The organism is Streptomyces sp. NPDC087215 (assembly GCF_044744885.1).
Taxonomy (GTDB): Bacteria; Actinomycetota; Actinomycetes; order Streptomycetales; family Streptomycetaceae; genus Streptomyces.
The window spans coordinates 1-57,671 of sequence record NZ_JBIUZD010000021.1 but is presented as its reverse complement, the minus strand read 5'-3'; the positions used below and the strand labels follow the sequence as shown (position 1 = coordinate 57,671).

General features: G+C 72.4%; 23 protein-coding genes (1 of these 23 running past the window's edge). 3 read left to right on the top strand and 20 right to left on the bottom strand.

The genetic code is table 11. The features are described from left to right. The 18 genes from ACIO92_RS31920 to ACIO92_RS31835 all read right to left on the bottom strand — a co-directional run. A protein-coding gene (locus ACIO92_RS31920) for an aldehyde dehydrogenase family protein (protein ID WP_402061067.1) crosses the window boundary here: on the bottom strand, nucleotides 1-828 show its start. The gene continues 1,770 nt to the left of window position 1, outside the view; the window shows 828 of its 2,598 coding nt (coding positions 1-828); the start codon lies at nucleotides 826-828; its stop codon lies off the left edge, out of view. Between the two features lie 1,112 nt (nucleotides 829-1,940). Then, on the bottom strand, nucleotides 1,941-2,477 hold the full coding sequence (locus ACIO92_RS31915) for a hypothetical protein (protein WP_402283884.1): 537 nt from the start codon (nucleotides 2,475-2,477) through the stop codon (nucleotides 1,941-1,943). Nucleotides 2,478-2,523: 46 nt separating this feature from the next. Continuing rightward, nucleotides 2,524-3,831, bottom strand: coding sequence for a MinD/ParA family protein (locus ACIO92_RS31910; protein ID WP_402283886.1), 1,308 nt, complete (start codon nucleotides 3,829-3,831; stop codon nucleotides 2,524-2,526). 76 nt (nucleotides 3,832-3,907) lie between these two features. Then, nucleotides 3,908-4,504 (bottom strand): sigma-70 family RNA polymerase sigma factor, encoded by a 597-nt coding sequence (locus ACIO92_RS31905; RefSeq protein ID WP_366445781.1) that lies wholly within the window; start codon nucleotides 4,502-4,504, stop codon nucleotides 3,908-3,910. A 436-nt stretch (nucleotides 4,505-4,940) separates the two neighbouring features. After that, the gene (locus ACIO92_RS31900; protein WP_402283888.1) at nucleotides 4,941-6,215 is read right to left on the bottom strand and encodes a S8 family serine peptidase; all 1,275 of its coding nucleotides are present in this window, start codon (nucleotides 6,213-6,215) and stop codon (nucleotides 4,941-4,943) included. 32 nt (nucleotides 6,216-6,247) lie between these two features. Further along, nucleotides 6,248-9,676, bottom strand: a complete 3,429-nt coding sequence (locus ACIO92_RS31895; protein WP_402283890.1) for a right-handed parallel beta-helix repeat-containing protein — start codon at nucleotides 9,674-9,676, stop codon at nucleotides 6,248-6,250. Nucleotides 9,677-9,763: 87 nt separating this feature from the next. Beyond that, nucleotides 9,764-11,290: a hypothetical protein gene (locus tag ACIO92_RS31890; RefSeq protein WP_402283892.1), complete on the bottom strand. Its 1,527-nt coding sequence runs from the start codon at nucleotides 11,288-11,290 to the stop codon at nucleotides 9,764-9,766. 82 nt (nucleotides 11,291-11,372) lie between these two features. Further along, a complete protein-coding gene (locus ACIO92_RS31885; RefSeq protein ID WP_366445777.1) occupies nucleotides 11,373-11,807 on the bottom strand; it encodes a hypothetical protein in 435 nt (144 codons plus the stop codon). 107 nt (nucleotides 11,808-11,914) lie between these two features. Continuing rightward, nucleotides 11,915-33,166, bottom strand: coding sequence for a hypothetical protein (locus ACIO92_RS31880; protein ID WP_402283895.1), 21,252 nt, complete (start codon nucleotides 33,164-33,166; stop codon nucleotides 11,915-11,917). A gap of 194 nt (nucleotides 33,167-33,360) precedes the next feature. Continuing rightward, nucleotides 33,361-33,669: a hypothetical protein gene (locus ACIO92_RS31875; RefSeq protein ID WP_366446172.1), complete on the bottom strand. Its 309-nt coding sequence runs from the start codon at nucleotides 33,667-33,669 to the stop codon at nucleotides 33,361-33,363. Beyond that, nucleotides 33,662-34,225, bottom strand: coding sequence for a YbaB/EbfC family nucleoid-associated protein (locus tag ACIO92_RS31870; RefSeq protein ID WP_366446171.1), 564 nt, complete (start codon nucleotides 34,223-34,225; stop codon nucleotides 33,662-33,664). Before ACIO92_RS31870 ends, ACIO92_RS31875 begins: the two co-directional genes overlap by 8 nt. Before the next feature lie 56 nt (nucleotides 34,226-34,281). Next, the gene (locus ACIO92_RS31865) at nucleotides 34,282-36,573 is read right to left on the bottom strand and encodes a hypothetical protein (RefSeq protein WP_366446170.1); all 2,292 of its coding nucleotides are present in this window, start codon (nucleotides 36,571-36,573) and stop codon (nucleotides 34,282-34,284) included. Between the two features lie 33 nt (nucleotides 36,574-36,606). Beyond that, the gene (locus tag ACIO92_RS31860; protein WP_366446169.1) at nucleotides 36,607-37,056 is read right to left on the bottom strand and encodes a hypothetical protein; all 450 of its coding nucleotides are present in this window, start codon (nucleotides 37,054-37,056) and stop codon (nucleotides 36,607-36,609) included. Nucleotides 37,057-37,198: 142 nt separating this feature from the next. Further along, nucleotides 37,199-37,495 (bottom strand): WXG100 family type VII secretion target, encoded by a 297-nt coding sequence (locus tag ACIO92_RS31855; RefSeq protein WP_366446168.1) that lies wholly within the window; start codon nucleotides 37,493-37,495, stop codon nucleotides 37,199-37,201. A gap of 55 nt (nucleotides 37,496-37,550) precedes the next feature. Next, nucleotides 37,551-37,889, bottom strand: a complete 339-nt coding sequence (locus ACIO92_RS31850) for a hypothetical protein (RefSeq protein ID WP_366446167.1) — start codon at nucleotides 37,887-37,889, stop codon at nucleotides 37,551-37,553. Between the two features lie 55 nt (nucleotides 37,890-37,944). Further along, a complete protein-coding gene (eccB, locus tag ACIO92_RS31845; protein WP_366446166.1) occupies nucleotides 37,945-39,465 on the bottom strand; it encodes a type VII secretion protein EccB in 1,521 nt (506 codons plus the stop codon). Nucleotides 39,466-39,523: 58 nt separating this feature from the next. Next, complete coding sequence (gene eccD, locus ACIO92_RS31840) at nucleotides 39,524-40,903, bottom strand: type VII secretion integral membrane protein EccD (protein ID WP_401243218.1); 1,380 nt, start codon at nucleotides 40,901-40,903, stop codon at nucleotides 39,524-39,526. Nucleotides 40,904-40,985: 82 nt separating this feature from the next. Further along, nucleotides 40,986-41,366: a hypothetical protein gene (locus ACIO92_RS31835; protein WP_366446164.1), complete on the bottom strand. Its 381-nt coding sequence runs from the start codon at nucleotides 41,364-41,366 to the stop codon at nucleotides 40,986-40,988. A gap of 348 nt (nucleotides 41,367-41,714) precedes the next feature. On the opposite strand from ACIO92_RS31835, the gene eccCa reads away from it, so the two are divergent. Together eccCa and ACIO92_RS31825 are read left to right on the top strand one after the other, a co-directional pair. Next, nucleotides 41,715-45,752 carry a type VII secretion protein EccCa gene (eccCa, locus tag ACIO92_RS31830; protein WP_366446174.1) on the top strand — a complete coding sequence of 1,346 codons (4,038 nt, stop codon included), beginning with the start codon at nucleotides 41,715-41,717 and terminating at the stop codon, nucleotides 45,750-45,752. Continuing rightward, entirely contained in the window at nucleotides 45,749-48,463 is a 2,715-nt protein-coding gene (locus ACIO92_RS31825) for a hypothetical protein (protein WP_402283899.1), read from the top strand. The genes eccCa and ACIO92_RS31825 overlap by 4 nt, the downstream gene beginning before the upstream one ends. A 387-nt stretch (nucleotides 48,464-48,850) precedes the next feature. On the opposite strand, the gene ACIO92_RS31820 is transcribed toward ACIO92_RS31825, so the two are convergent. After that, nucleotides 48,851-49,171: a hypothetical protein gene (locus ACIO92_RS31820; protein WP_366446162.1), complete on the bottom strand. Its 321-nt coding sequence runs from the start codon at nucleotides 49,169-49,171 to the stop codon at nucleotides 48,851-48,853. A gap of 291 nt (nucleotides 49,172-49,462) precedes the next feature. Continuing rightward, on the bottom strand, nucleotides 49,463-55,750 hold the full coding sequence (locus ACIO92_RS31815) for a DNRLRE domain-containing protein (RefSeq protein ID WP_402283901.1): 6,288 nt from the start codon (nucleotides 55,748-55,750) through the stop codon (nucleotides 49,463-49,465). 1,673 nt (nucleotides 55,751-57,423) lie between these two features. On the opposite strand from ACIO92_RS31815, the gene ACIO92_RS31810 reads away from it, so the two are divergent. Next, nucleotides 57,424-57,671, top strand: a 248-nt coding sequence (locus ACIO92_RS31810) for an MFS transporter (RefSeq protein WP_402596817.1), incomplete at its 3' end; no start/stop codon positions are given.

Here is a 57,671-nt window from a genome sequence, read left to right as displayed (position 1 = left end):
GACCACACCGGGCAGCGGCGTGCCGCACCCGACGGGATCGGCGGGGGGCGCCAGCGCGATGTTCCCCAGCTCGGTGGCTCCGTAGCCGTCGAGCAGATGCCGGCCCGTACGGGCGTGGAACCGGTCGCGCAGGCTGCGCCCCAGCGGCGCGCCGCCCACGCACCAGGCCCGTACGCTCTCCACCGCGTCGGCGAGAGCGGGACGGCGGTCGAGCAGGTTCAGGAGGCTGTAGTAGGTCGGCGGGGCCCCGTCGACGATGGAGAGACCGTGGTCGACACCGATCTCCAGCGCGCGGTCCAGCCGGGTCGCGGGCCCGTAGACCACGAGGGTGCCTCCGCCCAGCCACCAGCAGAGGACCAGCGACAGACCGTACTGATGGGAGTACGGCAGGACGGGCAGGAAGACGTCGTCGGGCCGGTATCCCATGCGCTCCGCGCTGAGCGTCAGATTGTCCAGGATCGAACGGCCCGAGCGGACGATGCCTTTGGGCTGCCCCGTCGTACCCGACGACCACGAGATCGCCGCGTCCTGGCGCCGCGCCCAGCTCGCGACATCGGGTACGGCTGCCGTGTTCCAGGCGGTACGGGGCGCCGCGTCGCCGTACGCGCCGTCACCGATCTCGTGGACCACGCGCGCCTGGGAGCGGATCCGCGAGCGCTGTGCAGGGGTGGCCCGGTGATCGGTCAGGACCACCGAGGCGTCGAGGTGGACGAGGGCGAGCAGAGCGACGACCCACTCCGGAGAATTCGCCCCGCTCATCATCACTCGCGAACCGGGCTCGATACCGCGGCGTGCGAAGATTTCGGTGGCACCGAATACGCGGGCCATGATTTCATCTGTCTCCCAGATGTGCCCCTCGGGCGAGATCAAACGCCTGGAAACGAGCAACTCGTGCTCCTTAAGGTCAAGGGTTCGCCCAGATTCTCGGATGCGCGTGTCCGCAGACCCAAAACCCAGTGACAACGCCTGCCGTTGTTCAACGAGACGCGTCCAGAAATGACTTTCCCATACCTCCAGAACAGTGTCGAGTACGGCAAGAACGCCTTATGGAACGTGGGGGATGAGTGGGTGGGCAGTGAAGCATGGGATATGCCGGGGGTGGCCATTTCTGATCGGTCGACCCATGGGGCGGCTGGTGCCGGAGTGCAGACGAAAGCCCATCGGCGGGGTACGGACATGGTTCTGTGTCGGGGAGGGGCAGGCAGGTTCATCCGCCTGTTCGGGAGCCATGTGTTCGCCCGACGGCAGGGGAGAGTCATGGGACATCGGCCCCATATCGACCCGTCGACCCGGATCAGATCCGGCCTCGGAAGGAGAACGGCTGATCACCCATGCTCGTGGCGAATCGGTGCCACCTGGGTTTGATGCGGAAAAAGCGGGCCCTGGAGTTGTCCGCCCAGGTCGGCGAAGAAAAGACCCGCGTCAGTCGGGTATCCCGGCGGAATCGAAAGGGCGAGGCGGATCGACGGGAAAGGAACGTGGATCGAATATCCCGCGAGGCGTGGCCACCGTGACCCGGTTCGCCGTTTCGTTCGAGAGCCCTGTGGACCCATCGAGCTTTTCCGGCCGGATCGGATTTCCAGGCCGGGGCGGGAGCCGCCGGTATGCGGGCGGCAGCCGGCCGGTGTGCTGAGACGTCGAGCGGAGCCGCTCGGGGGGTGGAGCACGGGTACGGGCAAGACGGCTGCCGCATCCGTCTTCGGTCGCGGGGCGCTTCACCAGGACCACCGCGAGGTCGGCGTGGCTCCGTCGGCCGACGGACGCGTACGGAAATGGCCCCGAGTGGCCCGCGGCCCGGGACCCTCCCCACTTCATCCGGCAGCTGACCGGCTGGGCAGACGCCGAGGATCAAGTGGAGCGCCGCCCCAGCGCCCGCCCCGGCGTCCACCCGGGCGGCGTCCCGAGCGGATCGGACACCGGCCGGGCGGACCGCCCGGGTCCTACCAGGGGCTGCTGCTGCTCGTGGAGGTCGCGCCCCCGGAGGTCGTGGGCGGAGCGCCGAAGACGGAACCGCCCGAGGAGGACCGGGTGGGGACGGAGGCGGGACCGGCCGCCGCACGACGGGTGGGGGCGTCGGCGGACGACTGCGTGACCGCCCGCACCGGCGCCTCCCGGACCGTCTCGCGCGGACGCTCGGCCTCCCCGCCGATCCGCTCCAGCCGCAGCACCAGATTGCGCTCGTGCCGATTGCCCCCGGGCCAGTCCACGTCCTTGCTGGTGATCGTCTGCGTACGGACGCCGCCCACGGTCTCCCAGCGGCTCCTGACCGCCCGGATGTTGGGCCGCCACCGGCCCTCGTGCAGGTGCTCCACCTCCAGGTGCCAGCTCGGCGCGTCGACCTCCCGGACCGTCCCCACCTCGCCGGGGACCTCGATCCGCGCCCCGCGCGCACCCGACACGGTGACCACCGCGCGCTGCGGCCAGTCGGCGTCGAGACCGGTGACGGTGATCCGGCAGGGGCCCTCGTACCAGGCCATGGGTGCTCTCCAGTGCTTTCGGGGACGGTGAGGGGGAGGGACGGCGTCAGTCGCGGGGGAAGTTCCCGGCGACGAGCGCCGCCAGTTCGTAGTACGCGGCCCGGGTCCGGCTCCGCATCGACTCCGGGTCGACCTCGCCGCCCCTGGCCAGCTGGGGGTCGTACGGGACGGTCACCACGGCCCGGCAGCGCTGCTGGAAGTGCGCCACGGCCTCGTCCATCCGGACCGGCCGCCCCGGGGACGACCGTCCGGCGGAGACGACCGTCACCGCCTGGCGCGCCTTCTCCTCGTGGCCGAGGGCGGTCAGCCGGTCGAAGACCAGACCGGCGCCGCTCATCCCGTCCGCGCCCGGAGCGGCCGCCACGACCAGTTGGTCCGACAGCTCCAGGACCGCGCGCAGGAACGCGTGCGGCATCCCGGTCCCGGAGTCGGTGACGACGATCGGGTACTGGCCGCTGAGCAGACCGACGACCTGCCGGTAGTCCCGCTCGCCGAACGCCCGGAGGTCCGCCGGGTCCGGGTCGTGCGCCACGACCTCCAGGCCGCTGGGGGTCTGCGAGGTGAACGCCCGGATGTCCATGTACGTGCGCAGCCCGGGGAGCGCGGCCACCAGATCGCGCACGGTGGCGTCGGACTGCCGCCGCACCCGTCGGCCCAGGGCGCCCGAGTCGGGGCTCGCGTCCACGGCGACGACCCGGTCGGCCCGCTCCCGCGCCAGCACCGCGCCGAGCGCCAGGGCGGTGGTCGTCTTCCCGGCCCCGCCGCTCAGGCCGATCACCGCGATCCGGTGACTGCGCAGCAGCGGGACCCGGAGGACGTCGGGGGCACCGCCCGGCCCCCCGCGCCGCCCGATCCGGAAGAGCGGACGAGAAGCACGCCGGGCCGGCCGCACCTCCGTCAACGGCTCCGCCGCTCGGGCCGGGACCGACCCGAGCGGGACCGCGGCCCGCACCACGACCCCGGCCCCCGTCCCGCTCCCCGCCTCGGTCTCCGGCGGGTGCTCCGGCCCCCGCTCCGGAGCCACCGCCGATACGGGCTCCGCCGGGACGGGACCCATGGGTGCGGGATCGGCGGCCACGGGCTCCGCCGATGCCGATGCCGATGCCGATGCCGATGCCGGAGCCGGTTCGGTGGCCGAGGGCTCCATGGGCGCGTGCCCCGCCGGTACGGCTTCGGCGGCCCGTTCGGGCGGCACCCCGTCCGGGGTCTCCGCCGGTGTCTCGACGGGCATCGCGCCCGGTGTCCCCGGCGGGGCTTCGCTCCGCCCCGTGCGCCAGTGCTCGGGGCTGTGGTCGGGCGCGTCCGTCCAGTGCTCGGGCGCGTCCAGGTCGTTCCTGGCTACGGCGGTGACCACCGCGGCCCCCTCTCGTCGGTCACCCGGAGGAACGGCCGGACGAGCACGACCGGTTCAGACGACACGCCCTCCGCGTTCACTCCGGGGCGAGACCGTGCCGCTCCAGGACGGGGCGCAGCGCCCGTACCGCGTAGAAGTTGCGGGACTTGACCGTGCCCGGCGGAATCCCGAGCACCGCGGCCGCACCCACGGTCGAGCGGTCGTTGAGGTGCAGTTCCACCAGCACTTCGCGGTGGTGGACGGGCAGTTCGGCGAGCGCGTCGTCGACGGCGTGCGCGATCACGACCTCCTCGTACGGGTCGTCCGGGGCCGCGCGGTCCTCCGGCGTCTCGTCCCCCAGCTCCTTCGGCCGGGCGGACTGCGCACGGAAGTGGTCGATGGCGATCCGGCGGGCGACGGTGAAGAGCCAGGGGCGGCCGTGCTCAGGGCCCCGGGTCAGTGCCTGCGGGTTCTGCCAGGCGCGCAGGAACGTCTCCTGGAGCATGTCCTCGGCCCTTCCCCGGTCCCCGCTGGTCAGACGGAGCAGGGCGCGGAACAGGGCGGAGGCGTGCAGCCGGTGGAGCTCCACCAGGGTGTCGCGGTCCATGGTGGGGCGGGGGCTCGCCGCCGCGTGGACGCCCGGTCCCGTCCCGTCGCTGACCGTGCCGCCGCAACCGCGGTCGTGCGTTCCCATCCCGGTTGTTCCTTCCCCACGCCGCACGTCGACGACGCCGGGGTGGCGGACGGCAGCATCGATCGACCGACGGCTCGAAGCACATCGGACTGGTCGAGGACGACTGTGGCAACCTTGGCTAATGTTTTGCTAATGCCCGGACGTGATCGCGGCCCGTCCGGTAACGAGTGGCTAAAAGTCGTCGCGGGGGGCTCGACTCGGGGCATTTCGCCTGTATGGGCGGGGTGTTGCGGGCTGAGACGGTGTGGGTGGATACGTTCACGGGCTTGAGCGGGACCGTTCCCCAAGCCGTTCCCCAAGCCGTCTCCAGGCCGTTCTCCACCACGGCGTCACCCACGCCGTCACCACCCTGCGCGCACCCCCGTCCTCGGAGACCGGCAGCAGTGGACCGGCGGTCACACGGTCCTGCCACGGGCGGGCCTTCCGCCGCCCCACTTCAGACCGGGTCCGGGTCGCTCCTCCTCGGCGCCTCCGGGGCACGGTAGTGATCCGGCCGCCACCGGCGCCGACGGCCTCGCGGCACCACGGCGGCGGCCCCCGCCACCGCCGCCAGCACCGCCAGGGAACCGGCCGCCACCCACCAGGCGGACCCGGCGGCGGACGCCCCCCGCGCGGGTGGCATCGCCACCCCCGGCGCCACCGCACGCCCGCCCGGGGCCCCCGCGCCGCGCCGCTCCTCGGGAAGCACCGCCGTGACGGCGGCGATCGGATCGACGGAGCCGTACCCCCGCACCGGATCCGGCACCGGTCCGCCCGGTCCCGACGTGGTCGAACGGAGCCGGTGGACCAGCGCCCGGGGGCTCAGCTCGGGACGGCGGTCCAGGACGAGGGCCGCCGTCCCGGCCACCAGCGCGGTCGCGTAACTCGGCCCGGAGGCCGTGAAGCTGCCCCGGCCGCCCGGCCCGGGACCGGTCACCGCCTCTCCCGGCGCCGTCAGGTCCACCCGGCCCTCGGGAGCCTGCCCGGCGGGCCCCCCGGACGGGCCGGTAGCCGCCACCGACACCACCTGCGGGTGGGCCGCCGGATACGCCACGCTCTTGGCCCCGTCCGGAGCGACCGGGGCGATCACGACCGAGCCCCCGGCGACCGCGTCCCGCACGGCGCTCCTCAGCGCCGGACTGTCCGAACCCGTCACCGCCACCACGGCGATCACCCGGGCGCCGCCGCGGACCGCCGCCCGGATGCCCTTGGCGAGGAGGTCGGGAGTGGTGTTGCCCCGCCGGTCGGTCACCGGGACGTCCAGGATCCGTGCCCGGGGCGCGATCCCCGCGAAACCCGCCTCCGGGGTACGGGCCGCCGCGATCAGACCGGCCGTGAAGGTGCCGTGACCGGCGCAGTCCGTCGCCGGACCGGCCTCGAACAGACGCGGTGTCCGCTTCAGCCGGTCGCCCAGCAGCCCGGAGGCGTCGTCCACCCCCGAACCCACCACGGCCACCGTCACCCCGGCCCCCTCGGACAGCGGCCAGACCGTCTCAGGACGCAGCAGGGCCTGGGGCCAGGGCAGTCCGGTGACCTTGCGGTCCGAGGGCTTGCGGCAGGTGTCGCCGGAGAGCCGCTGCGTGACGGAGGGCAGCGAGGCGGGATCGGTACCCGCCGCCCCGGTCGCCGCCCCGGCCCGGATCGCGGTCGCGCGGGAGCCGGTCCCGCCGTCCGGACCGGGCACGGCCGCCGCGCTCCCCGGCGTCAGCGTCCCGCACAGCAGCCCTGCCACGAGGGCCGCCGCCCCGCCCCGCGCACCCCGGCTCACACGACACCGTCCGGTACCCGGTCCCAGGGCACGTCCTGCGGCAGCAGCAGGCTCAGCTCGGCCATGTCCTCGACGTCGTCGAGCTTGCTGAGGCGGCCGGCCTGCCGGGTGATCATCGTCTCCAGGGTCTGGCGGGCGAAGCGGCCGTTGCCGAAGTTACGGTCGCGCGGCACCGCCGCGAACAGCTCGGCCAGCGCCGACAGGGTCTCCGGCGGGCACACGTAACCGGCCTTGTCGGACAACGCCCCGACGATCCGCACCAGTTCCTCGTCGGTGTAGTGCTCGAAGACGACGGAGCGGGAGAAGCGCGAGGCCAGGCCCGGGTTGGAGTCCAGGAAGCCCCGCATCTCGTCGGCGTACCCGGCGACGATGACCACGACCTCGTCACGATGGTCCTCCATCAGCTTCATGAGGGTGTCCACCGCCTCCTGCCCGAAGTCGTTGCCCGTGCCGCCGCGCGGCGTCAGCGTGTACGCCTCGTCGATGAACAGCACGCCGCCGCGCGCCCGGTCGAAGGCGTCCTTCGTCAACTGCGCGGTGTGGCCCACGAAACGGCCCACCAGATCGGCCCGCGCGGTCTCCACCAGCTGGCCGCCCGGCAGCACACCCAGCTCGGCGAGCAGCTGCCCGTACAGCCGGGCCACCGTCGTCTTGCCGGTGCCGGGCGGGCCGGAGAACACCACGTGGTGGCTGATCGTGGCCGTCGGGAGCCCGGCCTCCTTGCGCCGGTTGACCTGCTTGATCAGATTGACCAGGTCCTCGACCTGCTCCTTGGCGGCGGGCAGACCGATCATCGCCCGCAGTTCTTCGAGGAGTTCCGTCCTGCGCTCCACCGGCTGCCCGGACGCCGCGGCGGCCACCGCGGCCGCGGCCGTCGCCCCCACGTCCTCCGGCTTCAACAGCGCCAGATCGGTGTTGCCGATCTCCGGCAGCGCGGCGAGCCGGGACGCCTGCCGGTCCACCATCTCCTCGAAGACCTTGCGCGCGGCCCGGCCGTTGCCGAAGTCGGCGCCCTTCGCCATGGTCTCGAAGTGCAGCGTCAGGGCCTCACGGGTGCCGTCGGCGAGCTGGTAGCCGTGCGAGGCGGCGGACAGCGTCACGATGGTGGTCAGCTCGTCGTCCCCGTAGTTCTCGAACTCCACCGTGCGGCTGAACCGGGACGCCAGACCCGGGTTGGAGTCCAGGAAGCCCCGCATCTCCTCCGAGTACCCCGCCACGATGACCACGACCTCGTCACGGTGGTCCTCCATCAGCTTCACCAGCGTGTCGATGGCCTCCCGGCCGAAGTCCGGCCCGCTGCCCCCGGTCCCCTGCGACAGCGTGTACGCCTCGTCGATGAACAGCACACCGCCCAGAGCCTGCTGGAACACCTCCGTCGTCTTGATCGCCGTCCCGCCGATGATCGACGCCACCAGGTCCGCCCGCGCCACCTCCACGAGGTGACCCGACGGCAGCACGTCCAGCTCCGCGAGGATCGAGCCGTACAGCCGGGCCACCGTCGTCTTGCCGGTGCCGGGCGGCCCCGCGAAGATCAGATGACGGCTCATCGGCAGCGCGGGCATCCCCGCCAGCTCCCGGCGCCTGGCCAGCTTGTTCAGATTGACCAGGGTGGCGACCTGCTCCTTCACCCCGTCCAGGCCGACCAGCGCGTTCAGCGACTCCAGCGGCCCGTCCGGCCTGCGCGACGCGGCGGACCCGCCCGCCCGCGCGGCCCCGCCGGAGACACCGTCCGCCGAGCCCTCCCGGTCCTCCTCCCCGCGCGGTCCGTCCGCCGCCGCCCCCGGCCCGCCGGACGCCGCCGTCATCTCCCCGTACGAGTCCGGCAGGTCGTTCTCCGCGCTCGTCAGGTTCTCCACCGCGAGCCGCGCCGACGGCTTGAGCTGGCGCAGCCCCGAGCCCCCGTTCCCGGAGACCGCGCAGTCGTGCACCCGTACCGCCTCCGTCGAGTCGACGCGGATGCCGTCGCCGGTGTTGTCCACCGCCTCGCACCGGTTCAGCGCGGCCCGCCCGCCCTCCGCGACCCGGAAGCCGTACCGCCGACAGGACCGCGCCCGGGTGCGGGCCGCGGTCAGCTCCCCGCCGTCCTCGACGAGCACCCCCTCCTGCGGCGAGTCGGAGACCTCGCAGTCCCGCAGCGTGGCCACCCCGCCCCCGCCGACCGACACCCCGGCCGCGCCCGTCCCCCGGACCGTGGTGGTGCCGACGTACGCGTCTCCGCCGTCGGCGATCCGCACTCCCGCCTGCCCGGTCGCGGAGATCTCCGAGCCCTCCACACGGCCCCGGCCGCCCCGGGTCACCTCCACCCCGGCCCCGGCCACGTCCGACACGTTCAGCCGCCGCAGCATCGGGTTCGCGCCCTCCAGCACGCGCACCCCCGCCGCCGCGCCGCCGCGCACCTCCAGCCGGTCGAAGTCCGGCGCGCTGTCCCCGGTCAGCTGGACCCCGGCCTCCCGCGAGTCCCGCACCGAGCACCGTTTGAACGAGGGACCCGAGGACTCCTCCACCCAGATGCCGGTGCCCTCGGCGGCGGTGACCTCGCACTCCTCGAAGGCGCCGCGCGAACGCCCCGTCACATGGATGCCGTTGCCCTTCGTCCGGGAGACCCGGCAGCGGGTCAGCACCGGGTCGGTGCCCTCGGCGAGCGCGATGCCGTGCACCTTCGTCGCGGACACCGAGCAGTCCTCCAGGACCACCCGCTCCTTCGAGCTGATGTACACGCCCAGCAGACAGTCCCGCACCGAGGTCCGCACCACCCGGGTGGCGCTGTTCTGCTCCAGGGCGACGGCGGGCTTGTCGGTGGCCGAGATCTCGCAGTCCTCGACGAGCCCCCGCGCCTCGCCGTTGGCGCACACCCCGTTGCCCCGGGCGTCGCGGAACACGCAGTTGCGGAAGGTCGGGTTGGCCCGCTCGCCGATGACCACCGCCGAGGTGCCCAGATGCTCCACGACACAGCCGTCGATCACACTGGTGCCGGTGGACGTCTCCACGATCCCCGCACCACCGGGATTGGTCACCCGGCAGCCCCGCATCGCCAGCGAACCCTGCTGCCGGGTGAGCACCGCCGTCCAGGCGTTGCCCACCACCTCGCAGTCCTGGAGCGCCGCCTGCCCGCGCGGCACGTCCACGGCGGGCAGCTCGTCGTCCTGCCCCTGGAGCACCAGACCCGTCAGCTGCACCGCCTCGGCCACCACCTGCACCACCGTCCCCCGGGGCGGCACGATCCGCACGGTCCCGTGCGGGTCCTCGGCGGTGATCGTCACCATCTTGGTGATGACCAGGTTCTCCTCGTACCGGCCCGGACGCACCGAGATCACCGCACCGCTGCGCGCGGCCTCCAGGGCCGCCCCGATCGTGCGGTAGGGGCCGCCCGCGGGCGGGCGGTCGCTCTGCGCCTCGGCGCTCACGGTCAGCACATGGCGCGACATGCGTGGATGTTCCCTTCGTGGTGGCCCCTCGGAGAGGGGCCTCAGGTGCGGGGCCTCAGGAGCGGGCCGGTGCGGCCGGCCGCCTCGTCAGGCAGAGGTGCACTGGACGCGGGCGGCGTCGCCCGCGTGATGGGCGTAGGTCTCCCGCGACCCCGACCAGTCGATGCCCCGGTCGTGGAGCTTCACCGTCAGTACGCCGCCGGTGAGGCGGACGCTGCCCGCGCTCACCCACTGGCCCCGCAGGGACTGCTGGTCGAGGCGGAAGGACCGCAGGATCGGGTCGCTCCCCGTGGCACCCGCGTGCACCGTGTAGTACGACGGCTTGCCGCCGACCGCCTTGATGTCGCTGTTGTTGGGGATGTGCACCGAGACCTGGCAGGTCCCGGAGGTGAAGGAGCCGGTGCGGAAGGTCCAGCGCAGCGCGTTCCCGGCGTCCGAGCCCGCGTTCCCGGACATCGGCAGCGAGAGGAAGGCGCCGTTGCAGCCGCCGCCCGCGTAGCCGCCGGAGCCGTACTTCTGCCAGCCCTCCTTGCCGTCGGTGTACCAGCCGCTGTACGTGAAACTCGCGCCCGCACCGGCGCAGTTCGGCCCCGCCACGGCCGAGTACTGCTTCTTCGCCGGAGGGGGCGGAGGCGCCTGGGTGGCGGGCTTCTGCGGGATGCCCGCGGTCTCCCGGGGCTTGGCGGGGGCCTTGGTGGGCGTGGGGCCGCCCTTGGCGGAGGAGGTCGGGGCCGGAGCCTTCCCCGGGCCGCCGCCGGAGTTCCGGCCGGTACCGGGGGCCTGGGAGGAGGTGGGTGTCGGACCGGCGGGGGCACCCGCGCCCAGCCCGACGCCGATGCCGGTGACGCCCGTGGACAGGGGGCCCTTCCCGGCGACCGTGGAGCCGTTGCCCGAGCGGGGCGTGGCCCCCGGCGCGGCGGCGCCGGGCAGCGAGGAGCCCTTCTCCGGCGCGTCGGCCCTCGGCACGAAGCCGCCGGGACCGCCGTCCGCCTGGTTGTACCCGGTGGGGCGCGGCGGCAGGGGACCCGGCCCGGAACCGCCGCCGCCGAGCTGCGAGAGCAGCAGCGGCACGCCCATCAGCACCACGCCCGAGGTGGCCGCCGCCGCGATCATCGGCTTCGAGAGCCGCCGTCCGGGCCGGGACTCGGCCCGTACCCCGGGCGCCGCGGCGGCCTCCGCCGCGAGGCCGTCCGCGTCGGAGGCCGCCTGGGTCCCGCCCCCGGGGGCGCTCTCCGGCGCGTCCCCGCCGTCGGCGTCGGACCCGGTGCCGCCCCCGGCGACGCGCACGGCTTCGGCACCGGTTTCGGTCCCGGCTTCAGTCCCGGTCCCGCCGTCGGCGGAAGGCACGGCCGGGGCGGCGCCGGAGGGCACGACCGAGGGCGCGGCCGGGGACTCCTGCCCGGTGGCCTCCGCGACCGGCTCCGGCGTCACGGCCCCTTCGACGGGCTTGCCCGCGGACTCCCGGGACTTCCCCTCAGGCCCGCTCTCCGGCTTCCCGTCCGGGTTCCCCTCCGGCTCCTCGCCCGCCTGCTGCCAGGCGACCGCGGGCAGGCTGATGGCCGCCGCCTGCCCGCTCGCGTTCCCGGCCCGCACCTCGTTGTCGTCCACCGTCATTCCCCTCGGTCCCCTCGCTCGTCGCGAACCCTCCGCGCACGTACGAACGGACCGGCGGCGCCCCGTGGTTCACCAGCCCCGGTCAGCCCAGCGGATGGATCTCCGTCCCCTCCGGCGCCGGGGTCAGGACGAAGGCGGCGGCCCGCTCGACGACGTCCTGCCCGAGGGGGCCGGGGGCCGCGTAGGAGGGGTCGCTCAGGTGCGCCAGCAGCTCGGGATCGGGGGCGAGCGCGTAGTGCTCCAAGTAGTACGTGACGGTGTCCGTCCACACCCACCGCCCGTCCGTACGGAAGGTGAGCGGCACCTCGGCGACCCGGGAGGGGTCCAGCACGTCGTCCATCAGCGCCGGCGTCGCGAGCACCGGCGTTCCGGCGGCCAGCCGCTTCAGGAGCAGGGTGTGCAGTTCGGGGTTCTCGACCACCGGGTGGTCCGCGGCGAACCCCGGACCCGTCACCGGGTCCGCGTGGTCGAAGACGGAGGCGAGCCGGAACTCCGGCTGGGGCTCGGGGTCGGTCATGACGGGTTCCTGTCCTGGATTCGGGGCGGGCCGGGGCGGCCCGGCGGCCGTACGCTCCCGGGAGAACGTACGGCCGCCGGGCACGGTTCACTCCCGTCGCGGATCCCCTAGAACAGCGACCAGTCCGAGGCCGACAGCTCGACGGGGGCGGTCGGCTCGGTCAGACGCACCTGCCAGTCGTCCTCCGGGGACCCGTACTCGTCACCGACGGTGGCCCTGAAGGCCCGTACCGCCTCCGCCTCGGCCCGCGCCAGGTCGGCGGGACCGGCCCCCGCCTCCCGCATCCGGTGCAGGTCGGCCAGGGCACGCGCCAGCACCGTGCGGGGATCCGTCCGCCCGGGACCGGCCTCCAGCTTCTCCGCGAGCGCTTCCAGCTCCGGCCCGTAGTGGTCGAGGTTCGCGGCCACGGCGCGCCGCATGTCGGCGTCCCGCAGATCGGGCCGGACGTCACCCTGGAGGGTGATGTGGCGACTCCCGGCGTCACCCGCGAGCACCAGGGGTACGGTGCCGGGGTCCCCGCCCCGCACGGTGACCCGGTGCAGGGTGTGCTCCACCCCGTCCAGGGTGAAGCGGACGGACGACTCCGGATCGACCTCCAGCCGCGTCCCGGCGGCGGGGAGCAGCCGGGTCCGCGCCTGCGCGACGGCGTCCGCCGTGGCGTAGAACTCCCGGGCCCCGCCCCGCTGGTCCGGCACCGCGAACCGGCGGTCGTCGGACACCTGGAGCGCGGGCTGCTCCTCCACCGCCCCGACCGGCCGTACGAGCCGGTACGCGGGGAAGGAACCGGCGTCCTTCGGCGGGCCGCCGAGGGCGAGCGCGATCGGATCGGCGCCCTCCGCGAACAGTTCCACCCGCGCCTCCCCGGTCCGGCGGGCCTGCGGCGCCGTCCCCACCGTCTCGTACCCGGTGACCCGCAGGACGGGTTCGGCCGACGGGAGAGGTACGCCCTCGGGCGGGGTGACCGTGACCCAGGGCACCGGACCCGGGGGAGTGGCGGGCGGGGCCAGCCGGGTCGGATCGAGGGACACGGGCCCGTCGTCGCCGGGGACGGGCGTGTCGGCCTCGTCGGGCGGGGTGACGGTCATACCGGGCACGGGACCGGGAGGGCCTGCGGGCGGGGCGAGCCTGGTCGGGTCGATCGGGGAGGGGGCCACGCCGGTGCCGGTGCCGGTGGGCGGGGTGACGACGATGGACGGCGGGGTCACCTCCGGTCCGGACTTCACCCGGTCCTCGTCCTCACCCCTTTCCTGCCTCTCGCTCCGGTTCCGGTCCTGCTCCCCGTTCTCGTCCTCGTTCGCGTCCCGATTCTGGTTCTGGTTCCGGTCCTGCTCCGCGTCCGCGTCCGCGTCCGCGTCCGAGTCCCGGTCCTGCCCCTCGTCCCCGTCCTCGTTCCGATTCTGGTTCTGGTCCGCGTCCCTGTCCTTGTCGTTGTCCTGCTCGCCTTCCTCGTCCTCGGGCTCGTCCTTCGGAGTCGTCTCGGTGTCGTTCCTGGTTTCCGGCGCGGGCTTCCGCTGGAACAGGTCCGGGTGCCCGTCCGCCAGTGCCTCGGCCAGGTCGTCGTGCAGCAGACCGATCAGACCGCCGTCGACCTCGACCTCGACGGTGGTCCTGCGGCTGCCCGTGAGGACCCAGGTCACGTCGGCCTTGTAGTAGTGCTGGGTGTCCTTCTTCTTGTCCCGTTCGTCGACGGTCTCGCTCCGGGTCGTGCTGAGGCTGTGCCCGTGCTCGCCTCCGGCGCCCGCGGACCCGCCCAGGTTCGTGGTGACGCCGGTGACGCCGGGGCCCTCAGGGGTACCCGCGCCCGTGGAGTGCACGGGACCGTCCGGGGCGATCGAGCCGGACCAACTGAGCGTGGTCCGCTCGTGTTCCCGTTCCGTCTCCTGTTCCCTCACCTCCGTCTCCACGTTCGCGTCGAACTCCCCGGAAGCGAGGTGACGGGTCCGGCGGACGATCATCCGTACGGTGATCTGCTCGCCGTCCGCCACCGGCACCGGGTAGCCGTCGCCGAGCAACTGCCGGATGTTGGCGCGCAGGTTCCTTTCGGTGGTCAGCAGATCGGCCCGCAGGCCCGCGAGGGTCGCCGGGGCGAGGTCCTTGCGGGTGAGGGTCCCGGTGTCGCGCTCCGTGACCCGATGGGGGAGGGCGGCGGAGGTCGGCAGCCACTTCACGACGCCGTCGAGTCCGGGCAGGGAGAGGGCCTGCACCGACGGGGCCAGGGCACGGGTCAGCCGCTGGAAGGCGGGGGGCACGTCGGTGGGGCCGTCGGGGCGGACACGGCCGACCGGTTCCACCGGAGCGGGGGGCGTCGTGCCCGGCCGGGTCAGGTGGTCGGGCACCAGCAGCCGGGCTTCGCAGTCAGGGATCGTCGTCCCCCGCACGGGCCTGCGGCCCGAGGGGAAGAGCTCCTCCCACCGCGGGCCCCACTGTTCGGCGAACCACCGTCCGGCCCGGCCGTCCGTGGCCAGGTCGATCAGCTGGACCGGGGCGCTGAGCGCGGCCCCTGCCAGCCGGGCCAGTTGGTGGGCCTCGGAGGACTCGAAGATCTTCACGGTGTACGTGACCGGATGGCTGAACTCCCGTACCGTGCCGGTGACCTCGAAGCCGTGCTGGTCGCGCTCCGAAGTGGTGACGGTCTCGGTGCGGCCGACGGAGGTCTCCGCTCCGGCGCCGCCCTTGGCGCCGCCGCGTGCCGACCCGTTCGCGTCGGTCGCCTTGACGGTGGCGGAGAGCTGGACGCCCCCCTTGGCCGACGTCCCGGACGCGGACGCGGTCGACCGGGTGGCGGTGTCGCCCATGGCGAGCGTGACCTGGTCGCGGGGGCCCCTGTGCGTGGGGTCCCCGAGGTCGGCGGTGACCTGGATACCGATCAGCCGCGTTCCGCCGGTGATCTGCCGCAGCTTGATCACCTGGTGCACCGAGGTGGTGGTGAGGGCGGCGAAGTTGGCCCGCAGCGCCTCCGGGGAGAAGACGGTGTCCAGAGCGCGGCCGAGGTCCGTGGGAGCGTTCTTGACGAGGTGGTCCGGGAGCACCTTCAGATCGTCGAGCAGGTCCTTGATCTCGCCCAGCACGGTGTCCGCGCCGAGCTTCTCGACATGGGAGACGGCCTTCGCCAGGTCGGCGTCGACATACGAGAACGGCTCCGGGGCCGCGTCGGACAGGGGTTCGACCCCGGGCATCCCGAGCGTGCGGGCCTGGTGTTCGGTGGCGGTCAGCTCCACGCCGCCGTCCACCTTCACGTACCGGCCGGCGGAGGAATGGCCCGACGGGGTGGCCGAGAGGCGGCCGTCGGGCTGCCAGGTGTGATGGGTGATCTCGTAGTGGGCGTCGGCACGGTAGTGGTGGCTCGTGCCCTTGTACGTGACCGTCGAGCTTCCGGTCCCTGCGGAGGCGACGGTACGCGTCTTCGTGTGCGTCCAGGTCGCTTCCGCCGCCACGCCCGCGGCGACCGACTTCCCGTCGAGGGAGGCGTACCCGCCGGCGCTGACACCGCCGCCGTAGTTCAGCGAACGGGTCTTGGCCGTGCTGGACTTGGTCCCCGTCTCCGCCGAGTACGTCAGGCTGGTGCCCTTACCGGTCGTCTCGTGCACGGGGAGGCCGAGCCGCAGCCGGACCACGAGGGCCTGGCCGCGGCCGGACGAGTCCGGCGGCAGCGGGAACACCGCGCCGTCCGGGCTCGTGAGCTGCTCGAACCGGGACTGGAGGAAGTTGGGGGTGAAGACCTCCTCCATCTCGGGGGTGAGGCTCCGGCGCAGGGTGCCGCCCTTGTCCCCGGAGAGCCGGTCGAAGTCCTCGTCCCCTGGCTTCGCCGGTTTCACGCCGCCGTGTTCGGCGACCAGCCTGACCACGGTGTCGGTGAGCTCCCGGGTGCTCAGGAAATCGGGATGGACGCCGCCGAGCCCGTTCCGCGGAAGGACGAACTCCTGGGGGTCCGTATCCGCGAACCTGTCCAGATGGCCGGGCGGGAGCTCCTCCGCGTGGCCCACGGGCCGTCGATCGTCCGTGGCGCCCGGCAGGTGGTCGTCGCCGACGCGCACCACGGCGGAGACGTCGTCGCCCTCGACGCGCAGCGACGAACCGGACACCCGGTCGCCCTTGGAGTCGTGGACCGTGGCCGTCAGATGGTGGACGGCCGCGTAGGTGAACACCGTGTGCGAGCCGCTGGTCTCCTGCTCGCGGGACGCCTTGAGGGTGGTGGCCACGGAGTCCTTGACGTTCGAGGGCGTACCGCCGACGCCGATCTTGCCCCCGGGCTCGGCCCGCTGGTTCTCCCGGGTGTCGAACCGCAGGGTCGCGCCGAGGGTGGCCGACAGGGACACCTGGTCGGCGACGCCCACGGCCTGGTTGGCGCTCCGTGCCACCGAGCGGGTCAGCGACAGACCGTCGCTCCTGGAGCTGTTCCGCAGGTCGAGCAGTTCGGAGCGCAGGTGCAGCCGGAGCTCCTGATCGCCCGCCTTGAGGACGAGCGGGACGCCGGAGCCGAGGAGCTTGGGGAAGCGGGCCCGCATACCGGCCGTGCCGAAGGCGGCCGTGAGCTCCCGGTGGAACTGCGCGTACTCCGCCTCGTTCAACCGCTTCCTCAGGCCGGTCCGCTCCAGATGCCGGTCGAGCCAGTCGCGCGCGGTCTCCATCACCTTGTGCGAGCCGGGGAGTTCGCCGACCGTGCCGGGGCCGAGTCCGGCGCGCGAGGCGAGGGCGGGCGGTTCGAGGGGGTCGTGCTCGAAGGCCTTCTGGCGGAAGGGGCCGTGCAGCGCGCCCTCCCCGTCCACCCGCATCACGTTCCCGGTCGGCCGCCTGGGGTCGGTCTCCTCCCGGAAGACGAGGTCCGTGCGCTCGCCGAGTCGGGTGCGGAGTTCATCGAGCCCCGCGAAGTCCCCGGCGACCCGTACCTCCACCGGGCCGTGCCGGGGATCGAGGGACTCCAGTTCGCCCATGATCTGCTCGGCCGTCACCGGGCCGTCGTCGTCGGCGAGATTGCCGATGAGCTGTTCGACGGGGTGGCGCAGGGACCCCTCGACGACCAGCAGCCCGTCGTCGCCCTCGCGGACGGTCAGCGACAGCCCGTCCGCCGTGGGAGTGCCGGGGACGTGCTGTGTGGTTCCCCCGGTCCTGTGCACCGTGAAGCCGAGCCAGGGACGTCGGGCGTTGAGCTGGGTGAGCTGGGTGAGACCGGCGTCCCCCGGCTCCAGCGGGCCGAACAACTCGGTGAAGGTGGAGGTGCGCAGGCGCTGGGCCGCGGTGATGCGCCCCTCGGTGTCCACGTGGTAGCGGAAGGACGCCAGGGACCGGGTCGCGTGCGCGAGTCCGTACCTGTCCGCGTCGGTGACGACCGTCACCCGGGGGTGTTCGCCCAGCCGCGTCCAGGTGGCCCCGTCGGGGAGGGTGCCGTTCGACGGGACGATCTCGACCGGATGCCGATCGGCGATCTTCAGCAGTTCCGCGGGGTCCGGAATTCCTCCGTTGGGGAACGGCCGGGCCCTGCCGACATCGAGGGTGAGGGAGGATCCCTGACGGGAGAGCCGCAGCAGGTCCCGTACGGCCTGACCCACCCGGGAGTGCCAGGGAGGCGGGGTCCCGGGCGTGTCCGTGATCGGCCGGTCCGCCTGGAACTCCTCCCGCGCGGAGCCCAGCAGCCGGGTCTCGAAGGCGTCGGACTGGGAGCTGGGCACGCCCACCGCGAGGTCCAGCGCCGAGTCGAACGACAGCGCCGTCCGCTTCGACGCCGACAGGAACTCCACGTGGAACCGGGCGGTCGCCCGGTACTCGGCCTGCTTCTCCTCGGCGTGCTTGAGCCTCGTCTTGGTCTTGTCCGAGCCCCCCACGTCGGAGTTGTGCGAGCGCGCCGCGTTGACGGCCAGCTCCACGCTCGGAACGACCATGGGTTTCCTGGTGTCCGTCAAGAAGGACGCGGCCACCGTGAGCCCTGACTTGTCGCCGAACTTACTGCTCGACTTCACCCCGAACGCGTCGGAGAAGTCCTCCCGCACCCTCAGGTCCTCGCTGGTCTCGCCCACCTTCCGGAGGCTGGTCAGTTCGGCGCTGACCAGGAAGTGTCCCGACAACGACTTCCTCAGGAACCCGCCCGCCGAGAACACCCCGGAGGTCAGGTTCCCGGCGCTCCACCACTGGTTGCCGTCCTTGAGGGACTTCTCGTTGAAGAAGTCCGTGGCGACCTTCGAGACGAACGCCGTGGTGACGGACGGGGCGAACCCGGCCCTGCCCATGGCCGAGGCGAGATCGGCCAGCAGAGGCCCCGGCGCGACCGCGTTGACCGTGGAGAGCGCGGACTTGAGCGCGTCGGGGGCCACGACCTTCCAGGCCGTGGTGTCGTCCGGGGGCCCGATGCCCTCCGGCAGGGCGAGCCGCAGTTCCTGGGGGAAGGTGAAGGCCGCCTCGTGCGCGCGCGTCCCGTCCCCGTCGAGGACGTGCACCTCGACGCGCACGTGCCCGTCGAACTCGTGCATCCCCTTGAGCACCGTCCGGCCGACGCCCTGGGTGTCCGCCGTGGCGGTCCGGGACGCGGTGTACGTGGTGCCCGCCTGGACCTTGACGGACGGGACCGCCCCGGTGAGGTCCGCCACGTTCGCCAGCTTCACCACGGCGTCCACGCCGCCCGACGCCGAGAGGTTGCCGCCCGTGGACACCGCGCGGTTGGTGACGGCCTGGCCGCGCGAGGCGTACGGGGCCAGGTCCTCCTCGGGCTGCGCGGCGCGGTGCGTGAGGCCGTCGGGGCGGGCGGTCACGACCACGACCTTGCCGCCGGTGTGGAAGACCAGCCCGTTGCGCAGGAGGCTGTTCCAGACGCCGGTGTCCGTGCTGCTGAGCAGGGGGCGCAGCCGCTTCATGATCTTGCCGGCCGTCTCCTCGGCGACCCCGGCCCGCGTCAGGGCGATCCTGGCCTCCCTCAGGGGCCGGGTCACCTGGGCGGGCCCGGTCACGGACAGGACCCGCCCGTCGCCGAGCGCCCCGCCGTCGGTGACGTACCAGGGAGCGGAAGCGGGTGTGACGTCCTTCGGCGAGGAGTCGAGCGGCTGTCGCCGAGGTGAGTCCGATGAGCCCTCGCCGTTGTCGGTCCCCCCGAACGACACGGCCCTGCCGTGCTCGTCACGGTCCCCGACCGTTTTTTCGAACGCGGGATCGTCGTGGCGCGTGGTCCGCTCGGCGTCGGCGGGCACCCCGTCGTCCCCGACGGGGACGCTCTCGGCGGTGTGGTCGGGCGCCCCGGTGTCGCTGAAGCGGTGCCAGTCCGCGCCGTCGGCGAAGACGGTGACCTTTCCGTCGGCGGTCACGCCCACCCGGCGGGCCGTGAACAGCCCGCCGCCGCCGGGCACGTGCCAGACGGGGGCGTCGGCGGCGAGCGCGGTGAGGGGACCCGTCCCCGTGCCGGTCTCGGCACGGTGCTTCCACAGGCCGCTCATGACGGTCTTCACGGTTGCGTCGTGGAGGGGTGTGGCGAGGTCGCAGCCGGTGAAGCGGATCTCGGTGATGTCGTTGAGACGGCCTTCGTCGTGGGCGTCGGTGAGGGCCTTGAGGAGGACGGCGGGGTCGTGCGGGGTGTCCGGGTCGGTGTGCGTGCCCACGGTGAAGACGCCGGGGCTCGGCGGCAGGGCGCTGAGCGCCCTGGACTGGGCCGCGTTCATCGGGCCGACGGCGATGCCCGCCGGGGTCCGCCGCACCGGCTCGCGGCGGGTGAAGTCGCCGATGGCCGTCTCCAGCTTCCGCACCAGCGCGGCGGTGTCGCCCGGCCAGAAGTCCGGGGAGCCGGTGTCCGATCCCCACAGCGCGGGCGGGTAGCCCTGGTCCACCAGGAGCCGCTGGGCCACCACCCCGAGGGCGGCGGAGACGTCCGCGCCCTCCGCCGGGAGGTTCCCGCCCTCCCGGAGCTTCAGGAGCAGACCGGCCAGGGCCGTCAGACGGGTCCCGTCACCCGGGTCACCGGCCAGGGCGGTGTGGTAAGCGTCGAAGGAGGAGTTCAGACTCTGCCGCAGGGGGTCGGGCTCGGGGATGTCCGGGTCCATGCCGTACCAGCGTTCCATGAGGGAGTCGAGTTCGTCCCACACGCCCCTCTGCGGGTCCTGGACGGCGTCGTCCGGCCGGGTGGCCCGCTCGTGCAGGTCCAGGAAGGAGTCCGCGTCGAATCGCCGCCAGTCGCGGTTGGTGTTCGAGCCGTCGCCCAGTGCCTCCCGCAGCAGCCCGGCCGTCCGGTCGGTGAGACCGGGTGTGCCGTCCAGGAGCGTCTTCAGCTCACTGTCGGGGAGCGCGCGCAGGGTGCGCCGGTCCGACGACAGGGAGGAAACGGTGTTCGGTGTCCGCTCGTGCGCTTCGAGCCCGAGGGCGACCTCGTCGGGGAACCTTCCGCCGGGCATGGCTTCGCGCAGTGCGCTCTCGGTGAGCGGTGCGAGGGAGCGGAAGCGTCCCCAGTCGTCGGTGTACGACAGGACGTCGGTGTACGGCGGGGCTCCGGCGGGCTGTTTCTGTTTGGCCAGTACGTTCTGCTCGAAGGCTTCGGAGGCTGTCATGACCTCGTGGAAGGTGTGGTGTCCGATCGGGAGCATGTCCGCCATCAGGGCGAGCCGCACCAACTGGTAGTCGACGGGGACCTTCCACTTCTGGGCCATGGCGTGGATGACGGTGAGGGCGAAGTACGTCGTGTTGGACGTGCCCGCGCTCATCAGACCGCCGGTCGCCTCGGCCGTCACCTGACTCTTGGTGCGCAGTGCGATCTGACGGTGCCGCTCGCCCGGCTCCCACGTCAGCCGTCCGTCCTCCAGGACGTGCGCCCGCTCGCGCTCACTGAGCGGCGGAACGGCCTCCTCGGGGCGCAGCTCGGTGCGCCTGTGGCGTTCCTCGGCGCGCAGCAGCGCCTCCAGGCCGGGGTTGCCGGCCTGGTCCTTCTCCAGCCGCTCCTGTTCCCGCTTGATGTTCCGGACGATGTCGGTGTCCTGCTGGATCCGCTGGTTCTCGGGCGTGCCCTGTGCGCTCCGCTCACGCGTGAGGATCTCCGGTTCGGGCTTCTTCAGCCCCAGCCGCTTCATGAGGGGACCGTGGACCCCGCTGACGAGCAGGTGCATCTGCTCGCGGATGTTTCCGTTTCTGACGACCTCCTCCAGCGTCTGGAGGTTGTTGCCGACGGACCCGCTGCCGGAGTTCTTCCCGGAGCCGAGCTCAAGCCGTTCGACGTCCGACAGGTTGTTCCAGGCCGTGTTCACGAGCGTCCGCACTTGTTCCTGGACGTCTGCTCGCTGGGTGAGGTGTTCGCCGAGGGCCCGCTCGGCTTCGCGTGACGCCTCCGCGTACGCGACGCGGACGGCGGTCCGTACGGTGGTGTGGTGCTCGTCGCTGCCGGGGTTGGCGTGGAGTGCCTGCCCGACGCGGCTCAGTACGGCGAGCGGGAGGGGCTGTTCCGAACTGCCCGGGGGCCGCAGGCCCTGTTCGAGAGCCTGGACCGAGCTGATCGCGTCGGCCGGTCCGGTGAGTGTCACCGTTGCCAGCCGGTCCTTGCCGACCAGGACGCGTCCGTCACCGGTGTCGATGCCGTGCCCGGCGGGGACCCGTACGGCCAGCCAGTGTTCCGTGCCGGTGGGGAGGTCCTTGGTGAGGGTGGTGTACGGACGGTCGTCGGTGCGCAGCAGCCGGTCCGCCCGGCCCACCAGCCCGACCGGCGGCTCGGGGAGCACCAGATACGCGGTGGTCTCCTCCTCCGTGCGGGTGCCGAGGGCGTCCAGTTCCTCCCGCCAGTTCCTCGGCTCGGGAGCACCGTCCCCGACGGGCGCGGCCCCGTCCTGGTGCGCGGGGGTACCCGGGGCGGCCGACGCGTCGGGGGTGCCGCCACCGGTCGTCGGGTCGCCCGACGGTGTGCTGTCGGAGCCTCCGCTGTTCGCCGGGGCGGAGGTGAAGGGGCGGGACCAGGAGGGATGGGCGTCCATGACGGAGTCGGCGACGGAGGTCGCGAAGTTCAGGACGCGCGTGTTCCTCATCCGGGGCATCTTGGGCGCCTGCCAGGCGGTCTTGGCGTGGAGCTTGTCCGGCAGGGGCACGGGTGTGATGCCGAGGTCCAGGAGCATCCGGGGGACCAGGAACCGGGAATGGGAGGCCAGCGCGTTCTCCGGCGACCCCGGGATGCCGACGGTCGCGTGCAGCGTCAGGACCGTGTCGGCGAGGGCCTTCAGCTGATCCACACGGGTGGTGGCCTTCTCCAGGGTGGCCTTGTAGTCGTTGAGGATCTGGTCGAGGGAGTTCCGTACCTCCGGGCCGGGATCGTCGGGTGAGCCGCCCTCGACCCGGGACCGCAGCGCGAGGTACGCCTTGGCGTCCAGGGAGTGCCAGGGGCCCCCGGGGAGGTGCGCGCCGTCCAGCACCTCGCGGAGCAGAGCCTTCTGCTCGTCTTCCGAGTCGGGGAGCAGGTCCGTCAGGGACTGGTCGGACGGTGTCGCCGCCGGTGCGGGCGTGATCTCCCCGGTGAGGGGGGCACTTCCGTCCCGTGTGGCGTCGGCCATGCCGAGGGTCAGCTCGGCCGTCAGGAAGCCCGGCTCGTCCTTCGTCCAGAATGTCGTGGTGCGGGCGGCGTCGGGCAGCCGGGCAGGGGGGAAGCCCTGGTCCTGGAGCAGGCGCTGCAGCAGGATCTGGACGTCCGGTGTGAGCGGCCCCTCGTCGGCGTCGGTGTGGAGCTCCCGCATGAGGGTCACGACGGCTTCGAGACGGTCGGGGGCGTCGGCGGAGAGGTCGGGCGAGTAGGACGAGAAGGCTTCTTCGACGGTGTCGGCCGAGGGGCCGTCCCCCTCTTCCACGCCGAGCCGCTTCCGCAGTTCCTGGTACGCCTCCGCGTCCATGGTGTGCCAGGGGTCGCCCGGAGCACGCCGGGTGTCCGTCACCTCGGCGAGCAGGTCCCCCGTCGTCGCGGGATCGGACAGCAGGGCCGTCCACCGCTCCCGTGGCAGGTGTGCGGACAGGAGATCCGGAAGACCGGTGCTGTGGCCGAACTTGACGGCGTCCGGGTGTTCCGCGTCGATCTCGGGCGTGCGGGAGGGGAAGCGGACCGTGTTGTCGGGGAGGGTGTCGGCATCGGGAGTGGTGCGGGCGGGTGTGTGGTCGGGTCCGCCGGTGTCTCCGTAGACGTGCCAGGCGCCCTGGTCGACGACGGCGATCTTCCCGTCGGGGGTGAGTCCGATGTGCTGGGCCGTGAGCAGATGCCCTCCGGCCGTGGGCACGTACCAGACGGGGGCGTCGGCGGCGCGGGCGGTGAGCGGGTCGGGAGTGGTCGTGGTGCCGGAATCCGAGCGGTGCTTCCACAGGCCGCTCATGACGGTCTTGACGGTGTTCTCGTGGACGGGCGAGGCGAGGCCGCAGGCGGTGAACTGGATCTCGGTGACACCGTCGAGGCGGCCCTCGTCGTGGGCGTCGGTGAGAGCCTTGAGAACGGCGTCCGGGTCGTGCGGGGTGTTCGGATCGGTGTGCATCCCGACGACGAAGACACCCGGGCTCGGCGGGAACGCCCGGAGCGCGGCGGTCTGCGCGGAGGAGAGGGCGCCGACCGTGATCCCGGCCGGGATGTCCCGTACGGGAACGGACCCCGGTGCGCTCCACGTACCGGGACCGGCGTTGTCGTGGAGGACGGGGCCGGACTCCAGATAGCGGCGGGGCAGGGTGCCGTCGGGCAGCGTGGCCGTCGCCATGACCCCGGACGCGTCGGCCCGGTCGGGCGTGTGCCGGAACAGCGTCTCGGCGTCGTGGTAGCGGTCGGGAAGGCCCGCGTAGTGCAGCACCTCGTGCAGCAGCATGGCGTCGTCTCGGTCCCTGACGTCCGGGTCCGTGTCGTCGGCGTGCAGCCGGAAGTGCAGTTGGTCGGACCTGTTCCCGGGCCCGGCGTCCCGGCTCACGGTGATCCAGTCCTCGCCCGGGGTTCCGTCCCGGGGCACGGGCCTGGGGTCGAGCACCACCTCCATGTGGAGTTGGTCACCGCCACGGGGCAGCCGGAAGCCCAGGTTCACACGACTGTCGAGAAGCCCCTGGAGCCGTTCCCCCAGCGCGGTGACGTCGGCCGTCGACCAGGAACCGTCGACCGCCACCGGAAGGGTGACGCGTACCAGACGTACGGCTCCGCCCGGCGCGCCGTTCCCGTCCGGGGGCACGGTGAAGCGCTCGACGTCCGCGCTGATGCGGGTGCGGTGGCCCGCGAGCGTGCCGTCCTCGTTCCGCCGGTCCGCCGTGCCCGGGAACGGGCCCGTGACGTCCGGGTCGGCCGCCGGGTCGAAGCGTTCGGTACGGATCCGGGCGGGCGGCGGCACGTCCTGGCGGCCGGGCGTCCACTGCCACGCCGACCACCGGTCCGCCGTGACCGGCCGGTCAGCCGGGGAGACCTCCTCGGGCCGCAACTGCCCCGGCAGGGAGTGGGGGGAGTCCTCGGGGACGTGGGGACTGCCGTTGTCGTACCGGGCCTTGCCCTTTCCCTTCCCGAAGCCGTCACCACCGTGGGAGGGCTCGCTTCCCGTGGGGGGTTCGGTTCCCTCGTCGTCGCTCTCGTCGTCGTCGCTCTCCGTGCCGTCGCTGTCCGTCTCGTAACTTTCGTCGCTACCGGTGTCCGTCTCGTAGCTCACGTCACTGCCGCTGTCACTGTCCGTGTCCTCGGTGGCCTGCGGGTCCGGCCCGCGTTGTTCCTCCAGTTGCCGCCGGAGGTTCTCGGCGTGCTCGTGGGGGAAGAGGCCGTCGCGCGCGACCTCCCCGCGCAGATCGTCCGGGGACAGCGGCGGAAGGACGCTGTAGCGGTCCCACACCGGAGCGGGGTCACCGACCGGCTGGAGCAGGGCCTGGACGTCCGGCCGTGGGGGCTGGCCGTCCTGCGAGGGCACGGCCGCCAGGTACTCCTCGGCGAACAGGGAGGAAGCCGACAGTACTTCGGGCAGGGTGTGGTGCCCCTCGCTGAGGAAGGCGGCGATGACCGCGAGCCGCAGATCCCTGTGGTCGATCCGGATGTTCAGCCGCCCCGCCAGCATCTCGGCGTACCGGTGGAAGTAGAAGCCCGAGCCCGAGGTGCCCGACCTGACCAGTCGGCCCGCCTCCTCCGCGGCCCGCTGGTACATCTGGTCCATCCGGATCCGCAGGCTGGCTCCGCCGGGGTTCCAGATCATCTGGCCCCGGCTGTTCACGGCCCTGCGCTCCTCGGTCGCGCTCAGGGGCGGGTGGACCTCGACGGCCCGGAAGGGCCGCAGGACGGAGTCCAGGGCGCGCCACCTCTCGTTGGCCCGCGCGTGTTCGGGGGAGTTCCACCGCGTGGGCCCCACGTTCTTGCGGAAGTTGTCGAGGGCCGTGTATTCCGTGGAGTCGGGATTGTTCTCCCTTTGCAGACGCTCGCGGTGCAGGGAGGGCGGGTAGTCGGCGGGGAAGTTGACGAAGGTGGGGAGGGCCGTGGAGGCGATGGCCTGGAAGAACAGCGTCATGCGCTCCCGCGCGTTGCCGGACTCCGCGACCCGCTCCCACTCGCCGCGATGGGTGCCCACGGCGCCGGGTACGGATCTGCTGGGTTGGCTCAGGCTGTCGTAGAACGGTGTGTTGCGGAAGGTGCCCACGACCGCGCGGGCCAGGAAAGCCGCCATCTCCTGTACGGGCTGCAGGTCGAACAGGTGGTTGGCGAGACGCCTTTCGAACGCCTCCGACTCCTGCATGTACCGGATCCGGACCAGGTCCTCGATCGAGGCGTCCCGGGCCATGGCGAGCGGACTGCCGTCGGGCGGCGTCTGGACCGGAGTCTGCTCCGGCGCCTGGTGGGGGTCGGGGACCACGCCGGTGCTGGACCCCTCGCCGTTGTCGGGCGGTGACTGCTCCGACGTCTGGTGGGGCTGGGAACGCGCATTGCTGCTGGATCCCTCGCCGTTGTCGGGCGGCGATTGGCCGAACTGGCCGAACTTGACGGCGGAGGGGTGTTCCGCGTCGTTCTCGGGTGTGCGGGAGGGGAAGCGGACCGTGTTGTCGGGGAGGGCGTCGGCGTCGGGGGTCGTACGGACAGGTGTGTGCTGGGGGGCGCCGCTGTCGCCGTAGACGTGCCAGGTGCCCTGTTCGACGACGGCGATCTTCCCGTCGGAGGTGAGCCCGATGTGCTGGGCGGTGAGCAGCAGCCCGTTCCCCGTGGGCATGTACCAGACGGGGGCGTCGGCGGCGCGGGCGGTGAGCGGGTCGGGGGTGGTCGTGGTGCCCGCGTCCGAGCGGTGCTTCCACAGGCCGCTCATGACGGTCTTCACGGTCCCCTCGTGGAGGGGTGTGGCGAGGTCGCAGCCGGTGAAGCGGATCTCGGTGATGTCGTTGAGACGGCCTTCGTCGTGGGCGTCGGTGAGGGCCTTGAGGAGGACGGCGGGGTCGTGCGGGGTGTCCGGGTCGGTGTGCGTGCCGACGACGAAGATGCCGGGGCTCGGCGGCAGGGCGCTGAGCGCCCTGGACTGGGCGGCGTTCATGGGGCCGACGGCGATGCCGGTGGGAGTCCGCCGTACGGGCTGGAGGCGGGTGAAGTCGCCGATGGCCGTCTCCAGCTTCCGCACCAGCGAGGCGGTGTCGCCCGGCCAGAAGTCCGGGGAGCCGGTGTCCGATCCCCACCGCGCGGGCGGGTAGCCCTGGTCCACCAGGAGCCGCTGGGCCACCACCCCGAGGGCGGCGGAGACGTCCGCGCCCTCCGCCGGGAGGTTCCCGCCCTCCCGGAGCTTCAGGAGCAGACCGGCCAGGGCCGTCAGACGGGTCCCGTCACCCGGGTCACCGGCCAGGGCGGCGTGGTAAGCGTCGAAGGAGGAGTTCAGACTCTGCCGCAGGGGGTCGGGCTCGGGGATGTCCGGGTCCATGCCGTACCAGCGTTCCATGAGGGAGTCGAGTTCGTCCCACACGCCCCTCTGCGGTTCGCCCGGGGCGTCGTCAGGCCGGGTGGCCCGCTCGTGCAGGTCCAGGAAGGAGTCGGCGTCGAATCGCCGCCAGTCGCGGTTGGTGTTCGAGCCGTCGCCCAGTGCCTCCCGCAGCAGCCCGGCCGTCCGGTCGGTCAGACCGGGGGTCCCGTCCACGAGCGCCTTCAGGTCGTCGTCGGGCAGCGCGCGGAGAGTGCGCCGCGTCCGCGACGGAGAGCCGGTCGCGTCCGCCGAGGGAGGGGAAGGCGTGTTCGGTGTCCGTTCGTGGGCTTCGAGCCCGAGGGCGACCTCGTCCGGGAACCTTCCGCCTGGCATGGCTTCGCGCAGTGCGCTCTCGGTGAGCGGTGCGAGGGAGCGGAAGCGTCCCCAGTCGTCGGTGTACGACAGGACATCGGTGTACGGCGGGGCTCCGGCGGGCTGTTTCTGTTTGGCCAGTACGTTCTGCTCGAAGGCTTCGGAGGCCGTCATGACCTCGTGGAAGGTGTGGTGTCCGATCGGGAGCATGTCCGCCATCAGGGCGAGCCGCACCAACTGGTAGTCGACGGGGACCTCCCACTTCTGGGCCATGGCGTGGACGACCGTCAGTGCGAAGTACGTCGTGTTGGACGTGCCCGCGCTCATCAGACCGCCGGTCGCCTCGGCCGTCACCTGACTCTTGGTGCGCAGTGCGATCTGACGGTGCCGCTCGCCCGGCTCCCACGTCAGCCGTCCGTCCTCCAGGACGTGCGCCCGCTCGCGCTCACTGAGCGGCGGAACGGCCTCCTCGGGGCGCAGCTCGGTGCGCCTGTGGCGTTCCTCGGCGCGCAGCAGCGCCTCCAGGCCGGGGTTGCCGGCCTGGTCCTTCTCCAGCCGCTCCTGTTCCCGCTTGATGTTCCGGACGATGTCGGTTGCCTGCTGGATCGTCTGGTGCTCCGGTGTGCCCTGTGCGCTCCGCTCACGCGTGAGGATCTCCGGTTCGGGCTTCTTCAGCCCCAGCCGCTTCATGAGGGGACCGTGGACCCCGGTCACGAGCAGGTGCATCTGCTCGCGGATGTTTCCGTTTCTGACGACCTCCTCCAGCGTCTTGAGGTTGTTGCCGACGGACCCGCTGCCACCGTTCTCTCGGCTGCCGAGCATGCCGCGCTCTTCGTCCGACAGTTTGTTCCAGGCCGTGTTCACGAGCGTCCGCACTTGTTCCTGGACGTCTGCTCGCTGGGTGAGGTGTTCGCCGAGGGCCCGCTCGGCTTCGCGTGACGCCTCCGCGTACGCGACGCGGACGGCGGTCCGGACGGTGGTGTGGTGCTCGTCGCTGCCGGGGTTGGCGTGGAGTGCCTGCCCGACGCGGCTCAGTACGGCGAGCGGGAGGGGCTGTTCCGAACTGCCCGGGGGGCGTAGCCCCTGTTCGAGAGCCTGGACGGAGCTGATCGCGTCGGCCGGGCCGGTGAGTGTCACCGTTGCCAGCCGGTCCTTGCCGACCAGGACGCGTCCGTCACCGGTGTCGATGCCGTGCCCGGCGGGGACCCGTACGGCCAGCCAGTGTTCCGTGCCGGTGGGGAGGTCCTTGGTGAGGGTGGTGTACGGACGGTCGTCGGTGCGCAGCAGCCGGTCCGCCCGGCCCACCAGCCCGACCGGCGGCTCGGGCAGCACCAGATACGCGGTGGTCTCCTGCCCTGTGGGCGTACCGAGGGCGTTCAGTTCCTCCCGCCAGTCCTTCGGCTCGGGAGCCTCGTTCCCGTCGTGCGTGGGGCCGTCCTGTGGCGTGAGGGTGGGGGGCGCGTCGGAGGCCGAGAGGAGGTCGGTGTCGGTCGTCCGGCCGTCCGGCGGTGTGATGCCGGGCGTGGCGTCGTCCGCCGGGGCGGAGGTGAGGGGGCGGGACCAGGAGGGATGGGCGTCCATGACGGAGTCGGCGACGGAGGTCGCGAAGTTCAGGACGCGCGTGTTCCTCATCCGGGGCATCTTGGGCGCCTGCCAGGCGGTCTTGGCGTGGAGCTTGGCCGACAGGGGCACGGGTGTGATGCCGAGGTCCAGGAGCATCCGGGGGACCAGGAACCTGGAGTGGGTGGTCAGTGCGGTCTCCGGTGCCCCTGCCAGGCCGTCGGTGGCGTGCAGGGTCAGGACCGTCTCGGCGACCGCCTTCAGCTGGTCCACGCGAGTGGTGGCCGCACGGACGGCCTCCCTGTGGGCGTCGAAGATCTTGTCGAGGGTCTCGCGCGCCTTCTCACCGGGATCGGCCAGCGGGCTGCCCTCGACCTGGGCGCGCAGGGCGAGATACGCCTCGGTGCCCAGACGGTGCCAGGAGCTGTCGGGGAGATGCGGGCCGTTCAGGACCTCGCTGAGGAGGGCTTTCTGGCTCGGGTCCTGGAGCAGTCCCGACAGAGCCTCGTCGGGCGGCGTCGCCGCCGGGGCGACCGTCAGCTCTCCGGTGAGGGGAGCGTTTCCGGTGTCCGTGGCGTCGGCCATGCCGAGGGTCAGCTCGGCCGTCAGGAAGCCCGGCTCGTCCTTCGTCCAGAACGTGGTGGTGCGGGCGGCGTCGGGCAGCCGGGCAGGGGGGAAGCCCTGGTCCTGGAGCAGGCGCTGCAGCAGGATCTGGACGTCCGGTGTGAGCGGCCCGTCGTCGGCGTCGGTGTGGAGCTCCCGCATGAGGGTCACGACGGCTTCGAGACGGTCGGGGGCGTCGGCGGAGAGGTCGGGCGAGTAGGACGAGAAGGCTTCTTCGACGGTGTCGGCCGAGGGGCCGTCCCCCTCTTCCACGCCGAGCCGCTTCCGCAGTTCCTGGTACGCCTCCGCGTCCATGGTGTGCCAGGGGTCGCCCGGAGCACGCCGGGTGTCCGTCACCTCGGCGAGCAGGTCCCCCGTCGTCGCGGGATCGGACAGCAGGGCCGTCCACCGCTCCCGTGGCAGGTGCCGGGACAGCGGGTCCGGGAGACCGCTGTCCGGGCCGAACTTGACCGCGTCCGGATGTTCCGCGTCGATCGCGGGTGTACGGAAGAGGAAGCGGACCGCGTCGTCGGGAAGGGCATCCACGTCGGGGGTCGTACGGACGGGCGTGTGGTCGGGGCCGCCGGTGTCTCCGTAGACGTGCCAGGCGCCCTGGTCGACGACGGCGATCTTCCCGTCGGGGGTGAGTCCGATGTGCTGGGCGGTGAGGAGGTGGCCGCTCGTCGTGTCGCCGCTGGTGGTGGGCACGTACCAGACGGGGGCGTCGGCGGCGCGGGCGGTGAGCGGGTCGGGGGTGGTGACGCCCGTCGTGGCGCGGTGCTTCCACAGGCCGCTCATGACGGTCTTGACGGTGTTCTCGTGGACGGGCGAGGCGAGGCCGCAGGCGGTGAACTGGATCTCGGTGACACCGTCGAGGCGGCCCTCGTCGTGGGCGTCGGTGAGAGCCTTGAGAACGGCGTCCGGGTCGTGCGGGGTGTTCGGATCGGTGTGCATCCCGACGACGAAGACACCCGGGCGCTGGGGGACCGACTGGAGCGCGGTGGTCTGGGCGGGGGAGAGGACACCGACGGCGATGCCGGAGGGGATGTCCCGGACCGGGGCGTCGGACGGCGGAGTGCTGCCGTCGTCGCCGCCCCGATCGCCGCCGGTCCCGTGGCTGCCGTCGTCGCCGAACGGAATCGTGGAGTCGGTGGAGGCCGTGGTGTGGACGGGCGCTGTGGTGGGGGAGGAAACGGTGATGTCGTCGGGGACCGTGGTGCTGTCGTCCGTGCTGTCGTAGGGGATGAGGTAGTCGAGTCCCTCGGCGGCGGCCCTGTCCATCTCGGCCTGAAGCGGATGGGGCCTGGGGCCCGCCGTCGTCTCGGCCTGCGCCTCCGTACGAGCCGGGGAACCGTTCTCCTGCTGTACGGGCGTGGTGAACCGGTCGCCACCGCTCTGGGTCACGGGGCGTGGCGAGGCCGCGTCCCGGTTCTGGTCCGTCAGGTCCGTGACGGGACCGTCCGTGTCGCCGCCCAGCAGGGAGGAGAGGTCCGACGAGACGGTGGCCTGCGACGGCGCGCCGGGCGTGTCCGAACCCTCCTCGCCCTCCTTCTTCCCGTCCTCGTCCGTGGACGTGTCACCGTCCGACTCGGTCCGGAACAGCGGGTCCTTGGCGATCTCGTCGCCGAACGAGGGACCCAGGTCCAGATCGAGCGGAGTGAAGGCGCCGTCGCCGTCGCTCTCGACCGTGACGTCCGGCCGCTGGGGCAGGTCGGCGAAGAAGGGCGTGCCGGTGATGGGGTTGGAGAAGACCCACTTCACCATGTCCTTCATGTCGCGGGTGAAGCTCGGGTCCTGCGGTGCCTCGGACGTGGGGCGGGGGACCGGCCACGGTGCCGGGTTGCCCGTCATGTTCGCCACGAACGAGGCGATGTTGATGGGGTGCAGCAGTCCGAAGTACTTGCTGTCGTGCGGGTTCTCGGCGTGCTGGTGGCTGAGGACCCAGTTCTGGTACTTGACCATGATCGGCTCGAACGCCCGGTGCAGGCCGTGGCTCAGCGCTCCCATGGCCACGCCGGAGGCGAAGGGGCCGCCGCTGACCGTGAACGTGCCGTCCCCGAAGATCAGGTTGTAGAAGCCCTCGCTCAGCATCTCGTTCGTGCCCTCGTTGAGGAGGGACGCGACGGCGCCGCCGAGCTGGTACATCGGGCTGCCCTGGAGGGGGTTCTCCTGCTTGAAGATGCGGGCCAGGGCGTTGCTGTGCTCGGAACGGGCGAACAGGTTCGGCATCGAGTCGGCGAGGTTCTTGAGCGGCGCGAGCTGGCCGAAGTCCCCCATGGCCTTGGTGAGGAGGTCGGGCAGCTCGGTGTGGTCCGCGCCGAGCCGTACCCACTTGCGGGTCAGCATCTCGCCGAACGCCTCGCCCGCCTCCCTGGCGCCCTCCTTCCCGAGGTGCTCGGAGAAGACGTCGCCCATCTTCTTGGTGAACGACTCCGCGATGGTGCCCTCGCCGAGCCGCATGAACCCGGTCTCCAGGTTGCGGCTGACGCCACCGAGGAGTTCGCCGACGTCCTTGGCGAAGGCCGACCGTGCCTCCTTGGTGGCGAGGAGGTCGTCCAGCGGCGTCCCGGCGTCGCCCGCGGCCCGGCCGGCCGTCGAGGCGTCGGGGGTCTTGCCGGACGCTCCCGCCGTGGGCGCGTCCCCGGCGGCGGCCTTGCCCGCGCCGGGTGCCTCGTTCCCGCCGACGGTCTCCGTCCTGCCCGCGGCCGGAACGTCGGGCTTGTCCGTCGAGGGCGTGTCCGTCTTGCCGGTGGTGGGCACGTCGCCCTTGCCGGTGGTCGGGACGTCGCCCTTGCCGGTGGTCGGGACGTCGCCCTTGCCGGTGGTGGGCACGTCGCCCTTGCCGGTGGTCGGGACGTCGCCCTTCCCCGTAGTGGGCACGTCGCCCTTCCCCGTGGTCGGGACATCTCCCTTTCCGGTGGTGGGCACGTCCCCCTTCCCCGTCGTCGGGACGTCGCCGCCCTTGCCCGTGGCGGGAGCCCCCGGCGTCCCCGTGGCGGGCGCGTTCGGCTTGTCCTTGGCCGGGGCGCCGCCCGGAGCCTCCGCCTTCGGCTTGCCGGTGGCGGGCGGGGGCACGATGCCGTCGCCGACGGTCTTCGGCGGGACCGGGGGAGGCGTCACGTCGGGCGCCTTGTTGGGCGGGATCGGCGGCAGGTCCTTGTCCGTCTTGGACGCGAGGTCGTCCAGCTTCGACTTCGCGCCCGCGCCGCCCGCCGCACCCGTCGGGACGTCGGGCTTCGGGTTGGGCGGGATGTCGTCCAGCTTGTCGTCGATCTTGTTCAGCACGTCGTCGACCCGCTTGCTGATGATCGAGCCGGGGGTCTTGCCGCCGAGGAGCCGGCCGAGCAGGTTGCCGCCGTAGTGCGAGAGGATCTCCAGCGGACCGGCGACCAGACCGCTCAGCGCGCCCTGCTTGATGGAGTCGATCAGCGACTCCGTGTTCCAGCTCGTGGTGTGGCCCGCGTTGAGCTGGTAGAGCTGGATCACCGTGTCCTGGAAGATGCCGCCCATGATGCCGATGAAGGTCTGGCTGAGGATCGTCTGGAGCAGCCACCGGAAGAGCTGGTGGAGGCCCTCGCGGGTCGCCGCGAACAGCGCCGACACCGGGCCCCACACCGCGCCGAAGGTGAAGGCGGAGAAGAGGGTGGCGAACAGGATCTCGGCCAGCAGCTGCACGAGCTGGAGGATCGCCATGATCTTCGAGTACTCGACCTGGTTGGCGACCTTCAGCGCCACCTCGGACAGCTGACGGGACAGCTCCGCCGTCTGCTCCAGCTGGTTCGCGCCCGCCGTCTGGCCCGTCAGGTCCCTCATCGCGACCAGGAACGAGTCGGCGGCCTCGCCGTCGAAGTCGTTCTTGACGATCGGGATGAGCTCGATCACGTACCCGGACAGCGTCTCCAGGTCCCGCGCGATGGAGCCGTAGTGCTCCGACACCCGCCGCATGAGGTCCTCGTCGGCCTCGGGCCACTCCATGCCCGACACGAAGGCGAGGAAGTCGGCGATCCCTTCCGGCGGGTTGATGGCCATGGCGTGGAGGTCCTCTGATCGGCGGACGGCTGTGCCCGGAAGAACGGGGACAGCCGTCCGCGCGGTTCAGCGGAGGACCCGTACGACGTCCCCCGGGCCGACCGGCCTCAGAAGCCGCCCCGGGGCGGGGCGAGCTGCCCCACGAGCCACCGCCCGGCGACCACCGGCCTCAGGCCCCCCGGCGACCACCGGCCTCAGAAGCCGTCTGCCTGGGCCCCGGCCTCCTCGTCCGACTTCGCCATCGTGTCGGACGTCTCCTTCCCGGCGTCCGTCACCGCGCCCAGCCGCTTGCTGAGGTACGCGAGCGTCTCCGTCAGGTTCTCGGTGGGCTTGTCGACCTGCTGGTGGTACGTCTTGCCGATCTCGTCCTGGCCCGCGGACTCCTTGTTGATCCGGTTGATCTCCACGATCGCCCGGCTGAGATCCGTGAGACAGCGCTGGTAGTCCTCGTAGTGGGCGAACTTGCTCTTGAGGTCGCTCAGGACCTTCAGGTCGTCAGCCACTGAACTCCTCCTGCTTCCCGGTGGGGATACGGCTCTCGGACTCGGTGGCGAAGTCGTCCTGCTTCGCCTGCTGTTCGGAGGGGCGGCGAGATGCCGGTTCCTCGGCGGCGAACTCCTCCTGCCGGGCCGCCTTCGCCTCCTCCTCGGCCTCCTCCAGGCCGAAGGACGGGGCCATCGACCGCAGCGGCTTGAGGAGTTCGTCCATCTCGACGGGCGTGCCGACGAGCCCCGTCACACTGCGCAGGTGCCCGCTGAAGTCCTCGAAGCCCTTGATGCGTTCGATGACCTGACTGCCCATCCTGGCCCGTGCCTCGTTCAGGACGGTGACGAGGACGGCGGCCAGCTCGGCCGGGGCCATCGACTGGTACGCCTTGGTGTGGAAGGTCATCGAGACCACCTGGCCCTGGGGGCCGACCGTCACCGACACCATGTGGTTCTTGGAGGTGGCGGACGCGGTCGCCGCGTCCAGTTCGCTCTTGGCCGCGAGCATCTTGTCCCGCTGGTCGTGCAGGGCCGACATCGCGTCCTTGAGGATGCTCTCGAAGTCGATGGCCATGGGGCCGCCTTTCGTGAAGGAAGAGAGGGAGGAGAGGGCGTCCGGGGCGGACGGCGTCAGCGGCCGATGACCCCGCTGACGGAGCCGGTGTCGGTGCCCCAGGTGTCCTCGTCCTCGGTCAGCCAGGTGGTGCGCTGCCGGTCCTTGCCCTGGTTGGGCTGACCGCCGCCCGCCGCGCCGGGACTCATCGGCGGCATCATCGGGGGCTGCGAGGTCCCGGGGCCGCCACCCGTGCCGGTGCCACCTCCGGTGCCGCCGCCCGTACCGCCTCCGGTTCCCGTGCCGCCGCCCGACTGCCGGCCGTCGGACGAGGCGCCGGCCGTGGCCGGTGGGCCGTCCCCGCCGCCGAGCATCCGGGCGACCCGCTCGCCGATCCCGCCCGTGCCGCCGACCACCGAGGTCACGCTCTTCGGCCCGCCGCCGCCACCGTGACCGGCACCGTTCGAACCGAGGTTGTTCAGATCGAACTTGCGGCCGCCGCCGCTGCCGCCGGAACCGGCCCCGAGCCCGTCCCAGCCCTGCTTCCCGCCGCCGGTGGTGGGGTTCTTCTGCTCGGGACGGGTGGAGAGGGCGTGCTCGGCGTTGGTGAGCAACTGGTGGCTGCGGCTGATCGGGTTGCCGCTCGCGTCGACGACGACGCCGTCCTTGAGGACGGCCCCCTTGGGCAGCACGTAGGGGTTGCCGTTGGAGTCGAGCAGCGGCTTGCCCTTGGCGTCGACGATGCTGCCGTCGGCGAGGATCTTCGCCCCCTCGGGGAGCCGGATCCGGTCGTAGCCCGCGCCCGGCGTCCCACCGGTCTGGGTGTCCTCGCGGCCCGGTGTCTGGGGCGTCCCCACCTTTCCGCCCGGCGGGGCGACGATCTGCTTGCCGCCCGTGCCCAGGACCGGATTGCCCTTGGAGTCGTAGACCTTGCCGTCCTTGCCGATGCGGGAGCCCGGCGGCACCATGACGGGCCTGCCGTCCGCGCCGATGACGGGCTTGCCGTTCTTGTCGAGCAGCGGGACGTTGCCGCCGCCCGTGCCCTTGCCCGGTCCCGAGCCCTCCGACCCGGTCGAGGAGCCGGGGAACGTGATCGGAGGCTTGGGGCCGCCGGGGAGACCGCTGGGACCCTTGCCTCCCGAGCCGCCCTCCTTGCCGCCGGTCATGTCGGGGATCTTGATGCCGCCCCCGGGGCCGCCCCCGGCGCCGCCCTCGCCGCCCCCGTTCCCGCCGATCCCGTCCGGCGGGCCGTCGATGCCGGACCCGCCCCCGGGACCTCCGCCGGGCCCGCCGGTACCGGGGCCCCCGGCACCGCCCGTACCCGTCGGCAGGGTGAAGTTCGGCTGGTAGACGCCCTCCTCAAGGGCGGACGCCAGCGGGAGATAGGCGTTGTCCATGCCGTTGAGATGGGTCGTCGCGGTGGCGTCGAGACTGCTGAGCGTCTGCAGCCACTCGTCCTTCGCCTTCCGTTCGACCCCCCTGACCCATTCCGGGGGGCTGACGTCCGCCCCGGTGTTGTCCGAGATCTTCTTGAAGGAAGCGCTGTAGCTGGTCGTGTAGCCGTTCCCGTACGACGCCGTGGACGTCGTCCATTCGACTTCGAGCGTCGAGCCCTCCATGAGCGCGATGAAATGGGCGCGCAGCAGCTCCACCCCGTTCATGGCCGAGTAGTTGTGCTGTTCGCCGCTGCTCTTCACCAGGAGGCTGCGGCCCTTCCGCCACGTCTCGAACCCCCTGTACATCCCCCAGGAGGAGGCGTCGAGCGCGACCTTGGCCTTGTCCAGCAGATCGACGATGTTGTTCGGCGTGGTGATGTCCAGCCTGACCTTGTTCATCTCCATGTGGATGACGTCGACGAACTTCTTGAACGAGCCCGCGGCGCTGCCCCGCCACTCGCTCCCCTCGGACTCCAGGTCCTCGCCCCAGCCCTTGATGAGCGGGATCCACTCCTCCAGCCACTTGACCACACCGTCCAGCTGGGTCTTCGCGTTGTCGAACGTGAAGTAGTTGACGATGTCCGTCTTCGCGGACGAGTTCCCCCTCACCAAAGGGTCCAGCGCCTTGTACGGCTCGTTCAGGAACAGGTTGTACGGGGACTTGGGCTCGTCGAAGTAACCCTTCCAGTTGGCGCTGAACCCCACCACGAACCGGGAGCTGCTGGTGCCGTAGGTGGCGGTGTAGTCCCAGTAGAAGTCGAAGATCGTGCTGTAGTCCTTGGACAGGGGGACGTTCTTCTCGATGCGGAAGGTGCCGAAGTCGGACCAGTCCTGGGATCCCGCCCCGGCCACCGCGTCCCGGGTCGTCAACGCCCCGGTGGTGTCCATGAAGACCTTGAGGCCGTTCTCCCAGGTCCACGTCTTGTCCGCCATGGTCGCGCCGAACTCCTCTTTACAGGTGGGGGTCTACTTCGCGGGCGCGGAACCGGCGCCGCTGGACTGCTGGCCGTCGCGCTGGATCATGCTGAGGAGCTCCCACATCTCGGTCACGTCGACGGAGTCCCCGGCGGCGTCGCCGAGGATCTCCTTGACGCTCCGCAGGTTGAGGCTGCCGCTCTTGGCGATGCCCTGGAGCTTGTCGAGCGCGCCCTCCAGCTGCGCGGTCAGCGCGGCGAACCCCGCCTGGACGCGCGCGGCGCTGTTCAGCTCCTTCGTGTTGCCCGGCAGGATCAGGCCGTAGTCGCCGTTGGACTGCTTGGACGTCCAGTCCGGGAGCGACAGCAGGACCGTGTCCGTGGTGAGCTCCTTGAGCAGTTCCTCGAACCGCTTCGCCTTGGCCAGCAGGACGTCCTCCGTGACCGTGGTGGAACTGCCGTCGTCCTCGTTGTCGTCGGAGTTCGAGGTGGTGGTCGCCATGGGGCCTCTCCTGTCCTGAGCTGTGCCGTACCCGGTCCGGCACGGAGAACGGAAGCCCCGCGCTCCGGGGTTCAGACCCGCCCCGGAACGACGGAACCCGGCACACCGGCGAAGGACGGCGGGCCGGGTTCCGGAGCGGGACTCAGCGCTGGAACAGGTAGGCGCTCTTGCGGTCGCCGTTGCGGATGATGCCGTGGGCGTCCGACAGCAGGTCCGCGCCCTGGTTGAACTGCTGCGACAGACTGGAGTCGAGGCTGTTCACGGCCTGCTTGAACTCCGCGAACTCCTTGGCCGCCTCACCGGTGAACTCCGACCGGATGGCGTCGAGACGCTGCACGATGGTCTCCAGGGCCGAGTTCATCGTGGCGGCGACCTGCTTCATCTGGGCATTGGCGTCCTCGAGCGCGCCGTGCTTGATGTCCATGTCCATTTCGCTCATGCGCGTTCCTTAGGGAGGAGAGGAAGAAGGGGAAGGAGAGGGAGGCCGGGAGGGGTCACTTGCTGAGGATGTCGTAGACGTCGCCGCTCCACAGGTCCATGTTGGCCTCCGCCTCACCCGCGGTGTCCGCCATGACCTTGCTCGTGGTGCCGACGGCGTCCAGCAGGTCCTTGTACTCGGCCATCACCGAGCGGTAACCGCGCTGCCAGTTCTCGATCTTCGCGATGAACTTGGTTCCGGCGGTGGACCTCATGCTCTGCGCGACCTGCTGCGCGATGTCCTCGGACTGGGCGTAGGCCCGCTCCATCGTCTGGAGGTGCCCCTCCAGCTCGTTGAGGGTCTGGGTGAGTACCTCGGACGACACCTTGAGGTTGTCGTTGGGAATGTCGGTCACCTGATCTCCTTCGATCGTACGGTCGGTGGGATCCCCGGCAGGGGGAACGGGCCGTTCACGGCGCGGGGTTCACCGGCTTCGCGGCATCGGCGGCCACGCCCTTCACCCGCTCCGCGGCGCGCGGTTCCACCCCCGGACAGACCGGCGCGGGCACGCCCGCGCTCGCGTCGACCACCCCTGCCGCCGCCAGCGCCGACGGATCCAGGGCCGGTCCCGTCGGCAGCATGGTCAGCAGGATCGCGGGCACCCCCACCGCCGCCGCGCCCGCGTAGCCGAGGGTCTTCGCCGACTCCGGCGTCGGCAGCGGATACTTCACGCCGTTGTCCGCGACCAGATACGTCGTCCCGGCCGCCCCCGCCCCCGACAGCGCCCGCACCAGCGCGCCGCCCCCCGGCCGTACGGAGACCAGATCCGCCGCGCCGCACGCCGCCGTCACGCCCGGCTGGGGCGTCACCGGCCGGCCCGCGACCGCCATCGCGTCGGCCACCGTCACCAGAGTGCCCGGCCGGCCGTCCGCCGAGGGCCGCACCGCCGTGCACACACCCTGCCCGGCCCCCGGCTCCACCAGCTCCGGCGGCGTCTCCGGAAGGCCCGCGTCCGGCAGGGTCCCGGCCGGCGCCGGGTGGGCGGCCAGATCGGCGGCGCCCACCGCCACGGCGACCGCGGGCGCCCCCGCGTACGCCTCCCGCTGCGTACGCGGATCGCCGCGCAGCAGCTCGAAGCGGGTCCGGTCCAGCGCCGCGAGACCCTGCCGGGTCAGGACGTACGGATCACCGCTCGGGTCCGTGAAGAGCTGGCCGATCCGGGTCTTCCCCCCGGCCAGCACGGGACCGGGCGTGCCCCGCCCCGCGATCTCCGGCAGCGCCAGATCGGGCCCCGCGGGAAGGGAGTTGAGATAGGACGACGCCACCGGGAACGGGGTCGCCGTGCCGTAGCCCAGCGCCGTCCCCGCGCCCGCGCCGAGCCGCAGCCGCTTCCCCTGCCACAGCACGTGCCCGGTGCCGTCCGAGGCGGCCACCAGCACCCCCTGCCCGGGACCCAGCGCCCGGCCCGCGTCCCCCGAACCGACCGCCACCGAGACCACCGGGCCGGGCCGCCCGGTCGCCGTGGCCTCCGTCAGACCGCACACCAGCCAGTCGCCCCGGGCCAGCGCGGACGCGGCCGGGAGCCCGTCCGGCGCGCCCACGATCCCCACCGGTCCGCCGCGCGGCACCGTCCCCAGCGAGTTCAGACCGACCTGCGAGACGGTCATCTTCGGCCCGGCCACCAGCCGGGCACTGGCCTGGTTGAGCACCGGCCGCAGCTCCCCGCCGACGAACAGGTACCGGGCGCCCGTCTCCTTGACCACCACCAGCGTCCCCGGCTTGGCCCAGCCCTTCGCACCGCCCGGCTTGATCGCCCCGTACAGGCCCATCACCAGGGCGATGATCACGGCGATGAACAGTCCGGTACGCACCCCACGGGTGGTCCGCCGGGTCGGGAGGTCCAGCGAGTCGGGCTCGCCCCGCAGCATCCCGGCCCCGAGTCTGCTCATCACGAACAGGTGGGCCTGCACCTGGTCGCGTCTGGACTGCATGTGAACTCCTGGGTGGGAAGGGTACGTCGGTGGTCGGGGGCGTTTCCGGGTACGCGGCTCAGCCGGTGAGCCCGCGCACCCACGAGAACACCCCGGCCTCGGTCAGCGCCAGCGGGATCAGGCTCAACGCCAGCGCACTGTGCAGCAGGTCGGCGGCCCGCCCCCAGTACGGCAGCAGCCGCCGCCCCGGCACCGTCCAGGAGAAGATCGCGAGCGCCGCGGCGGTCGCCACCAGACCCGCCAGCAGACCCGTACGGCCCGCCGGGCCCAGGGAGAGCGCCCACCCGGTCGCGAGCAGGGCGAGCCCGTACACGCCCGGCAGGATCAGGGCCAGCCGCTGCCACCGGGAGCCGACCTCCCGGACGTGCAGGATCAGCAGCAGCGACAGCACGGCCGCCAGCGTCACCGGGGCCCAGCCGGGCGCGGGCGCCATCAGCGTCAGGCAGGCCGCGCACAGCGCGCCCGTCACCACGTGGAAGGCGGTCAGATAGCCGTCGGCCACGGCGCTGCGGTCCACGACCTCCTGCGCCGGGTACGACTCGATGTCCTCCTGCAGCTCCTCGGCCCGGCGCGGCAGCGCGGGCAGCTTCAGCCCCGAGAGCCGGAAGGCGAAGCCCGGCAGGAACGCCCCGAACACCACCACGAGCACGGCCAGCGCGCCCGCCGTCTCCGGCACGGAGAGCCCCGCGAGGACGAGCGCCCCCGCCGCCGAAGCGGCGACCGAGGTGATGAGCAGCCCCAGGAACAGGGGTGCGGAACAGGCCACGGACGCCAGCGCCAGGACCGAGGCGCCCGCCGCCGTCGAACCGCCCGCGAGCAGCCGGGCGGCCGTCAGATCGCTCTCCCCGGCCGGAAGCAGCGCCCCGGCCAGCGCCAGATAGGGCACCGCCGCCGCACCGAGCGCCGTACCGGCCCCCGCGTCGCCCACCGCCCGCGCGGCGCTGCCCGCGCCGAGGAGCAGCAGGACCCCGGTCCCGGCCGCCGCGACCACCCGCAGCGGACCGAGTCCGCCGGAGAGGGCCAGGAGGACGAATCCGCCGGCCAGCGCGAGCAGCGCGACGCCGAGCGCCAGATGGTGGGTGAGGGCGGGGCGCCAGCCGTCGCCGCGCCGCTCGAGACCGGTCGCGACACCGTCGATGATGTCGTCGAAGTGCACCTCCGGCAGTGCCTCGCGGCGCATCCGCAGATGGAGGCGCTCGCCGTCGCGCAGCCCCAGGGCCTCCGCCGTCCGCTCCTCGTCCAACGGCTCCTCCCCGAGCCGCTGGAGCACCCAGCCGCCCGCTTCGACGGCCTTCTCGTCCAGGTCGTCCCCGGAGTATCCGACGATGGTCGGCAACAGGTCCGCCAGGGGGACGTCGGCCGGTACGGAGAGCTCGACCACCTTGTGCGGCCCGTGGAACCTCAACCGGCACAGCCCCGCCACCGCGCTACCGCTCACTGCCCGCGTGTCCTTCCCGCTGTCCAGCCGAGGCCGGAACGCCCTCGGCGGACAGGGGAACGCAAGCGCCCCCGCAGAGGGTTCATTCGCCCCCGCGCGGCTCGCCCCGCAGCTCCCGCACGAGCGCCTCGACGCCCTCCTCGCCGTACCGTGCCACGAGCACGGCGGCCAGCTCGGCCACCGACCGCCGCTCGGCCTCGCTCCAGCCCCCCGCCGACGGATGCTCGTCGACCACGAACACCCGCGCGATCAACCGCGCCTCCGGCTCCGGCGGGCCGTCCGGGGGAGCGGACCCCAGCAGCCGGGCGAGCGCGTCCACCACCTCGGACGCGGCGGCCTCCGGCACGTCGAGGCCGGTCACGGCCCCACCGAGCGGATCCCCGTCCTCCGGGCGGACACCCGGCAGCCATGCGTGCGGCAGCGCCCACCCCCCGGGCGCCCGGCCGTCCTCGTCCTCGTACACCGCTCTCCTCCCGGCACCGCCCCGACGGGCATGGACACACCGCCTCGCCCACCCCGGCGACGGGCCCGACCGGCCGGACCGGCGACCCTGCGGACATCCGTACGCGCGCACACCTCTCCCCCGTTCCCGCGCTCCCTCCTTGCCGCAGTGGTCAACGCGCCTCCCCGCCGTCGGGGTTCATCCGAAGCCGTCCCGCTCACGGGTTGAACCGTCCCGCACCGTCCGTCCGTTCCCGACTGACGAGGAAACCGCACGGAATCGGCCGCCAGGCGTGAGTCATGGCGTGAGGAGCGTTGTTCGTTGAGCGTGGTGCAAGTCAACCGCCCGCCGCGGCGGCCGGGTCCCGAGATGCCGGACGGCGAGATCCAGCTCCAGGAGCCCCCTGGTCTGCCCGAGAAGCAGAACGGCATCGGCAGCATCATCACGATGGTGCCGATGGCGCTGTCCTCGCTCTCCATGGTCTTCATCTTCCTGCGCCCCAACGGCGGCATGATGACCTACATCGCGATGGGCACCATGGCCGTGTCCGCGATCGGCATGATCGTCACCCAGATCATGCGGGGCAACGCCGACCGCAAGCAGGAGCTGACCGACGAGCGCCGTGACTACCTGCGCTATCTGACACAGATGCGACGGCAGGTGCGCAAGGAGGTCCTCCGTCAGCAGGAGGCCCTGGCCTGGCGCCACCCCGACCCGGCCGAACTGCCCTTCCTGGTGCGGACCTCGCGCCTGTGGGAACGGCGCTCCTCCCACCCCGACTTCAGCGACGTGCGGATCGCGCTGGGCTCCCAGCGCCTCGCCGTACGCCTGGCCCCGCTCGCGACCAAACCGGTCGAGGACCTCGAACCGCTCAGCGCCCACGCGCTGCGCCGCTTCATCCACGCGTACGGTTCCGTCGCCGACCAGCCCGTCGCCATCCACCTGCGCGGATTCGCACACGTCCTGATCCGTACGGGGGCCGACGCCGGAGCGGACGCCGGTTCCTCCTCCGCGGGCGTCACCGGTTCCCCGGGCGGGGCCGGGGCGGGTGCCGAGGGGACGGGCCCCGACGACGACCGGGCCCGCGCCCTGGTCCGCGCGGTCCTCGCGCAGATGGCCACTTTCCACGCCCCCGACGAACTGCGGATCGCGGTGGTCGCCGCGCCGGACCGGCGGGCCCACTGGGAGTGGACCAAGTGGCTGCCGCACGCCCTGCACCCCCACGAGACCGACGGGGCCGGGCCGCTGAGGCTCGTCGCCGGAACCATCGGTGAACTGGAGCAGCTGCTCGGCGAGGAGTTCGGTGCCCGGCCGCCCTACGAGCCCGACGCCTCTCCCAGCCGTGACGAGCCGTACACCGTCGTCGTGCTCGACGGGGCCGTCTTCGGATCCCCCCACCGGGCGGCGCTCGGCGGCTACCGCAACGCCGTCGTCGTCGACGTCGGCTCCACCCTGGAGTGGAAGCACGGCCGTCTCACCCTGCGACTGCGGATCACCGGGACCCCCGAAGGCCCCGACTCCCTGGAGATGGTCGGTGCCGACCGCAACCGCAAGGACCAGAGCACCCCGCTCGGCGTCCCCGACGCCCTGACTCCCGTCGCCGCCGTCCGGCTGGCCGCCGCCATGGCCCCGTACCGCCTCGGCGACAGCTTCGACGCGGGCGAACCCCTGGAGACCGACTTCGATCTGGCCGGTCTGCTCGGCATCCCCGACCTGCACCGCTTCGACGTCAAGGAGCAGTGGGCGCGCCGCAACCAGTCCAACAAGCTCCGGGTCCCCCTCGGCCTCGGCCCCGACGGCACCCCCATCGACCTCGACATCAAGGAATCCGCCCAGGGCGGCATGGGCCCGCACGGCATGTTGATCGGCGCCACCGGCTCCGGCAAGTCCGAACTGCTGCGCACCCTCGTGCTCGCCCTGGCCCTGACCCACTCCTCGGAGATCCTCAACTTCGTCCTCGTCGACTTCAAGGGCGGTGCCACCTTCCTCGGTCTGGACGGTCTGCCCCACACCTCCGCCGTCATCACCAACCTCGCCGACGAGGCCGATCTGGTGGACCGGATGCGGGACGCGCTGCACGGCGAGATGATCCGCCGCCAGGAACTCCTGCGCGCCGCCGGGAACTACGCCTCCCTGCTGGAGTACGAGACCGCCCGCGCGGCCGGCACCCCGCTGGACCCGCTGCCCACCCTCTTCGTCGTCGTCGACGAGTTCTCCGAACTGCTCGCCGCCCACCGCGACTTCATGGATCTCTTCGTCATGATCGGCCGCCTCGGCCGTTCCCTGGGCGTGCATCTGCTGCTCGCCTCCCAGCGCCTGGACGAGGGGCGCGTGCACCAGCTGGAGTCCCATCTGTCGTACCGCATCGGTCTGCGGACGTTCTCCGCGATGGAGTCCCGGGGCGTTCTGGGCGTCCCCGACGCCTACCAGCTCCCCTCGCAGCCGGGCAACGGCTATCTGCGCAGCGACATCTCCACCCTGACGCGTTTCAAGGCCGCCTACGTCTCCGGTACCTACCGGCCCAAGCGGCGCCCGGCGGGCCGCCGTTCGGTCATCGAGGGCCAGGTCGTCGCTCTGGGCACCGAGTACGTGGCCCCCCGCGTACTGCCCTCCACCCCCGACCCGGAGGAGGAGACGGCCGTCGAGGAGACCGGGACGCTCCTGGACATCGCCGCCGAACGGCTGGTCGACGCGGGTCCCCCCGCGTACCAGGTGTGGCTGCCGCCCCTCGACGTGCCGCCGACCCTGGACGAGCTGCTGCCCCCGATCGGGCCCGACCCCGAGCACGGGTTCACCGCCGAGGGCGCGGCGCGCGGCACGCTGAAGGTCCCCGTCGGCGTCGTAGACAGGCCCTTCCAGCAGGTGAGGGACCTGCTGATGGCCGATCTGGGCGGCGCCGACGGCCACATCGGCATCGCCGGTGCCCCGCAGTCCGGGAAGTCCACCCTCATCCGCACGCTGATGACGGCGCTGGCCCTCACCCACAGTCCGGCCGAAGTGCAGTTCTACTGCCTGGACTTCGGCGGCGGCGCCCTGTCGAGCCTGCGTGGTCTGCCGCACGTCGGCGGGGTCACCGGCCGTCACGACCCCGACCGGGTCGTGCGGACCATCGCCGAGGTCAACGCGGTCATCACCCGCCGCGAGAAGTACTTCGCCGAGCTGGGCGTCGACTCCGTCGCCGCCTTCCGCCGCAAGAAGGCGGCCGGTGAGCTTCCCGACGACCCGCACGGAGACGTGTTCCTGGTCGTCGACGGCTGGAACACCCTGCGCCAGGAGTTCATGGACCTCGTCCAGCCCCTCACGCTCATCTCCCAGCGCGGCCTGAACTACGGTGTCCACCTCGTGGTCGGCACCACTCGCTGGGGTGAGATCACCGGGGCCCTGCGCGACCAGCTCCAGACCCGCTTCGAGCTGCGTCTGGGCGACACGGTGGACTCGGTCATCAACATGCGGGCGGCGGCGAAGGTCCCCAAGATCCCCGGCCGTGGACTCACCGCCGACCAGATGCACTTCCTGTGCGCGTTGCCCCGGATGGACGGCATCGGTACGGCCCACGACCTCTCCGAGGGCGTCGCCGACCTGGTCGACGTCGTCGCCGACCACTGGACCGGGCCGCGCGCCCCCGAAGTGCGGATGCTCCCCCTGGTGCTGGCCGCCGCCGACCTGCCCGAGCCGCACGGCTCCCTGCGGATCCCGCTCGGCCTGGAGGAGAACGACGTCCAGCCGCTGTGGCACGACTTCTCCCAGGACCCGCACCTGATCGTGGTCGGTGACAGCGAGACCGGCAAGACCAACCTGCTCAAGCACATCGCCACCCAGATCATGCGGGCCTACACCCCCGACCAGGGCCGGTTGATGCTGGTCGACTTCCGGCGCGAGATGTACGAGACCGTGCCGGAGGAGTACCGCCTCGGCTACGCGGTGTCCGCGGACCCGCTCCGTCAGATGATCACCGGGGCGGGCAAGGCGATCGCCAACCGGATTCCGGCCGCGGACATCACCCCGGACCGGCTGCGGCGCCGCGACTGGTGGAGCGGACCGGAACTCTTCGTGCTCGTCGACGACTACGACCTGGTCAACGGATCGATGGCGGCCCACCCCTTCGCGGCCGTCCTCGACAACCTCGCCCAGGGCGCGGAGATCGGCCTGCACATCATCGTCGCCCGCTCCGCCAACGGCGCCGGCCGCGGCCTGTCCGACCCGCTGCTGCGCAAGCTCCAGGACGTCAACACTCCGGCCGTCCTGCTGTCGTGCCCGCCGACGGAGGGCTATCTCTTCGGCGGTACCAAGCCGAAGGTGCTGCCCACCGGCCGCGCGCTGCACATCACCCGCCGCCGCACGGTCCAGCTCCAGACCCCGCTGCTCGACCCCGACGGCGGGACCCCGCAGAACGGACACTCCGGATGACCGCCCCCGCTCCCGACCCCGTCTCCGCTTCTGCTCCCGCCCCTGCCCCCGCTCCCGGGTCGGGCACGCACCCCGTCGGCCCGCATCTGGTGATCGCCTCCGAGGAGACGGCCGCCGCTCTGACACCGGTCCTGACCGGGCTGCCCGCGCTGCCCGGGGCGCTGCTGGTCCTGGCGGCGGCTCCGGACGCGGCACTGGTGCTCCGCCGCGCCCTGCCGGAGCTGGTGGCCCTGGCGGGGGAGCGCGGTGCGACCCGTCTGGTCCTGGCCGCGTCGGGTCTCGCCGCACGGGGGCCGGGCGGGGGCCGCCCGGTGGCGGCGGTCGCCACGGCGGCGGGGTTCACGGTGGTCGCTCCGGACGGCGTGGTGAGCGTGGAGCCTGACGGCACGCTACGGCTCGCGGATCCGGGCAGCTGGTGGCTGGCGGTACCGGGGGAGGAACCGTACGAGCTGGGCCCGGGGTGGCCCCCGGAGAATCCGCGAGCGACGGAGGAACCGGAGGAGGCGGAACCGGAAGGGCCGGGACCGCAAGGGCCGGGACCGGAGGAAGAGGGACCGGAGGAAGAGGGGGAATCGGCGGCGGAACCGGAGACGGAGGAATCCGAGCCGCTCCCGCCTCCCGCGCCACCGGTTCCCGTCGTGGCGGAGTCCCAGGGAGGTGCGCACGGATTCGGGGCGGCCCCGAGGGTGTCGCCGGGGGAGGAGCCGACGGAGGCGCCTGAGCAGCAGGAGGGGAAGCCCGAGACGAAGTCCGGAGCGGCTCCGGCGCGGATGCCGGGGGAGGGCCCCGGGGAGTCGCCGATGGCGGACAGCCGTACCGTTCCGGGAGGCGTGTGGCTGGGAGCGCTGCCCGAAGCGGTCGAACCGCTGATCGGGGTGGCCCCGGACACCTTCCTCCTGGGCGTGGGGTCACCGGCCCGCCCCGCACTGCCCGCTGCTGAACTCCTGGCCCGGGTGCCGCGGGACGCGGCGGACGCACGGCACCTCCTGCTGTCCGCGCCATGGGCCGATCCGGCGGACCTGGTCGTGATGGCGGTGGCCCTCGCGGACCGTTCCGGCCGTACGGTACGGGCGGCGGTCGGTCTCCCCGTACGCACGGCCGACGACCACGCGACCACGTTCCTGGACGGGCGGGGCGCGCCCACCTGGCAGCCCCTCCTGCTCGAACTCGCCGCCTCGCCCGCGCACCGCCGGGTGGTGCCGTCGGCGTGGCTGGAGCTGTCCGGACCGGAGGCGGTGGCTCCGGCGCTGTACGGGTGTGCTGACGCGGAGGGCTGGGTCGTCGAACTGGTCCCGGCGGGGGTGTGGTTGCGTCCGGCGGACCGGGCGGCGGACTTCCGCCCCCGCACGGTGTGTCCCGACCTGTCCGGTCCGGTTCTGATGGTGGGCGACGGGGAACGGCCTGTCGGCGCGGAGGTCCGGCGGGCGTTGCCCGGGGTGCTGGCGGGGCTGCCGGACGTGGGCGCGAGGCAGCCGTACGGGCTGCTGCTCCACGGTGACGCGTCCGGTGAGGAGGGGCCTCGCTCGTGGGCGGAGGAGCTGGGCCTGCGCTGGCTGGGCTCCACGGGCTCCCGCCCGGCACGGACGGAACCCGCGCCCGGACCCCGTGGCGAACCGGTCCCGTCCCCGCCCGGGAACGGACTGTCCGAGGCTGCTCCGGCTCCGGCGCCGGTTCCGCCTCCGGCCGGGTACGAGCGGAGCGGGGACGCTCCGGCGCCGGAACCGCCCCTGCCCGGGGCCGGGCCGCCCGAGGCCGCCCCGACCCCGGAACCGGCTCGGCCCACGACCGGGAGCGCGCCGACCGGACCGGTCCAGGCCCCGGCCGTGCCTCCGGTGTCGTCCCCGGCTGCTCCGGAGCCGGGGAGGCCCGTGGGGGAGGCGTCAGGCCCCCCGCCGACTGCGGTCGTTCCTCCGGTGGCCGCCGCTCCTCCGGTGTCCGTGTCCCCGCCGGTGGCGGGTGGCCGTAGTGGTCCGGACGACCGGGCGGCTCTGCGGGAGCTGCTGGGGGAGAAGTACCACATTCTGGCGAGCAAGGCGGAGTTGCTGGCCTCCCGGCTGCCGTCGTTGCGTTCTCTGGCGCAGGAGGGTCTGAAGGCGGACATGGTCGCGATCGCGCTGTATCAGGCCGACGCTCCCGGTCCGGGGTCCCGTGCGGGGCTGGCCGAGGCGGCGAGGGCGGTCGCTCCCGGTCCGTTCACTCCGCTGCTGCGTTGTCTGGAGTCGGGTCTGCGGCGACTGCCGGGGCACTACGGGGCGGTGATGCTGGCGGCGCCGCTGGAGCGGGTGCCGCTGGACCGGTACGTGCCGGGCACGGTCCTGGTGGAGCCCGCGGCGGTGGCGAGCGTCCCGGCGTGTGACGCGGAGCTGGAGGGCGCGGTGGAGTTCGGGATCTGGTCGTCCACCGGCCGTCGTACGTCGGTCTTCCTGGGGACGGACGACGAACCGGAGGTGGTGTTCCCGCCGGGCACGTCCTTCTCCGTCCTGGCCCTCGACCTGCCGGAGGACGACACGGCGCCGGTCCGCGTCCTGCTCCGTGAGATCTCCGTGGTGGAGAGCGACGGTGCGGACGGCCGGGTGCGCAGACGCGACGAGCAGGCGCGCACCCGCCTGACCGAATGGTTCGAGCGCAGGGACATGCTGGAGTCCCACGACCGCCGCCCCCTCGCGGACGCGGCCCGTTTCCACGTGGCCCCGGGGGCGGCCCTGCGCTGAACACCCGCTTCCACCCTTGCGGGGACCGCCGGGCGTGGCCGTGGCCGCGTTCCGGACGCACCCGGCGGACCGTGAACCCGTCCAGCCCGTACCGGCCGTTGAACGATGCGGTCGATGCGGTCGATGCGGTCGGTGACCGAGGGTGAGCGCGGTGATCCGAGACGCCCGCCCCCGCTCGTGGACGGCCGGGGAGGGGACGGGAGCACCGGCGCGGCTCTGCGGGGGTGTCCACGGGCTCAGGGCCGACACCGGCCGCTGTGACGCGAAGGGTGAGCGCCCGGCCGTGCGCGGTCGCTCCCGGTCGGCTGTGAAGCGGGCGGGAACGACCGGTTCGACGGTCTCCGTGCTTCTTTCCCGTGGCGGAGGCCAGGACGGCTCCGCCACCGGTCACAGACCCGTGGCTTCCCTGGTCTTCTTCAGTGCCGAGGAGAGTGTGTCCACCAGGGCGTTGTGCCGCCTCTCGCGCGCGGCCCGGTCCGCTGGTACCAGGCGGGCCGCGACCTCCACGGCGTAGGTGTCCGGGTCGCCGAAAGCGGTCCGGGGGTCCTCTCCCGTCGTCGCGCGGTGCCCCGTCGTCTCCTTGACCGCCTGGAGCACGACCGCTCTGTCCACGCCCGGCTGCATGGCCAGCCGCACCTGGAAACGAGCCATCCACCTTTCGGTGTCCTGTTCCCGCACCCGGTCCGTCCCCTGGTCCTTCTTCGTCATGTGCTCTCCCCTGTGATCCATGGCCCTTCGGCCGGAGGGCCGGGTGCCAAGGGTACCGAGGAGGGTCACGGAAGCGGGGGCCCGGGGCGGAGCCCCTGGCTCCGCATCCTCCTCCCGTTCCGGACGAGCCGCCGTTCGTGGGGGCCGCCGAGGTCCGGAGGAGACGTGGGCCGGACGGGGAAGGCCCCCCGGTCGGCGAGGTCGCCGGCCGGGGGGCCTTGGGTGTCGGTCGGTGGAGGTCCGCTGTCGGTCCCGTTCCGGGCGTCGGGCAGGTGCCCGACGCCCGGGGGGTCAGGAGTAGCGGCCGCCGCCGCCGAAGCTCTGGCCGACGCTCCAGGCGTAGCCCCGTCCGTAGCGCCAGGCCGTGCCGTAGGCGGAGAACATCACGGTGTCGCCCGCGTCGAGGCGGCACTGCCACCAGCCGCACTTGAACCAGCCGCGGCCCTTGCTGTTGTTGTTCGAGTACCAGCCTCCGTGGAAGTTGTAGCTGCCGAACTCTCCGTGGCTGTAGGTACCGGACTTCACGTACGTGTTGCTGACGTGGATGTACCACTTGAAGCCCGCGTTGATCCAGGAGTTCGCCCAGGACTTGCGGAAGTGGAAGTCCCAGTTCAGCGAACAGCGGCCGGTGTTGCTCTCGCAGATCCGGCGGATGCGGACGCACACGTCCTGGCGGCAGTTCGACTGGACCCGCTCGCGCAGGTAGGTGCCGTCGGTGTCGTACTTGTTCTGCGGGTCGGCGCAGGCGTAGTCGTAAGCGTTGCAGCTGCCGCCGTTCATCGGGTCGACCGACAGGAAGCGCCCGATCCGCGGGTCGTACAGGCGTACGCCCATGAGGGTGATGCCGGTGAGGGTCTCGGCGGACCGCAGGCTCGCGCCCAGCCAGTTGTAGCGGCCCGTGGAGCTGCCGGGGCGCGCGTTGCCGTACTCGTCGGCGTCGACCGCGAGCGGGGCGACGGCGCTGTCCAGGGGAAGCCGCAGGGCGACATCGCCGTGGATGTTGGACAGCTGCAGCACGACCTCGCCCGTGGCGGAGGTGGTGGCGGCGAGCCCGGCGGACGCGGAGCCGACGTTGCGCGTCAGCTTGCCGCTCGCGGTGTCCTCGGTGATCCAGCGCGGGCTGTCGCCGTCGGCGCCGTAGTGGTTCACCTTGGACTGGGTGGTGGACCAGGTGCCGGCGTTGTCCTTCTCCACGGTCCAGGACCGCAGCCGCCGGGAGGCGTCGAGCTTGAAGGTCTGCCGCTGGCCGCCCACGGTCTGCTGGTGGACCAGGTCGTTGGCGTAGTAGCCGAAGGTCCCGCCGCCCGGGACGGACGTGGTGCGTCCGAGGGCGTCGTAGGCGTAGCCCGCGTCGACGAGGCGGTCCCCGCTGTCGTAGGTGTGGGTGGTGGTGGTGCCTCCGGTGGTCGGGCAGGCCGCGCCGGGGGTGCCCGCCGCGGTGGTCAGGGAGGTGCGGTTGCTGCGCTTGTCGAAGGTGTAGGCGCGTGCGGTGCAGACGGTTTCGGAGGTGTCCTCGACCGAGGTGAGGCGGCCCGCCGCGTCGTAGCGGTAGGCCTGGTCGGACCAGCCCGAGTGCGTGGTGGTCTGGCCGTGGACGGACTTGCCGACCGCGTCGGTGTAGACCGCCGCACCGTCGCTGTCGCGGGTGTACGAACGGCCGGTGACGTTTCCGGCGGTGTCCATGGTCTGCCGCATGGTGTAGCCGCCGGGCAGCTTCTCGGCGGTGACGGAGCCGTCCACGCCGTAGGTCGCGCCGAAGGTGCCCGCGACCGAGTCCGTCATGGAGGTGGCCATGCCGCGCGGTTCGACCGCGGGGTCATAGGCGTACGTGACGGTCGAGGGAGCCGAGTCGGAGACCCTGACGGGCCGTCCCAGCAGGTCGTACTGCGTGGTGGTGGTGCCCGCGTCGGCGTCGGTGTAGGAGATGAGACGGCCGAGGCGGTCGTAGGACCGGGCGACGGTGCCCGCGGTGGCGGAGGTGGTCCGGGCCACCTTGCCGGTGGCGGGGTCGTACTCGGTGATCGAGTCGGGGACCGCCTGGCCGAGGCCGCCGGTGACGGTGTCCTTGATGCGGCGTCCGGCGCCGTCGTAGGTGACGGTCGTCGTACGGGCGGTGCCGTTGGCCGTCTCGACGGCCTTGGCCGGGTTGCCCCACCAGTCGTACTCGGAGCTGGTGTCGATCAGGTCGGCGGGCTGGGAGCCGCCGCCGGTGACGGCGCCCGCGGGGCCGCTCCAGCAGACCAGACCGGCCCATTCAGGGCGGCCCTTGCACCAGCCGGTGCCGTCCGCGGTCCAGTACGCGGTGACCTTGCTCGCGGCGTCGTCGCCGGTGCCGCCGGGCAGCACCGAGGAGACGACACGGCCCTGGGCGTCGTAGCCCCAGCTGCTGGTGAGGTTGAGGCCGCCGGAGTCCTTGATGGACAGGGTCGGCTGGCCCTTCACCCAGTCGTACTGGGATTCCTTGACGCGCTTGTCGCCCATGACGGAGTAGTGGTCGCGGACCTGGGCGCCGCGGACCTCCACGGTGACCCGGTCCCGGATGGAGGCGCTGCCGTCGGTGGGCCGACCCTCGTCGTACTCCTTCACGACCCAGTCCCGCGCCGGTACGGAGGTGCCGGCGGCGACCAGGGTGGTGGCGCCCTGCTTGAGGTCCTGGGTGAGGTCGATCCGGTGGATCGGGCCGAGGGTCTCCAGCTCGCGGACGCCGTTCTCGCTGTACAGCGTGCTGCTGGACAGCAGCTCGGCGCGCTCGGCGGAGTCGAGTGCGCCGATGCCGAGGTCGGCCTGGACGGCGCGGTCGGCGGCCGTCAGACCGAGGGCCACGGCACGGTTGGCGGCCGAGAGTTCACGGACGATGTTGCCGACCCGGTCGTACTCGGTCGTGGTGAGGTGACCGCCGGGAGCGGCGGCGTTGCTCTCCTGCCCGGACACACCCAGGTAGCGGATGTCGGCGCGGCCGTAGGACCCGGCCGTGAGGGCCGATCCGTCGTGGCTGGCCGGTACCGCGTCGGCGGGGAAGACGGCCGCGGCGTCGGTGGGTGCCTGCGCCTGGCCCCAGGTGCGCGTCTGCGCGGCGCCCATCTGGTACGGGGCCTTGGCGCCGGTCACCGGGACGTCGTAGACGACGCCGATGGCCGCGGTCCCTTCGACCGTGTCGGCGGTGCCCTGCTTCAGTGCGGCGCGCGACACCTTCAGCAACATGCCGTCACCGGCGGTCGCGGCGTTCCCGGCCCGGCCGTACGTGAAGCTCCACGGCAGCTCGCCGGGCGGGGTGAGCGTGGTGACCCGGCCCGCCGCGTCGTACGCGTACTCCGTCTTGAGCGCGGGCGCGATCAGCGGGTTCCAGGCCTGACGCAGCCGCCCTTCGGCGTCGTACGCGTACGTGTGCACCGTCCTGGCCGTGGCCGTGGCGGCACCGGGCTCGGTGGCCCAGACGCGGATCTCCTTGACCTGGCCCGTGTAGTCGCCGAAGGCGAGCGCCGTGGCCGTGGTCGAGGTGGCGTAGACGTACTCCAGGCTGCGGCAGCCCTTGGTGGAGGGGGTCGCCGTGCAGGTGGCGCCGTTGGCGGCCGGGGTGGCCCCGTTGACGCGCACGGGGCGGACCAGCTTCTTGCCGTTCACCGTCACGGTCTCGGTGACCACGGTGTTCGTCGAGTTCGCCAGGCCGTCCTGGAGGGTCGTGGAGACCTGCCAGGTGGTGAGGGCCGGGTCGGGCTTGGTGAAGGTGGTCACCGTGCCGTCGGTCTCGGTGAGCGTGAAGGAGCCCGTGACCGCGCCGGTGAGCGTCAGCGACTCGGCGCCGGGCTCGGGGACCCAGGCGGTCTTCGCGGCGTTCGCGGTGAAGTGGGTCTCGGAGCCGTCGTTGTTCACGACGGCGACGGCCGTGTCGGAGGCCTTGCGGAGATACGCGTAGACGGAGGCCGTCTCGGCCACGGCCCCGGCGGCCCACTCCTTGCCGAAGATGGCTGCCTGGCCCTCCTGCTCGGCGCCCTGTCCGGGGCGGCGGGAGGAGGCCGAGCGCTTGACCGTGAGGTCGAAGACCGAGGTGTCGGTGGCGGACAGACCGTAGTCGCCGGTGAGGAGGTTCACCGAGCCGGGCCCGATCTGCTCCTCGGCCGCACCGCTCGCGTCGCGGTCGACGACGACGGGCAGCGGGTCGGTACCGCCCGCGGCACTGTTCGGGCCGGTGAAGGAGGCCTTGATCTGGATGCTGCCGTCGGGGTCGACGGTGTCGGTGGCGTTCCAGACCAGCGGGGCGTTCCTGCCGCCCACGAGGGGGACCGGCCAGGCGGTCAGCGCGGTGCCGGCGGAGGTGACGTGCCCGGCGGGTATCTGCGTCCAGGCGTCGGCCTCGGAGCGGCGCCAGAAGAACGACACCTTGTCGTACTTACCGGACTCGGCTTCGGCGACGAGCGGCAGACGGCGGGCGGTGCGCTCGCCGTCGGCGGGCGCCGCGAAACCGCCGGGGCCCGCGTGGAAGACGTAGTCGACCTGCTCGGACTTGTTGTCCGCCTTGTCCACGGTGCGCACCTGGAGGGTGTGCGTGCCGTCCTGGGGCGGGGTGACCGTGAGGGCCTTCGCGCCCGCGGCGCCGTTGGTGGCGACCTTGGTCCAGGTGGTGCCGTCCAGCGACCACTCGATCCAGTTGTGGTCGGCGGCGGGCGGGGTCACGTGGAAGACACCCGCCTGGCCGGCGCCCTTGACCCACGCGTTCGACGGGTAGTCCGTCGAGGTGACGGCCGTCGGGGCGGAGGGGGCGGTGGAGTCGACCGTGAAGGTCTTCCAGGCCGACCAGCCCAGGTTGTAGTGGGCGCCGTCGTACGGATTCGTGCGGAACCTGTACGTCCTGCCGTTGGTGAGGACACCTGCGGGGACGGTCACGGAGGCGACCTGACCGGAGGGCACGTACGGCGAGACCAGGACGTTGCCGACCTGGGTGTCGGTGGCGGCGTCGAAGATCTGGAAGGTGCCGTTGACCTTGTCGCCGTTGGCGTCGACGAAGGTGTCACGGAGGGTGGGGGTGGTCGAGTTGACCGTGTAGGCGCCGTTGTAGGAGAAGAACGGAGCGCCCGCCTCCTGCTTGGTGCCGGTGCGCGGACGGTAGTTGTAGGTGACCGTCAGCTTGGGCGGGTTGGTGGCGGCGTTGGCGGAGTTGACCCGCTTCCACTGCTTGGTGTTGTTCTCGTCGGTGGCCCGCAGGCCCATGCCCGAGGACGTCCACTTGTTGTTGGCCCAGTGCTGCACCAGGCTCGTGGCGTCGGCGTTGACCCAGCCGTCGGGCTGGGAGGCGCAGCCGGGGTTGCCCTTGGTCTCCGTGGACGTGGCCGTCTTCGTGACCATCGACGGCTGGTTCGTCCAGCGGGAGGCGGTGGAGGCGGTGTTCGCCGTCCACAGCTCCCAGGGCTGGGCGGTGCAGTCGGTGTTGCCCGAGTGGAAGTTCCACAGGGAGAGGGTCGCGGAGGAGATCAGCGCGTCGGCGACCGGGGCGGTGTTCCACGTGATGAAGGACCGCGCGGTACGCCAGGTGCCGTCGGCGTTCTTCGTGCCCGGGTTGCCGAAGTCGAGCTCGGTGTCGTTCGACCAGTCGACCGTCTCGCCCTGCTGCACGTACGTGTCGAACAGGTTGCCCAGCGCGGAGGTCGACGGGTCGACGGTCACGGGGTACTTCGTCGCCGGGTCGGCGAGGAAGCCCGCGTCCGGGGTCATGACGAGATTGACACCGCCCCTGACCTTGACGACCTTCATGCCCACCCTGGCCCGGCGGGTGTGCTCACCGGAGACCTCGTCGACGCCCGCGTCCCACATCACGGGGGCGGGCATGACGGCGGTCTTCCGGGACTTCCTGTCCGTGAACAGGACACTGCCGTCCGCCTGCTGCGTGACCTTCAGGCCCTTGGTCCGCAGCGGCAGCGTGTACGAGAACCCGGCCGCGGGCCTCGCCTTCACCTCGACGAACTGCTCGAAACCGGTACGGGTGGCCTCCACGACCACGTCCGCGCCCGGCACGGCGTTCTCGTAGGTGGCGCGGGTGCCGTCCAGCACCGGCTTCGGCAGACCGCCGCGCCACTGGAGGGTGATCGCCTGATCGCCCTCACCGAGCGTGACCAGATCGGTGGCCGGAGCGGCCTGGGCGGCCTTCAGCGAGGCCGCCTTCGGACCCGCCTTCCCGGCGAGCCTGAGCCCGCGCGGGTGCGCCTTCGAGGTGACGGAGCCGTCCGCCGACTCGGTGAGCGCGACGTCCACGTTCCGCCACTCACCGCTGGCCGGGTCGCGGAAGCGGATCGGTCCTGCGGAGAGCTCGGAGGTGAGCGAGCCGTCCTTGCCGACCCAGGTCGTGGAGGACTCCGTACGCTCCGACAGCGCCTCGACGCGCGTGCCCGACAGCAGGGCCGCTACCCGGGCGGAGGGGATGTCGGCCGCCGTGGCAGGGGCCTTGCGCTGCTGGTCCGGCTGTGCAGGGGACGCCTGGTAGGCGGTCGGGACGGCTGTCGCCGCTTCCGCGCCGTACAGCGATGACGCCGCCGTGAGAAGGGCCAGGCCGGTCGCGGTGGCCCGCAGCCCACCCGGGCCGCGGGCCAATGAGCGGGCACGCCGAGACGGCCTGCCCGAAGAACGGGATGGCAAAGTTCCCCCAAGGAGTATGTGGTTTTCTCTTTGACCGCTTGCACATGACAAGTGATCAAAGAGAATCTACGGCTTGCCGACCCCGAACATTTCGGGTGAATGCCCACCGAGGGCGCGGCGCGCCTCATTCTGTTATTGGATCTTCATCCGGCTGCTTGGGCAGGGGGTTGTCGCGCAGGGTGGTGGTGGTCTGCCGGGTCCGGTGGAGGGTCGTGTGCCGCGTGGTGCGGGTGTCGTAGCCGTGTAGCCGTCGGCGGCGTACTGCCGTACGCGGGGCGGCGGTGCTCCGGTGCTCCGGTGCTCGTGTTCGTTCGGAAGCGGCCTGGCCGGCAGGGTGGGTGTCACTGCGGGCTCGGGGGCGGCAGGCTCGCAGCACGGTCGGCGGGTGTCTTCCCGCGCGGGGGCGGGTGTGTGCCGGGCATTGTGGGTCAGTGGCCGGGGCCGCGTCACCGGCGGCAGTGGAAGCCGTCCCGCGGGGCCGACCCGCAACGGGCCTTCCGCCGTGCCTCCGGTGCGCGGCTCGCGGTTCCAGCTGCCGCAGTTGTCTGGCGAGGGCGCCTTCACCTCGACGTGCGGACCCCGGCGGCTGCTCCGGCGGGCGCGTACGGGTGGTGATCCTCTGGATCCATGGCGGGGGCCAGGCGGGTGCGGCCGTACCGCTGTGCGGTGACGTGAGGCTCTGGCGCTCGCAGGCGGGTTCCCGCATCACGGACCGCCGTGATCGCAACCCTGCGGTTGGCTCGGGTGGAGGCGTGGGACCGGGTTTCACCGGCGGGAATGCCCGTGGCGCGGCGGGTGCCGTCGGTTATTGTCCATCAGGCGGAGACGGGGAGGTCATGGCGCTGGCGGGGAAGGGCTCATGCCGTGTCGTCGTCGACGGCGTCACCTGCCGATGGAGAGTCCGGGGGCGCCCGATTTACGACCGGGTCCTGGTCCGGCGTCCGCTGGCTCACGCCGTCGAGCAGGCTGAGGCACCCGGCAGCATCCTGGTGGTCATCACCGACCGGCCGCACCCGGGCAACTGGTTCGAGATCTCCGCCAGGCCCGTGTTGCCCGCAGAGGTGGCCTTCACGATCCGTACGGCTCGTGCCCGGGGCTGGACACCCGGCGAGCCTGGATCCCCTTTCCTGCTCGGCCGGTCCCGGGGCTTCGTCCCTTCGGGGTGACTGGAGCAGGTCACCGGCACCTCGGAGCGCCTTCCTTGACAGGGCCCGGACCTCGGCGGCCCTGACTGTCTGTCAGATGATGGTGGGCGGGGCGGCTGACGGGCTTGTGCCGCTTGGTCCTGTCCGGTGTCTGCGGCCGGTGGGGCGGGGAAGCGGGCTGCGGGTATCGGCGCCCCTCGGAGCCCTGCGTGTGTGGGCCGAGCCGGCTGGGCCGCCGTTCAGCGAAACGCGCTGTCGCCCACGCTCCGGGGCATGGCTCGCGACCATGCCGGGTGCCGGGTGCCGGGTGCCGGGTGTGGGGCGCAGGGTGGGTGTGGTCTTCATGTGGGTTTCAAGGGAGTTTCAAGTGGTTGCGGTAATGATGTGCTTGATTCCCTGGTAGCTATTTCGGTAGCTATTCCTTCGCGTGCAAGGAGAAATTCTGTGTCCACACTGCAATCCTCGAGCAGCGGCACGGACCGCATGAGCGGGCGCGCGTGGGGCGTGCTGTTCGTGCTGTGTGGCGCGATCTTCCTCGAGGGCATCGACGTGGCCATGTTGAATGTGGCGCTGCCTTCGATCCGTGAGGATCTGGACATGTCGACCGGTATGCTCCAGTGGGTGATGAGTGCCTATGTGCTGGGTTACGGCGGCTTCATGCTCCTCGGTGGTCGTGCCGCGGATCTGTTCGGGCGGCGTCAGATGTTTGTGTTCTGGCTCGTCGTGTTCCT

Bases quoted from the DNA above. Each gene is read 5' to 3' on its own strand.
- ACIO92_RS31905 (WP_366445781.1), bottom strand. From the start codon at position 4,504: ATGGGAACGCACGACCGCGGTTGCGGCGGCACGGTCAGCGACGGGACG.
- ACIO92_RS31855 (WP_366446168.1), bottom strand. From the start codon at position 37,495: ATGAGCGAAATGGACATGGACATCAAGCACGGCGCGCTCGAGGACGCC.
- eccB (WP_366446166.1), bottom strand. From the start codon at position 39,465: ATGCAGTCCAGACGCGACCAGGTGCAGGCCCACCTGTTCGTGATGAGC.
- ACIO92_RS31880 (WP_402283895.1), bottom strand. From the start codon at position 33,166: ATGGCCATCAACCCGCCGGAAGGGATCGCCGACTTCCTCGCCTTCGTG.
- ACIO92_RS31870 (WP_366446171.1), bottom strand. From the start codon at position 34,225: ATGGCCATCGACTTCGAGAGCATCCTCAAGGACGCGATGTCGGCCCTG.
- ACIO92_RS31865 (WP_366446170.1), bottom strand. From the start codon at position 36,573: ATGGCGGACAAGACGTGGACCTGGGAGAACGGCCTCAAGGTCTTCATG.
- ACIO92_RS31820 (WP_366446162.1), bottom strand. From the start codon at position 49,171: ATGACGAAGAAGGACCAGGGGACGGACCGGGTGCGGGAACAGGACACC.
- ACIO92_RS31915 (WP_402283884.1), bottom strand. From the start codon at position 2,477: ATGGCCTGGTACGAGGGCCCCTGCCGGATCACCGTCACCGGTCTCGAC.
- ACIO92_RS31885 (WP_366445777.1), bottom strand. From the start codon at position 11,807: ATGACCGACCCCGAGCCCCAGCCGGAGTTCCGGCTCGCCTCCGTCTTC.
- ACIO92_RS31860 (WP_366446169.1), bottom strand. From the start codon at position 37,056: ATGGCGACCACCACCTCGAACTCCGACGACAACGAGGACGACGGCAGT.
- ACIO92_RS31890 (WP_402283892.1), bottom strand. From the start codon at position 11,290: ATGACGGTGGACGACAACGAGGTGCGGGCCGGGAACGCGAGCGGGCAG.
- ACIO92_RS31825 (WP_402283899.1), top strand. From the start codon at position 45,749: ATGACCGCCCCCGCTCCCGACCCCGTCTCCGCTTCTGCTCCCGCCCCT.
- eccCa (WP_366446174.1), top strand. From the start codon at position 41,715: ATGCCGGACGGCGAGATCCAGCTCCAGGAGCCCCCTGGTCTGCCCGAG.
- ACIO92_RS31895 (WP_402283890.1), bottom strand. From the start codon at position 9,676: ATGTCGCGCCATGTGCTGACCGTGAGCGCCGAGGCGCAGAGCGACCGC.